Source organism: Streptosporangium longisporum (genome assembly GCF_039534895.1).
Classification (GTDB): domain Bacteria; phylum Actinomycetota; class Actinomycetes; order Streptosporangiales; family Streptosporangiaceae; genus Streptosporangium; species Streptosporangium longisporum.
Genome location: NZ_BAAAWD010000019.1, coordinates 286,775 through 344,445, shown reverse-complemented (window position 1 = coordinate 344,445; position 57,671 = coordinate 286,775). Strand labels below are relative to the sequence as shown.

Sequence of the window (57,671 nt, the reverse complement as noted above, 5' to 3'; positions counted from 1 at the left end):
GGGCGGCGGGGTCCGCCCCGAGGAGATCGGCGAGGCACTCGCCGCCGTGGAGCGGACGATCGCGCAGACGCTCTCCTGACGGGGTACGACACCCTCACGCCACGTCCGGCAGGAGGGTGGAGACGATGATGAGAAACGGTGTCCGGCTCGGGGTCGACGTCGGCTCGGTCCGCGTCGGCGTGGCGCGCAGCGACCCCTCGGGGTTGCTGGCCACGCCGGTGGAGACCGTCCGGCGCGGCCGGGGCGACCTCGACCGGCTCGCGGAGATCGCGGCCGAGTACGAGATCGTCGAGGTGGTGGTCGGCCTGCCGACCTCGCTGTCGGGGCGGGAGGGGCCGGCGGCCGAGGCGGCCCGCGACTTCGCGGGCAGGATCGCGGCGCGGCTGGCCCCGGTCCCGGTCCGGTTGTTCGACGAGCGGCTGACCACGGTCACCGCCCAGCAGGGCCTGCGGGCCAGCGGGGTGCGGGCGAAGAACCAGCGCGCGGTGGTGGACCAGGCCGCCGCGATCGTCCTGCTCCAGGCGGCGCTGGACGCCGAGCGCGCCACCGGCAGACCCCCCGGCGCCCCTGTGGCGCCGCCCCCACCACGCGGCGGGGCGGCCCGCGACGCCGGGCAGGAGGGCGCCGGCGGTCCGGGGGAGCGGGACGTCATGGGCGGTCCCGGGAGCGGGGCCGGTGAGACGTCCGGTCGCGGACCGGCCGGCGGAGCCGTCCGATGAGCGGCCCGCGGCCGATGTGGCCGCTGCTGGCCGGGGCGGGCGCGCTCGTGGTCGCCGCGGGGGCCGCCGGGCTCATCGTGGTCCGGCCCTACCTGGCGCCCGCCGACTTCGAGGGACCGGGGTCCGGCGCGGTCGTGGTGGAGATCCCCCGGGGCGCGAGCGCCGCCGAGATCGGGCGGACGCTGGCCGACGCCGGGGTGGTGGCGAGCGCCAGGGCGTTCGTCAGGCGGGCCGAGGAGCAGGACAGGACCGACACCCTGCACCCGGGCCGCTTCAGGATGCGCAGGGGCATGGAGGCGGCGGCCGCGCTCGACCTGCTGGCCGCGCCCGGGTCGCGCATGGTGCGCACCGTCACGATCCCCGAGGGGCTGCGCCTGCCCGAGCTGCTCGACCGGCTCGCCGAGGACACCGACCTGCGCCGCGCCGACCTGGTCAGGGCCGCCGCCGACGAGCAGACGCTCGGCCTGCCCCGGTACGCCAGGAGCGCGGAGGGCTTCCTGTTCCCGGCCACCTACGAGATCGAGGCCGGCACCACCGCGCCCGGGCTGCTCGCCGCGATGGTGGAACGTTACAAACAGGTCGCCGAGGCCATCGACCTGGAGGACCGGGCCGAGCGGAGACGGCTGACGCCGCTGCAGGCGGTCACCGTGGCCAGCATCGTCCAGGCCGAGGGAGGCCGGGACCCGGACTATCCGAAGATCGCTAGAGTGATCTACAACCGGATCAGGGCCGGGACGCCCCTCCAGCTGGACACCACCGTGCTGTACGCGCAGCGGCGCAGGACCCTGGAGGTGTCCCAGAAGGACACCGAGATGAGGTCGCCGTACAACACCTACCTCCGTCCCGGCCTGCCGCCCGGGCCCATCGCCAACCCCGGGGAGAAGGCATTGATCGCGGCTCTCCAGCCAGATCAAGGTGATTGGTTCTGGTTTGTGACCACCAATCCGGAGCATAGAATCACGAAATTCACTGACAAAGAGAGTGAGTTTGTGAGATACCGGGAACAGCTGAACAGATACCTCGGGAAGCGTTGATGCCCGGCGGAACACCCCCCGTTCCGCGGCGAGCGGCGTCCCGCGTCCCCGGACCGGACGGCGGTTCCCGCGACGGCGGGACGTCCGGCAGGATGCCCCCCTCCGGTTTGGCGGACCCACTTGACGCCATGCCGTCCTCAGCGGGAGATTGGCCAGCGTCTCTATGAACGATCTCGATATGGACTTCCTGGTCGGCTCCGACGACGAGGGTCGGTCGCGCCGCGGCTCCCGCGCGTCCTCGGGCCGCGAGCCCGGTGAGCGGCGGGGACGCCGGCGCAGGCGCCGCCGCAGCCGGGGCCGGTTCCTCGCCCCGATGCTCGCGATCATCGTGCTGCTGGGAGGGATCGGCGCCGCGGGTTTCTACGGCTACACCTGGGTGCGCGACGTGATGACCCCCGACGACTACACCGGCAAGGGCTCCGGTGAGATCGTCGTGGAGATCAAGGACGGCCAGAGCGCCTCCCAGATCGCGCAGACCCTGCAGGACCAGGGCGTGGTGAAGAGCGCCAGGGCCTTCGTCGACGCCGTCGGCCAGGCGGGCAAGAGCTCCTCGCTGCAGCCCGGCGAGTACACCATGCGCAAGCAGATGTCGGCCGCCGAGGCCGTGAAGCTGCTCGACCCGGAAAAGCGGCTGCTGGAGCGGGTCACCCTCAAGGAGGGGCTGCGCCTGGCCGACACCCTCAAGCAGTTGTCCAAGCAGACCGGCAAGCCGCTCAAGGAGTTCCAGCAGGCGGCCAGGAACGGTGAGGAGCTCGGCCTGCCGGCGTACGCCAGGGGCAGGCTGGAGGGCTACGCCTTCCCGGCCACCTACGAGATCAGGCCCAAGATGACGGCCTCGGAGATCCTGACCGCGATGGTCGACCGCTTCAACCAGACCGCCGACAAGGACGACCTGCAGTCCAAGGCCAGGGAGCTCGGCCACACCCCGCACGAGATCATGACGATCGCCAGCATCGTGCAGGCCGAGTCCGGCACCCAGGAGGACATGGGCAAGGTGGCCCGCGTCATCTACAACCGCCTCGACGGCACGCCCCGCCGCAAGCTGGAGATGGACAGCACGGTGATGTACGGGCTGAACAAGTACGGCATCGAATCCTCCGGCAGGGACCTGGAGAGCACCTCGCCCTACAACACCTACAGGTTCGAGGGGCTGCCCCCCGGCCCGATCGCCAACCCCGGCGACGACGCCATCCAGGCGGCGCTCAACCCCACCAAGGGTGAATGGGTGTGGTTCGTCACCACCTGCCCGGGCAAGCGCATCACCAAGTTCGCCTCGCTGGAGTCGGACTTCCTGGCGCTCAAGGCCGAGTACGAGCGGAACAAGGTGAACGGGTGCTGAAGGCGGCGGTGCTCGGATCCCCGATCGTCCACTCGCTCTCCCCGTACCTGCACCGCGCGGCCCACCGCGGCATGGGCCTGCACGACTGGCACTACGAGGCGATCGAGTGCGACGAGGCCGCCCTGCCCGGCCTGATCGCCGGGTTGGACGGCACCTGGCGCGGGCTGTCGCTGACCATGCCGCTCAAGCGGGCCGTGCTGCCGCTGCTCGACACCGTCTCCGAGCTGGCCCTCCAGGTGGGCGCGGCCAACACCGTGATCCTGTCCCAGGACGGGCGCCACGGCGACAACACCGACGTGTACGGCATCGTCGAGGCGCTGGCCGAGGCCGGGGTGACCGCGCCCCGCGCGGCGACCGTCCTGGGCGGCGGCGCGACCGCCTCCTCGGCCCTGGCGGCCCTGCGCCGCCTCGGCCTGGGGGAGGCCACCCTCGTGGTCCGCGACCCGGGCAGGGTCTCCATCACCGCCGAGGCGGCCGAACGGCTGGGCGTGAACCTGACCGTTCAGTCCTTCGACAAGCTCGAGGCGGCGCTGGAGGTCGACCTGGTCGTCTCGACCCTGCCCTCCGGTGCCGCCGACGACCTGGCCGGCACGCTGGAGCGGGTGCCCGCCCTGTTCGACGTGGTCTACGCCCCCTGGCCCACCCGGCTGGCGGTGGCGGTGGCCGCCCGGGGCGGGACCGTCGTCGGCGGGTTCCCGATGCTCCTGCACCAGGCGGTCCGGCAGGTCGAGCTGATGACCGGCCGCGCGGACGTGCCGGTGGAGGCCATGCGTGAGGCGGGCAAGGCCGAGATCGTCAGGCGCGCCGCACCGGCCGAGTGACCGGGCCCGCCGGCGTCTCCGCGTCTCCGCGTCTCCGGCTTTTCCGCGTCCCGGGATCTCCGGGCCTGCCGAGGTCACGGAGAAGCGGACGTCGTGGCGCGGAGCGGGATGATTCTGAGTGAGCACGCGGTTGTGGTAGAGTAACGACTCGATCGGTCCGGCGTGCCTGCTGGACGCGCAAGCGGAGGTCGCCCTCCCACCTCGTCGGCCGCAAGGCTGAGAGGTCAGGATCACACCGGGTGACTCCCGGAGAGCTTACGGCGTGAAGCCCTCGGTTCATGTGACCCCGCATGCGTGACGTGCGGGGCATCTTGCGTTCGACACCCTCGGCAAAGGGTGCGCGTCCGCGACCTCCCGGCACGATCGAGCATGTTGCGGCCTCCTGCCGGGAGGCCGCGGATCGCAACCTAGGAGGCCCCATCAGCGCCGAGCCCCGCATCAACGACCGCATTCGCGTGCCCGAGGTCCGCCTCGTCGGCCCGAACGGCGAGCAGGTGGGCATCGTCTCCATCGGCGATGCCTTGAAGCTGGCTCAAGAATCCGACCTTGACCTGGTCGAGGTCGCGGCAACGGCTCGCCCGCCAGTGTGCAAGCTCATGGACTACGGCAAGTTCAAGTACGAGTCCGCGATGAAGGCACGTGAGGCGCGCCGCAACCAGGCGTACACCATCATCAAGGAGATCAAGCTCCGGCCGAAGATCGATCCGCACGACTACGAGACCAAGAAGGGTCACGTGGTGCGGTTCCTCAAGGCGGGGGACAAGGTCAAGGTCACCATCATGTTCCGCGGCCGGGAGCAGTCCCGGCCCGAGCTGGGCTTCCGGCTCCTGCAGCGGCTGGCCGAGGACGTGACGGAGCTCGGCTTCGTCGAGTCCCAGCCCAAGCAGGACGGCCGTAACATGATCATGGTGATCGGCCCGCACAAGAAGAAGGCAGAGGCCAAGGCCGAGAAGGCGGCGGCCAAGGCGCGGCATGACGAGGACGCCTCCGGTGACGCGTCCCGGTCCGCGGACGAGACGCAGGGCGACGGCGGCAACGCCGGCGACGCAGGCAGCCCGGTCTCCGTCGGCGGAGCGGTGGCGGCTCCGCAGGAGTAACTCGCATAGCCTGGATTTTCAGGTAGTCGCGAGATCAAGCCGAGACCGGGTCCGGTCTCGCAGTCAGGCATGCCCTTGACTCGGGTTACCGGCCCGGGACATCGGCGCGATCGAGGGAGAGACGGCCGAAATGCCGAAGATGAAGACGCACAGCGGTGCGAAGAAGCGGTTCAGGCTCACGGGCACCGGCAAGCTCGTGCGTCGTCGCGCCAACCGCGCGCACTACAACGAGCACAAGCCGTCCACGTTGACGCGTCGTCTCAAGCCCGAGGTCGTGCTCTCCGACGCCGACTCCAAGAAGATCAAGAAGCTGCTCGCTAAGTAACCGCCCCCGGGGAGATAGATACACATGGCACGCGTGAAGCGGGCGATCAACGCCAAGAAGAAGCGCAAGGTCGTTCTCGAGCGGGCGAAGGGCTACCGGGGTCAGCGTTCCAGGCTGTACCGCAAGGCCAAGGAGCAGATGCTCCACTCGATGACGTACGCCTACCGCGACCGCAAGGACCGCAAGGGCACCTTCCGCCGTCTCTGGATCCAGCGGATCAACGCCGCTGCCCGCCAGAACGGCATCACCTACAACAGGCTCATCCAGGGCCTGCGGCTCGCCTCCATCGAGGTCGACCGCAAGATCCTCGCCGACCTCGCGGTCAACGACGCCGCCACGTTCGCGACGCTGGTCGAGGCCGCCAAGAAGGCGCTCCCGGCCGACGTGAACGCACCGGTCGCCGGCTGAGCCAGCCGGTCGGGCAAGGCACTGACGACGATGCGGCCCGCAGCTTCACTGCTGCGGGCCGCGTTCGCATTCTTGGGGGACGGGCATGGCCGGGTCTGAGCTGACCAACATCAAGTCGCCGCGGGTCAAGGCCGCGCGGAGGCTGACCAAGCGGGCCTTCCGGGACCGCGACCGTTCCTTCCTGGCCGAGGGGCCGCAGGCGGTCCGCGAGGCGCTGGCGCTGGACGGCGTGGTGGTGGAGCTGTTCGCCACCGCCGAGGCCGAGACGCGCCACGCCGACCTGGTCGCCGCCGCCACCGCGGCCGGGGTGCCGCTGCTGCGCGCCAGCGGCGAGGTCATGGCCGAGCTGGCCCAGACCGTCACCCCGCAGGGCCTGCTGGCCGTGTGCCGCTTCGTGCACGTGCCCCTGGAGACCGCGGTGACGCCCGGCTCCACGCTGGTGGCCGTGCTCGCCCACGTGCGCGACCCCGGGAACGCCGGCACCGTGCTGCGCACCGCCGACGCCGCGGGCGCCGACGCGGTCGTCTTCACCGACGCCTCGGTCGACCCCTACAACGGCAAGTGCGTACGGGCCAGCGCGGGCAGCCTGTTCCACCTGCCGGTCACCACCGGGGCCGGGGCCGGGCGGGTCGCACAGCACCTCAAGGACTCCGGGCTGCGCGTGCTGGCCGCCGACGGCGCGGGCGAGCTCACCCTGGACGACGTGGACCTGTCCGGCCCGACGGCCTGGATCTTCGGCAACGAGGCGTGGGGACTGCCCGAGGACATCCTGGCCCTGGCCGACGAGGTCGTCAGGGTGCCGATCCACGGGCGGGCCGAGAGCCTGAACCTGGCGACCGCCGCCGCGGTCTGTCTGTACGCATCTGCCCGATCTCAGCGCACCGCTCCCGCCGGCGTCCGCCGACCGGCGCCCGCGGGCTGACCGGTGGTACGGGAAACCCGCTATTGTCGGCCATGTAGCGTCGAGGAGGCGGGGTCGTGCACGGCGAACACACCGGTGGGCGGAGCGCCGACCCCGTTCCCATGATCGACGCTGACGAGCTTCCCGACGGTCTCGTGGTGGCCGACGGGGACGGGCACGTGCTCACCGTCAACCGGGCCGCGACCCGCCTCACCGGGGTCACCCGCGAGCGGGCCACCGGACGGCACCTGCGCGACGTCTTCTCCTTCCGCGACCAGGACGGGCGCGACTGGTGGAAGTGGCTCGACACCTACGGCGGCCTGCCCACCCGCTCCCGCCAGCCCGAGCTGCCGCTGCGCACCCCGGGCGGGCAGGAGATGCTGGTGGCCGCCCGCCTGGTGCGCGAGCCCGCGCGGGGCGGCAGGGTCGTCCGGGTCGTCATCACGCTCCGCGACGCCGGGGCCCGCGCCCGCCTGGAACGCAGCCGCGCCGACCTGGTCTCCACCGTCGCCCACGAGCTGCGCTCCCCGCTGACCAGCGTCAAGGGGTTCACCGCGACCCTGCTGGCCAAGTGGACCCGCTTCACCGACGACCAGAAGCTGGTCATGCTGGAGACGGTGAACGCCGACGCCGACCGGGTGACCCGGCTGATCACCGAGCTGCTGGACGTCTCGCGCATCGAGTCGGGACGGCTGGAGATCCACCGCCAGGTGGTCGACATCCCGGCCAGGATCTCCCGGATCATCGCGGGCCGGGTGGCCGCGGGCGAGCCCGGGGACCGCTTCGTGCTCGACGTGCGCGGCGAGCTGCCCGAGACCTGGCTCGACCAGGACAAGATCGATCAGGTGCTCGCCAACCTGATGGAAAACGCGGTGCGTCACGGGCGCGGTACGGTGACAATAGTGGTCGAACCAAGCGAGTGGGGAGTGGCCGTGTCCGTCCGTGACCAGGGAGAGGGCATCCCGCCCGAGCTGGTCACGCGCGTCTTCCGGCAGTTCTGGCGGGGCAACGCCCGCCGCCGCGGCGGCACCGGGCTCGGCCTGTTCATCGTCAAGGGGCTGATCGAGGCGCACGGCGGCACCATCTCCGTGCAGCGCGGGCCGGACGGCGGAGCCGAGTTCCGATTTATGGTGCCCACCGGCACCCCGGACTTCGCCTGAGCGCGGATGTCGGCCCGGTGGGCTCACCCGACTAGACTCATGGCCGCTCAAGCCCTGGATTCGGAGCCCTCTTGTGTCAAACTACGACCCGGTCGAGGTGACCCCGCTGCACGCCGACGAGATGGCGCGCATGCAGGCCGACGCGCTGGAGGCCGTCAAGGCCGCGCGTGACCTCGAAGAACTGAAGCGGGTGCGCCTCGCGCACGCCGGCGACCGCTCGCCGATCGCCCTGGCCAACCGCGAGATCGGCGTCCTGCCCCCCGCGGCCCGCGCCGAGGCGGGCAAGCGCATCGGCGGCGCCCGCAAGGCCGTCGCCGAGGCCCTGGCGCGGCGGCAGGCCGAGCTGGAGGCCGAACGCGACGAGCGGGTCCTCGTCGAGGAGACCGTCGACGTCACCCTGCCCACCGGCCGCGCCCTCCGGGGCGCCAGGCACCCGCTGACCACCCTGCAGGAGCGCATCGCCGACACCTTCGTCGCGATGGGCTACGAGGTGGCCGAGGGGCCCGAGCTGGAGGGGGAGTGGTTCAACTTCGACGCCCTCAACATCTCCGCCGACCACCCCGCGCGCTCCGAGCACGACACCTTCTTCGTGGAGTCCGTCGACTCCGGCAAGGTGCTGCGCACCCAGACCTCCCCGGTCCAGATCAGGGCGCTGCTCGGCAGGCCGCTCCCGGTCTACGTGATCTCGCCCGGCAAGGTGTTCCGCACCGACGAGCTCGACGCCACCCACACCCCGGTCTTCCACCAGATCGAGGGGCTGGCGATCGACGAGGGCCTGACCATGGCCCACCTCAAGGGCACCCTGGACCGCTTCGCCGAGGTCATGTTCGGCGAGGGCATCACCACCCGGTTCCGGCCCAACTACTTCCCGTTCACCGAGCCCTCCGCCGAGATGGACCTGCGCTGCTTCGTCTGCCGCGGCTCCTCGGCGACGCCCGGCAACCCGCCCTGCCGCACCTGCAGGTCCGAGGGGTGGATCGAGTGGGGCGGCTGCGGCATGGTCAACCCGCGGGTGCTCATCGCCTGCGGCGTCGACCCGGCCCGCTACAGCGGCTTCGCCTTCGGCATGGGCGTCGAGCGCACCCTGATGTTCCGCCACAACGCCGAGGACATGCGCGACATGGTCGAGGGAGACGTCCGTTTCACGCTCCCCTTCGGAATGGAGATCTGATGAAGGTCCCGATCTCATGGCTGCGGGAGTACGTCGATCTGCCCGCCGTCACGGCGCACGAGATCGCCGAGAAGCTCACCGCGGCCGGGCTCAAGCTCGAGTCGGTCGTCTCCTACGGCCACGACATCAAGAACGTCGTCGTGGGCGAGGTCGTCTCCATCGAGACGCTCGAGGGCTTCAAGAAGCCCATCCGTCACTGCCGCGTCGAGGTGGGCGAGGCCGCCCCCCGCGAGATCGTCTGCGGTGCCACGAACTTCTCGGCCGGTGACCGCGTCCCGGTCGCGCTGCCCGGCGCCGTGCTGCCCGGCGGCTTCGAGATCGCCTCGCGCAAGACGTACGGGCGGCTGTCGGACGGCATGATCTGCTCGGAGTCCGAGCTCGGCGTGGCCGAGTCCTCGCCCGGCATCCTGGTGCTGCCCGAGGGCACCCCGATCGGCGCCGACGTGGTCGAGCTGCTCGGCCTGCGCGACGACGTGATCGAGCTGGAGATCACCCCCGACATCGGCTACGCCCTCTCCGTCAGGGGCGTCGCCCGGGAGGCCGCCACCGCCTTCGGCTCGGCGTTCGCCGACCCGGCCGACGTCTCCCCGCCGGAGCAGGGCGGGGTGCCCTCCGGCACCTCCTACCCGGCCTCGATCGCCGACCCCTCGGCCTGCGACCGGTTCGTGCTCCGCCGGATCCGCGGGTTCGACCCGTCGGCGCCGAGCCCGCTGTGGCTGCGCGCCCGGCTGGTCCGCGCGGGCGTGCGCCCGGTCTCGCTCGCGGTCGACGTCACCAACTACGTCATGCTGGAGCTCGGCCAGCCGCTGCACGCCTTCGACGCGGCCCGGCTGACCGGCGAGATCGTGGTGCGCAGGGCCGAGCCCGGCGAGACGCTGGAGACGCTCGACCACGTGACCCGCGCGCTCCACCCCGAGGACGTCCTGATCACCGACGCCTCCGGCGCGATCTCGATGGCCGGTACCATGGGCGGCCTGAACACCGAGATCTCCGACGCCTCCACCGACGTCGTGATCGAGGCCGCCCACTTCTCGCCCAGCGGCGTCGCGCGCATGTCGCGCCGGCACAACCTGGTCAGCGAGGCCTCCAAGCGCTTCGAGCGGGGCGTCGACCGGGAGCTTCCGCTGCAGGCGTCCTGGCGCGCGGCCCGGCTGCTGGCCGAGCTCGGCGGCGGCACGATCGAGCCGGGCGTCACCCACGCCGAGGTGGACGTCGAACCGGTCCGCATCGCCGTCCCGAGCGGGTACCCGGGCAGGGTCGCGGGCATCGGCTACGACCGCGAGACCGTGATCCGTAGGCTGGAGCAGGTCGGCTGCGCGATCGAGAGCCTCGCCGGGGCCCCGTCCGCGGACGGCCTGGCGCCGGGCGCCCCGGGACAGGGGCCGGCCGCCGGCACCGCCGCCACCGGCGACCCCGCCACCGGGGGGATCGCCGCCAAGCTCGCGGTCACCGGCGACGACATGCTGCTGGTCACCCCGCCCTCGTGGCGGCCCGACCTGACCGACCCGAACGACCTCGCCGAGGAGGTCATCCGGCTGGAGGGCTACGAGAACCTGCCCTCGATCCTGCCCACCGCCCCGGCGGGCGCCGGGCTCACCGAGAGCCAGCGCCTGCGCCGCCGGGTGGGCCGCGCGCTGGCCGCCGCGGGCTACGTCGAGACCCTCGCCTACCCGTTCAACGGGGGAGCGCGACTTCGACGGCCTGCAGCTGCCCGCCGGCGACGCGCGACGGGCGGCCGTACGGCTGGCCAACCCGCTCAGCGAGGACGAGCCGCTGATGCGCACCACCCTGCTGCCCGGTCTGCTCAAGACGCTGGTGCGCAACGTGGGCCGGGGCGCGGGCGACGTGGCGATCTTCGAGATGGGGCTGGTCTACCGGCCCTCCCCGGACGCGCCCGCGACCGCCCCGGTGCTGGGCGTCGACCGCAGGCCGACCCCCGAGGAGCTGGCCTCGATCGAGTCGGCGCTGCCGGCCCAGCCGCTCCGGGTCGGGGTCGTGCTGGCCGGGGAGTTCGAACCGTCCGGCTGGTGGGGCAGGGGACGGCCGGCCGACTGGGCGGACGCCGTGCAGGCCGCCCGCCTGGTGGCCGCCGAGGCGGGCGTCACCCTGGAGGTCCGCGCGGACCGCCACGAGCCCTGGCACCCGGGCCGCTGCGCCGCGCTGTACGCCGGTGACGTGCTCGTCGGCCACGCCGGTGAGCTGCACCCGCGCGTGGTCGAGGCCTATGGCCTGCCCCCGCGCACCTGCGCGATGGAGCTGGAGCTGACCCGGCTGGAGCCGCTGATGGCCGGACCGCCGCAGGCGCCGTCCATCTCGGGCTACCCCGTCGCGAGCCAGGACGTCGCGCTCGTGGTGGAGGCGACGACCCCGGTGGCCACGGTGGAGGCGGCACTGCGCGAAGGCGCGGGCGAGCTGCTGGAGTCGATCCGGCTGTTCGACGTCTACACCGGGGCCCAGGTCGGCGAGGGCCGTACCTCCCTGGCCTACGCCCTGCGTTTCCGGGCACCGGACCGGACGCTCACGGTGGAGGAGACCACCGCGGCCCGGGACGCGGCCGTGGCGCTGGCCGCCGAGCGCACCGGCGCCCGGATGCGCGGCGCCTGACCGTCTCACAGGGGCCCGGGACCCGTCCCGGGCCCCTGCCGTCATGTCGGGACCGGTCGCGGGCCGGGCCCCTCGTTCCGGTGGACCCCGCTCGGGAGGCGACGATGAGACACCTGCTGGTCCTCGCCGACCGCGACGACGCCGAGGAGGTCGCCGAGGTCGTGGCCGGGGAGTTCCCGGCGCTGGGCGTGCCCGCGGTGGTCAGGGAGACCCTCGCGGGCGAGGACGACGCCGAGGACGCCCAGTGGCTCGTGGTGGTCGAGGACCCCTCCGGGACACTTCCGCCGGAGGGCGTGGCCCGCCTGGACGCGCTGGCCGAGGAGTACGAGGGCTGGCGCGAGACCGGATGACTCAGGCGGGGGCGGGCTTCTCGCGGCGGGCGCGTTCCCTGAGCGCGTACTCGTCGGTGCGGGCGTCGTAGCGGCGGAAGGCGGGGAGCAGTGCGGCCATCGCGGCCACCGCCCCCACGCAGAGCAGGCCGCCGACGCCCAGCGAGAAGCGGGTCCCGCCCAGGTTGGCCATCAGGCCCGCCCTGGCGTTGCCGAGCATCGGGCCGCTCGTGTAGGAGAGCAGCTCGATGCCGGCCAGCCGGCCGCGGAACTCGTCGGGGATGGTCTGGTTCCAGATGGTGGAGCGGAACACACCGCTGATCATGTCGGCGGCCCCGGCCACCGCCAGGAAGGCGAAGATGCCCCAGACGGTCGGCATCAGCGCCGCCAGTGCCACCGCGACCCCCCACACGGCCGCCGCGACGATCACGCCGAGACCGTGCCGGTGCACGTACCGGGTCCAGCCGGAGGTCACCGAGGCGATCAGCGAGCCGACGGCCGAGGCGGAGAAGAAGAGCCCCAGCGCGTTGGGGGCGCCGACCTCGTCGGCGAGGAACGGGTAGAGCGCGGTGGAGAAGGCGAAGATCATCGCGGCGATGTCGACCAGGTAGGTGCCCATCAGGTCGGGGCGGCGCACCGCGTAGCGGACCCCGTCCACCAGCGCGCTCACCGACGCCGAGGGAGCCTCCTCGGACTTGGGCTGGGCCCGTACCGCCCAGAGCAGGACCAGGGACGCCAGGAAGGTCACCACGTTGATCCCGTACGCCACCGCGACGCCGAACCAGGCCGCGATGAGGCCGCTGAGGGCCGGGGCGACGATGGCGCCCAGGTTCCACCGGAAGGCCGACAGGGCGGCCGCCGCGGTCAGCTGGTCGTGCCTGACCACACGCGGCATCAGCGACTCCAGGCTGGGCCGCTGCAGGCTGCCCAGGCCCGCGGACAGGGCGCCCACCACGTACAGCACCCAGACCTGCGGGTCGGGCAGCAGCGCGTTGACGGTGAGGACGAGGACCGTGAGGCAGAGCCCCACCTCGGTGTAGATGATGATCTTGCGCCGGTCGAGGGCGTCGGCGATCGCCCCGCCCCACAGGCCGCAGACCACCATCGGGACGAACTCGGCCACGCTGACCAGGCCGACCGCGAGGTAGGAGCCGGTGAGCTCCTTCATCTGCAGCGGAACCGCGACCAGGGTCAGGAAGGTCCCGAACATCGTGATCACGCCGGATCCGAAGAGCAGGCGGAAGTCGCGGGAGTCGCGCAGCGGGCTGAGATCCATCGACAGCCGGCGCAGGAGCGTTCTCATCGACCGATCAGGATTTTCCGACACGAGCAGCCAGTCTCGGTGCTGGGCGAGCCGAAGGCAATCGGTTTACGGCCCGCTCACGGACGGGTCCCGCTCAGGTGCCCAGCACCTCCCTGCGCAGGCTGGTCTTGAGGATCTTGCCTCCGGGGTTGCGGGGCAGCTCGGTCTCGCGCGTCCAGAACGTGACCGGCACCTTGAACGGCGCGATCCGCTCGCGCAGGAACGCCTGCAGCTCCTCGGCCGGCACCGGCGACGACAGCCGCACCACCGCGCCGACCTCCTCGCCCAGCTCCTCGTGGGGGATGCCGATCACCGCGGCGTCCTGTACCGCGGGGTGTTCGAACAGGGCGGCCTCCACCTCGGCGCAGTAGACGTTCTCGCCGCCGCGGATGACCATGTCCTTGGCCCGGTCCACGATGAAGACGAAGCCCTCGTCGTCCATCCTGGCCAGGTCGCCGGTGTGCAGCCAGCCGCCGACGAAGGTCTCCGCGGTGGCCTCGGGGCGGTTCCAGTAGCCCAGGATGACGTTGGGGCCGCGCATGCAGAGCTCGCCGACCGCGCCGGGCGGCAGCTCGGCGCCGAGCGGATCGGCGATCTTCACCTCGACCACGGCCATCGGCAGGCCGATGCTGTCGGGCTTGGCCAGGTAGTCCGCGCCGGCGTTGCTGATGGCGAGCGCGGTGGTCTCGGTCATGCCGTACCCGTTGGAGGGGGCGCGGCTGGGCAGCTGCTCGGTGATGCGCTCCAGCAGCTTCGGCGGGGCGGGGGCGCCGCCGTAGCCGAGGGCGCTGAGGCTGGAGATGTCGTACTTCTCCAGGTCGGGGTGGGAGAGCAGCTGCCACACGTTGGTCGGCACGCCGGTGAGGCCGGTGATCCGCTCGCGCTCGATCAGCTCCAGCGCGCGGCCCGCGTCCCACTTGTACATCAGGACCAGGCCGCCCCCGGTGAACATGGTGGTCGTCATCACCGCGAAGCAGCCGGTGACGTGGAACAGCGGCACGGTGAGCAGGGTGACGCGGCGCTGGCCCGCCGCCGCGCCCGGATCCATGCCCGCCTTGAGCATGACGCGGTACATCCCGTAGGCGACGGTCATGGGGGACTGGCCGAGGTTGCGGTGGCTGCCCAGGGCGCCCTTGGGACGGCCCGTGGTGCCCGAGGTGTAGAAGATCGTGGCCGGGTCCTCGGGGGAGAGCTCCACCGGCGGCGGCGTGACGTCCGGCGCCACCTCGCCCAGCACGTCGGCGAACGAGCGGGCTCCCTCGGGCGCCTCGCCGCGGGTCACGATCAGCGCGGGCGCCACGCCGGCCAGACCGGCCGCCCGCTCGCCGTCGGCGATCAGCACCTTGGCCCCGGAGTCGGACAGGCCGTACTCCAGCTCCTGCGGGGTCCACCAGGCGTTGAGCGGTACGGCGATCGCCCCGGCGGCCAGCACGGCCGAGAAGGAGATCACCCACTCGGGGTAGTTGCGCATGGCGATGGCCACCCGGTCGCCCTTGGCCACGCCGTACTCCTCGGCCAGGCGCCGGGCCAGGGTGCAGGCCCGCCGGTAGTGCTCCTCGTAGGTGATGTGCTCGTCCTCGTAGGTGAGGAAGACCTTGTCGCCGTGGAACCGGCTGATCTCCAGCAGTGCCCGGAAGTCCTTGGGCGCGTGCTTCCAGGTCTTGACGGTCCCGCCGTGGCTCGCGACCTCCTCCAGCTCGAAGAGCTGCCCGGGAGCGGTGAGCCGTGCCTGGACGTCGTCATGGGTGATGCTCATACGTTCGTACTCCCGGGAGAGGAGGGACCGGCGCTCGACAGGATACCGACCGGTAGGTACGTGCAACAGTGCCGAAACACGACCGGATGCCCTCTCTGCCGTTCAAGCGGTGATAAATCTCCGTTTTCGTCCCTTTTGTCCGCATCTTCCGCGCCGCAAGACCCCTATCGACTTGCATGGAAATCCTGGCGCGTGCATAATCTTCATGGTAAGACCATGAGGTCCACTGAATGAACATGCAGACATCGGGGGGACGGATGAGAGCGGCCATCGCGGGCGCCAGCGGCTACGCCGGGGGCGAGCTCCTGCGCCTGCTGCTGTCCCACCCCGGCATCGAGATCGGCGCGCTGACCGCGGCCTCCAGCGCCGGCACCGCCCTCGGCGAGCACCAGCCGCACCTGGCACCGCTGGCCGACCGGATCCTGCTGGAGACCACCCCCGGCAACCTCGCCGGCCACGACCTGGTCTTCCTGGCCCTGCCGCACGGCGCCTCGGCCGCCGTCGCCGAGTCACTCGGCGACGCCACCCTGGTCGTCGACTGCGGCGCCGACTTCCGGCTCTCCGACCCCGCCGCCTGGGAGCACTTCTACGGCGGCACCCACGCCGGCACCTGGCCCTACGGCCTGCCCGAGCTGCCCGGCCGCCGCGAGGAGCTGCGCGCCGCCCGGCGGATCGCCGTCCCCGGCTGCTACCCCACCGCCGTCACCCTGGCCGCCTTCCCCGCCTTCGCCGCCGGGCTCGTCGAGCCCGACGTGGTGGTGGTCGCCGCCAGCGGCACCAGCGGGGCCGGACGGGCGCCCAAGCCGAACCTGATGGGCAGCGAGGTGATGGGGGCGGCCAGCGCGTACGGCGTCGGCGGCGTCCACCGCCACACCCCCGAGATGGAGCAGAACCTCTCCTCGCTGACGGGGGAGAAGGTCACCGTCTCCTTCACCCCGGTGCTCGCGCCGATGAGCCGCGGCATCCTCGCCACCTGCAGCGCGCCCGCCAGGCCCGGCCTGACCCCCGCCCTGCTGCGCGAGACCTACGAGGCCGCGGTCAAGGACGAGCCGTTCCTGCGGCTGCTCCCCGAGGGCCGGTGGCCCTCGACCTCCATGACCCTCGGAGCCAACACCGCCGTCCTCCAGGTCGCCCTGGACGGGCGCGCGGGCCGCGTCGTCACCGTCATCGCCATCGACAACCTGACCAAGGGCACGGCCGGAGGCGCGATCCAGAGCGCCAACCTCGCCCTCGGCCTGCCGGAAGAGCTCGGCCTTCCTCTCAACGGAGTCGCCCCATGAGCGTGACCGCACCCCTCGGCTTCCGGGCCGCGGGCATCGCCGCCGGAATCAAGGCCGGCGGCGCCCGCGACCTGGCACTGATCGTCAACGACGGCCCCTGTCGCGCCGCCGCGGGCGTCTTCACCGTCAACCGCGTGAAGGCCGCCCCGGTCCTGTGGTCGCAGCAGGTGCTGTCCGGAGGCAGGGTGCACGCGGTCGTCCTCAACTCCGGCGGCGCCAACGCCTGCACCGGCCCGCTCGGCTTCCAGGACACCCACGCCACCGCGGAGAAGGTCGCGCAGGCCCTGGACGACTCCGCCGGAGAGGTCGCGGTCTGCTCCACCGGCCTGATCGGCGAGCGGCTGCCGATGGACCCGCTGCTGGCCGGGGTCGACCTCGCGGTCTCCCAGCTCGCCCGGGACGGCGGGCTGGCCGCGGCCGACGCCATCCGCACCACCGACACCGTCTCGAAGATCTCCTTCCGCAGGGGCGAGGGCGGCTACATGGTCGGCGGCATGGCCAAGGGCGCCGGCATGCTCGCCCCCGGCCTGGCCACCATGCTGTCGGTGATCACGACCGACGCCGACCTGCCCGCCGAACTCCTCGACGAGGTGCTGCGCAGGGTCACCCGGGTCACCTTCGACCGGCTCGACGCCGACGGCTGCATGTCCACCAACGACACCGTGCTCCTGCTGGCCAGCGGCGCCAGCGGCACCGTCCCCGACCTCGCCGAGTTCGAGCAGGTCCTGCTGGCCGTCTGCGCCGACCTCGTCCGCCAGCTGCTGCTGGACGCCGAGGGCGCCTCCAAGGCGATCGCCGTCGAGGTCGTCGGCGCCGCCTCCGAGGACGACGCCGTGACCGTCGGCCGCTCCGTCGCCCGCTCCAACCTCCTCAAGTGCGCCATCCACGGCGAGGACCCCAACTGGGGACGGGTGCTCTCGGCCGTCGGCACCACCGACGCCGCCTTCGAGCCCGAGCGGCTCAACGTGGCCATCAACGGCATCTGGATCTGCCGGGGCGGCGCCGTGGGCGACGACCGCTCCAAGGTCGACCTCACCCCGCGCGACGTGACGATCACCGTCGACCTGTCGGCCGGGCCGCACACCGCGACGATCCACACCACCGACCTCACCGCCGCGTACGTCCACGAGAACTCGGCGTACTCCTCATGAGACGCGCCGAGGCCCTGTCCAAGGCCGCCACGCTGATCGAGGCCCTGCCGTGGCTGGCCACCTTCCACGGCACCACCGTCGTCATCAAGTACGGCGGCAACGCGATGACCGACGAGGGACTGCGCGAGCGGTTCGCCGAGGACGTCGTCTTCCTGCGCTACGCCGGCCTGCGGCCGGTGATCGTGCACGGCGGGGGCCCGCAGATCAACGCCCAGCTCGACCGGCTCGGCATCGAGTCCACCTTCACCGCCGGTCTGCGGGTCACCACCCCCGAGGCCATGCAGGTCGTCAGGATGGTCCTCGTCGGCCAGGTCAACCGCGACGTGGTCGGCCTGATCAACCGGCACGGGCCGTTCGCGATCGGCATGTCCGGGGAGGACGCCCACCTGCTCACCGCGGTGCGCAAGCACGCCGTGGTCGACGGCGTCGGCGTCGACATCGGCCAGGTCGGTGAGATCGTCGCCGTCGAGGCCGGCGCGGTACGGGCACTGCTCGACGACGGGCGCATCCCGGTGATCTCCTCGGTGGCGCGCAGCGACGACGGCACCGTCTACAACGTCAACGCCGACACCGCCGCCGCCGCGCTCGCCGTGGCGCTGCGGGCGTCCAAGCTCATCGTCCTGACCGACGTCGCGGGCCTGTACCGCGACTGGCGCCCCGACGCCGGCGAGGACGAGATCATCGAACGGCTCTCCGCCACCGAGCTGGAGAAGCTCCTGCCCTCCCTGTCCAGCGGCATGATCCCCAAGATGGAGGCGTGCCTGACCGCCGTCCGGGGCGGCGTGCCACGGGCGCACGTGCTCGACGGCAGGGTGCCCCACTCGGTGCTGCTGGAGATCTTCACCGACGAGGGCGTCGGAACCATGGTGCTGCCGGACGTCCCCGCGACGCCGCACGCGCCCGACCAGCTCACGGCGCGGCCGACGGCCGCCGCCCAGCCGAAGGGGAACGACCAGTGAGCCCGCAGCACGATCCCGCAGGACAGGCGCTCGCCAGGCGCTTCGAGGCCGCCTTCATGCCCAACTACGGGGTGCCCCCGGTGGCGCTGGCCCGCGGCGAGGGCACGAGGGTCTGGGACGTCGACGGCCACGAGTACCTCGACATGATCGGCGGCATCGCGGTCAGCTCCCTCGGCCACGCCCACCCGGCCCTGGTGGAGGCCGTCTCCCGCCAGGTCGCCACCCTCGCCCACACCAGCAACCTCTTCCTGCACGAGCCCGAGGTGCTGCTCGCCGAACGCCTGCTCGGCCTGCTCGGCGCCCCGGCCAGGGTCTTCCTGTCCAACTCCGGCACCGAGGCCAACGAGGCCGCCCTCAAGCTCGCCCTCAAGTACGGCGGCTCCACCGGCCGTCCCCGCTTCGTGGCCGCGGAGAACGGCTTCCACGGCCGTACCCTCGGCGCGCTCTCGCTGACCGGCAAGCGCTCCATCCGCGACCAGTTCGGCCCGTTCCCGATCGACGTCACGTTCGTCCCCTACGGCGACGCCGACGCCCTCAAGAGCGCCGTCGACGACCGCTGCGCCGCGGTCTTCCTCGAACCCACCCAGGGCGAGGCCGGGGTGGTGCCCCCGCCCGAGGGATATCTCCGCGCCGCCAGGGACGTCTGCGACGCCACCGGCGCGCTGCTGGTCGCCGACGAGATCCAGTCGGCGATCGGCCGTACCGGCCACTGGTTCGCCCACCAGCACGAGGGCGTCCTGCCCGACGTGCTCACCCTGGCCAAGGGCCTCGGCGGCGGCCTGCCGATCGGAGCCTGCATCGGCCTGGGCGAGGCCGGGACCCTCTTCGCCAAGGGCGACCACGGCTCCACCTTCGGCGGCAACCCCGTCGCGGCCGCCGCCGCGCTCGCCGTGCTCGACACCATCGACCGCGACGGCCTGCTGGAGCACGTCCGCGCCGTCGGGGCCGAACTCTCCGGCGGCATCGCCGCCATCGAGCACCCGCTGCTCGCCGGCGTCCGCGGCCGGGGCCTGTGGCTCGCGATCGTGCTGACCGCCGACCGCGCGGCCGCCGTCCAGGCCGCCGCGCAGCGAGCCGGGTTCCTGGTCAACGCCCTGCAGCCCGACGCGGTACGGCTCGCGCCCCCGCTCGTGATCACCTCGGCCGACGTCGCCGCCTTCACCGCCGCGCTCCCGGCCATCCTGGACGGAGCCTCCGATGACCGGTGACCCCCTCGGCGCACGGCCCCCGGCCACGTCGGCGCCCGTCAGGCACTTCCTGCGGGACGACGACCTCTCACCCGCCGAGCAGGAGCAGGTCCTCGACCTGGCCGGGGCGATGAAGAAGGACCGCCACGGCTACCGGCCCTTCGCCGGGCCGCAGACCGTCGCCGTCCTGTTCGACAAGCACTCCACCCGTACCCGCATCTCGTTCGCGGTCGGCATCGGCGAGCTCGGCGGCCTCCCGCTGATCCTCGACGCCGGCTCCTCCCAGATGGGCCGGGGCGAGTCGATCGAGGACACCGCCCGGGTGCTGGAACGCCAGGTCGCCGCCGTCGTGTGGCGCACCTCCGGCCAGCACAGGATCGAGGCCATGGCCTCGGCCTCCTCGGTACCGGTGGTCAACGCCCTCACCGACGAGTTCCACCCCTGCCAGATCCTCGCCGACCTGCAGACCGTCAGGGAGCACTTCGGCACGACCGCCGGCCTGACCCTGGCCTACTTCGGGGACGGGGCCAACAACATGGCCCACTCCTACCTGCTCGGCGGGGCACTGGCCGGCATGCACGTGCGGATCGCCGCCCCCGAGGGCTACCTGCCCGACCCGGAGGTCGTCCGCCGCGCCACCGAGATCGCCGGGACGACCGGCGGGTCGGCCACCGTCCTGACGGACCCGGCCGAGGCCGCCGCGGACGCCGACGTGCTCGCCACCGACACCTGGGTCTCGATGGGCCAGGACGGCAGGGAGCGGCGGATCGCCGACCTGACGCCCTACCAGGTCAACGCCGCGCTGCTCGGCCGGGCCGCCCCCGGCGCCGTCGTGCTGCACTGCCTGCCCGCCTACCGCGACCTGGAGATCACCGCCGAGGTCCTCGACGGGCCCCGCAGCGTGGTGTGGGACCAGGCGGAGAACCGGCTGCACGCCCAGAAGGCCCTGCTGCACTGGCTGGTCACGGCGACCGGCCGCGACACCGGCTCCCCGGCCTCCTCCCGCGGAGGGGGTCCGGCATGACGATCCCGATGACCAAGGTCGCCCGCCAGGCGCGCATCGCCGACCTGCTCCAGCGGCAGCCGATCAGGTCCCAGCCCGAGCTGGCCAAGCTGCTGCTGGAGAGCGGGGTGGAGGTCACCCAGGCCACCCTGTCCCGCGACCTGGACGAGCTCGGCGCCCTCAAGCTGCGCGCCGAGGACGGCTCCCTGGTCTACGCCCTTCCCGGCGAGGGAGGCGACCGGATACGGCGCGCCAGGGTCGGCACCGGGGAGTCCCCGGCCGCACGCCTGGGCAGGCTCGCCGAGGAGCTCCTCGTCTCCGCCGAGGCCTCCGCCAACCTGGTCATCGTCCGCACGCCCCCCGGGGGCCGCGCAGTTCCTCGCCTCCGCCATCGACCACGCCGACTGGGAGTCCATCCTCGGCACCGTGGCCGGAGACGACACCATCCTCGTCATCAGCCGGGACCCGACGGGCGGGGCGTCGGTCGCAGAAGCGCTGCTCAGGCACGCCGACCGACGTATTCAGCCCGCTCAGGCGGGCGGTCCCTGGCAGCATCCGACACCCATGACGAACGAAGAACCTGGAGATACCAATCATGACTGACCGGGTCGTACTCGCCTTCTCCGGCGGCCTCGACACTTCCGTCGCCATTCCTTTCCTCGCCGAGAAGACCGGCGCCGAGGTCATCGCGGTGGCCGTCGACGTCGGCCAGGGCGGCGAGGACATGGAGGCCATCCGCAAGCGGGCCATCGAGTGCGGCGCCGTGGAGTCCGTCGTGGTGGACGCCCGCGAGGAGTTCGCCACCGACTTCTGCGTGCCCGCCCTGCAGGCCAACGCCCTCTACATGGACCGCTACCCGCTGGTCTCCGCGCTCTCGCGCCCGCTGATCGTCAAGCACCTGGCCGCCGCGGCCAAGGAGTTCGGCGGCACCCACGTCTCGCACGGCTGCACCGGCAAGGGCAACGACCAGGTCCGGTTCGAGGCCGGCCTGGCCGCGCTCTTCCCCGAGCTCAAGGTCATCGCTCCGGCCCGCGACTACGCCTGGACCCGGGACAAGGCGATCGCCTACGCCGAGGAGAAGAACCTCCCGATCGAGACCAGCAAGAAGAACCCGTACTCCATCGACCAGAACATCTGGGGCAGGGCCGTCGAGACCGGCTTCCTGGAGGACATCTGGAACGGCCCCGTCGAGGACGTCTACGCCTACACCTCCGACCCGGCACAGCCGCGCGAGGCCGACGAGGTCATCATCAGTTTCGTCAAGGGCGTCCCGGTGGCCCTGGACGGGCGGCACCTGACCCCGTTCCAGATCATCGAGGAGCTCAACCGGCGCGCGGGCGCCCAGGGCGTCGGCCGCCTCGACATGGTCGAGGACCGGCTCGTCGGCATCAAGTCCCGCGAGGTCTACGAGGCGCCGGGCGCCATCACGCTGATCACCGCGCACATGGAGCTGGAGAACGTCACCGTCGAGCGCGACCTCGCCCGGTTCAAGCGCTCGGTCGACCAGCGCTGGGGCGAGCTCGTCTACGACGGCCTGTGGTTCTCCCCGCTCAAGAAGGCCCTGGACGCCTTCATCGCCGACGCCCAGCAGCAGGTCACCGGCGAGATCAGGATGGTCCTGCACGGCGGCCGGGCCACGGTCACCGGCCGTCGCTCCGAGGCGTCGCTGTACGACTTCAACCTCGCCACCTACGACACCGGCGACACCTTCGACCAGTCCCTGGCCCGGGGCTTCGTCGAGCTGTGGAGCCTGCCCTCCAAGATTGCCTCGGCCCGGGACGCCCGGCTGTCCTGATTGGGCTAGGGTCGCGGATTGAATGGGGAGGGAGAACGACGGTGACTGATGGTGGCAAGCCGATGCGGCTGTGGGGCGGCCGGTTCGAAGGAGGTCCGGCCGACGCGCTGACCAGGCTCTCGGTGAGCGTGCACTTCGACTGGCGGCTCGTACCGTACGACCTGCTGGCCTCGCGCGCGCACGCACGGGTGCTGCACCGCGCGAACCTGCTGACCGACGACGAGCTGGCGCGGATGATCGCCGCCCTGGACGACCTGGAGCGAGCCTGCAAGGCGGGCGAGTTCCGGCCGACCGTCGCCGACGAGGACGTCCACACCGCGCTGGAGCGCGGGCTGCTGGAACGCCTCGGCACGCTCGGCGGCAAGCTCAGGGCCGGTCGCAGCCGCAACGACCAGGTCGCCACCGATCTGCGCCTCTACCTCCGCGACCACGTCCGGCACATCGTCTCCCGGCTGGTGGAGCTGGAGACCGCGCTGATGAGCCAGGCCGAGGAACACGCCGAGACCGCAGCTCCCGGCATGACCCACCTGCAGCACGCCCAGCCGGTCTCCTTCGGCCACCAGCTCCTGGCGCACGTGCACGCCTTCGCCCGCGACATCGACCGGCTGCGCGACTGGGACCGCCGCGCGGCCGTCTCCCCGCTCGGCTCCGGAGCCCTGGCCGGGTCCTCCCTGCCGCTGGACCCGCGGGCCGTGGCCGGGGAGCTCGGCTTCGACTCCGCCGCGCCGAACTCGATGGACGCCGTCGCCGACCGCGACTTCGCCGCCGAGTTCCTGTTCGACGCGGCGATGATCGGCGTGCACCTGTCCCGGCTGGGCGAGGAGATCGTCCTGTGGGCCTCGCAGGAGTTCCGCTGGATCGAGATGGACGACGCCTACTCCACCGGCTCGTCGATCATGCCGCAGAAGAAGAACCCCGACGTGGCCGAGCTCGCCCGGGGCAAGAGCGGCCGCCTGATCGGCAACCTCATGGCGCTGCTGACCACGCTCAAGGGCCTGCCGCTGACCTACAACCGCGACCTGCAGGAGGACAAGGAGCCGGTGTTCGACTCCGTCGACACCCTGCTGCTCGTCCTCCCCGCGATGGCCGGGCTGGTCGCGACCATGCGCGTCAACACCGCCAAGCTGGAGGCCTCGGCCCCCGACGGGTTCGCGCTGGCCACCGACCTGGCCGAGCTGCTGGTCCGCAGGGGCGTGCCGTTCCGCGAGGCCCACGAGGCGGTCGGGCACCTGGTCGTCTGGTGCCAGGTCAACGACAAGGACTTCGGCGAGCTCACCGACGACGAGCTGGCCAAGGTCTCACCGCACTTCACCCCCGACTCCCGCGAGGTGCTCTCGGTGCCCGGCGCCCTGGCGGCCCGCAAGGCGCACGGCGGCACCGCGCCCGACCGGGTCCGCGACCAGCTCATCGCGTTGCGCGACATCGTCGACGGGCAGGCGAGCTGGGCGAGCGGGAACTGAGGCCCCGTGACGGTGACGCGGCCGACCCCCGATGACGAGCGGGGCGGGCGGACGCCCGCCCCGGCGAGGCCGGCACGGGATCTCATGCCCGACCCGGTGAGGCCGGCACGGGACCTCACGCCCGCTCCGGCGAGGCTGGTGCGGGACTTCTTCGACCGTCCCGCGCACCAGGTCGCCCCGGACCTGCTGGGACGGGTGCTGGTGCACGGGCCGGTCGCGCTCCGCATCACCGAGACCGAGGCGTACGGCGTGCCCGGCGAGGACCCGGCGTCGCACACCTATCGCGGCCGGACGGCGCGCAACGCGGTGATGTTCGGCCCGCCGGGCCACCTGTACGTGTACTTCACCTACGGCATGCACTTCTGCGCCAACCTGACCTGCCTGCCCGAGGGGATCGGCTCCGGCGTGCTGCTCCGGGCCGGGGAGGTGATCTCCGGCGCCGAGCGGGCCCTGGCCCGCCGCACCGCCGGGAGCGGCCGCGTCGTCAAGCACGACGACCTCGCCAAGGGCCCGGCCCGGCTGGCGGTGGCGCTCGGCTTCACCCGCGAGCACAACGGCCTCGACGCCTGCGTCTCGGGGTCGCTTCCGCAGAGCCCGCAGAGCCCGGGGAGCTCGGAGATCCTTGAGCTCTCGGTGCTGGAGGGGGAGCCGGCCGCGCCCTCGTCGATCAGGTCGGGGCCGCGGACCGGGGTGTCATCGGCCCAGGAGACGCCGTGGCGCTTCTGGATCGACGCCGACCCCACGGTCTCGCCCCACCGGCCGCACGTCCCGCGGCGCCGGTAGGTCCTTCACCGCCGGCGGGTCTCCTTTCACTGGGGCCCCTTTCATAGGGTCTCCTTTCAACGGGTCCACGCCGGAGCGGGTCCCGTGCCCGTCCCCGTCGTCCCCGAGCCCGGCCATTCCTCGAGCCCGGCCATTCCTCGAGCCCGGCCATTCCTCGAGCCCGGCCATTCCCGAGCCGCACAGGCCGCGTACCCCCTGGTCGACTCGGGGCGCGAAGGGGGATCCGGGTGGCGCGACCCGGTGGTGATCGGGCAGGGTGTATCCGAAGCCCTGAAGTCCCTTCGAGCATTGGAAAGCAAGGATCGTGACCGACATTCTGGATGACCTCGCCTGGCGCGGCCTGATCGCGCAGTCCACCGACATCGACGCCCTGCGGGCGGCGATGGCCGAGGGTCCGATCACGGTCTATTGCGGCTTCGACCCCACCGCCCCCTCGCTGCACGTCGGCAACCTCGTCCCGCTGCTGACCCTGACCCGCCTGCAGCGGGCGGGACACCGCGCCATCGGGCTGGTGGGCGGCGCGACCGGCCTGATCGGCGACCCCAGCGGCCGGAGCACCGAACGCTCGCTCAACTCCTCCGACGTGGTGGCCGAGTGGGTCGCGCGGATCCGCGTCCAGGTAGAGAGGTTCCTCGACTTCTCCGACGAGACGAGAGGGATCCTGGTCAGCAACCTCGACTGGACCGAGGGCATGTCCGCGATCGACTTCCTGCGCGACGTCGGCAAGCACTTCCCGGTCAACCGGATGCTCGCCCGCGAGTCGGTCTCGGCGCGGCTGGGAGGCGAGGGACTCAGCTACACCGAGTTCAGCTACCAGATCCTGCAGGCCAACGACTACCTGGAGCTGAACCGGCGCCACGGCTGCACCCTGCAGATCGGCGGCAGCGACCAGTGGGGCAACATCACCGCCGGGACCGACCTCATCCGCCGGGTGACGGGCGGTCACGTGCACGCCCTCACCGTGCCGCTCATCACCAAGGCCGACGGCACCAAGTTCGGCAAGACCGCCGGAGGCGCGGTCTGGCTCAACCCCGAGATGACCTCGCCGTACGCGTTCTACCAGTTCTGGCTGAACGCGGACGACCGGGACGTGGTGAAGTTCCTCAAGATCTACAGCTTCAGGTCCCGCGAGGAGATCGAAGGGCTGGAGAAGGCCGCGGCCGATCGGCCAGCCGCCCGCGAGGCCCAGCGGGCGCTCGCCGAGGAGTTCACCACGCTGCTGCACGGCGCGGACGAGTGCGCCGCGGTGATCGCGGCCTCGGCGGCGCTGTTCGGTCAGGGGTCCCTGGAGGAGCTGCCCGCCCGGACGCTGGGGGAGGCCCTGGCCGAGGTGCCGCGTGCCGAGGTGGCCGGGCTGGGGGCGTCCTTCGTCGACCTGCTCGCCGAGAGCGGCCTGGTCAAGTCGAAGTCCGAGGCACGCCGGGCGGTGAAGGAGGGCGGTGCTTACCTCAACAACGCCAAGGTCACCGACGAGACGTACGTGCCGTCGGCCGACGACCTGCTTCACGGGCGCTTCCTGGTGCTGCGCCGGGGCAAGCGTTCCGTCGGCGGCGTCGAGATCGTCGGAGCCTGACCTCGGTGTTCCCGGAGTCCCGGGGGTTCCCGCAAGGGTGCTCCCGGTGCTCCGGGGGTTTTCTCCGGAGGGTCCCTGCGCGGGTGTTCCACACGCTCGCGCGGGGAGCGGTGACCGTCTCCGCGCCGGTTCCGGCCGTCGCACCGGCAACGCCGGGTAGATCGGTTCTGACCAGGTCGATGAGATGTTCAGGATGTCCCGACGCTCCGGTAACAGCAGAGGTGCCGATGGCCCAACGGCGTAACATTCCGGTAGCGAAGGTGGCCTGTTCTTCCCATGCAGGGCTCTGACCTGGGGTTTTGTCCACGGCTCCTGATTTGACGATGTCCCGAGGGGCGCATAATCTTTCACTTGCCCCGGGAGCGAGCCGGACGCCTGAGCGGCGGACGGGCACCGGGAGCCGACCCGCTGAACGAACCTGAGAGTTCGGACCCGCGTAGATCACCGAAAAACCGGTTGATTCGTCGACGGCCTGGATGTCACGGTAGGTTCAGAGGGTTGTCCCGGAAGCGGGATGCAAATCCTAGTGACTTTGCCGGGATTGTGACAAGTGAACCGAGTTTCACAATTTGACACAATCTTGACAGAGATGTACGGTAGAAATACGAAATGGAACGCCCCTGGCGGTCGGCCCGAACGGGTCCGGGTGGCCGGGTGTACGCGTCCGTTTCTTGAGAACTCAACAGTGTGTTAAAAGCCAGTGCATGAAGCACAACCCTGTCCTAACCACCCTTGCGGGTGGGGGACGGATTCCTTTGGTTGAACATCCATCGCGTTCCCGGGCCTTGTGTTTTGGGGATGGTGGTGGGCTTTCAGCCGGGTAAGGACTGTTCAGACATTGTTTGGAGAGTTTGATCCTGGCTCAGGACGAACGCTGGCGGCGTGCTTAACACATGCAAGTCGAGCGGAAAGGCCCTTCGGGGTACTCGAGCGGCGAACGGGTGAGTAACACGTGAGTAACCTGCCCCTGACTCTGGGATAAGCCCGGGAAACTGGGTCTAATACCGGATATGACACATGTCGGCATCGATGGTGTGTGGAAAGTTTTTTCGGTTGGGGATGGACTCGCGGCCTATCAGCTTGTTGGTGGGGTAATGGCCTACCAAGGCGACGACGGGTAGCCGGCCTGAGAGGGCGACCGGCCACACTGGGACTGAGACACGGCCCAGACTCCTACGGGAGGCAGCAGTGGGGAATATTGCGCAATGGGCGAAAGCCTGACGCAGCGACGCCGCGTGGGGGATGACGGCCTTCGGGTTGTAAACCTCTTTCAGCAGGGACGAAGTTGACGTGTACCTGCAGAAGAAGCGCCGGCTAACTACGTGCCAGCAGCCGCGGTAATACGTAGGGCGCAAGCGTTGTCCGGAATTATTGGGCGTAAAGAGCTCGTAGGTGGCTTGTCACGTCGGGTGTGAAAGCTTGGGGCTTAACTCCAGGTCTGCATTCGATACGGGCTGGCTAGAGGTAGGTAGGGGAGAACGGAATTCCTGGTGTAGCGGTGAAATGCGCAGATATCAGGAGGAACACCGGTGGCGAAGGCGGTTCTCTGGGCCTTACCTGACGCTGAGGAGCGAAAGCGTGGGGAGCGAACAGGATTAGATACCCTGGTAGTCCACGCTGTAAACGTTGGGCGCTAGGTGTGGGGACCTTCCACGGTTTCCGCGCCGTAGCTAACGCATTAAGCGCCCCGCCTGGGGAGTACGGCCGCAAGGCTAAAACTCAAAGGAATTGACGGGGGCCCGCACAAGCGGCGGAGCATGTTGCTTAATTCGACGCAACGCGAAGAACCTTACCAAGGCTTGACATCGCCCGGAAAGCTTCAGAGATGGAGCCCTCTTCGGACTGGGTGACAGGTGGTGCATGGCTGTCGTCAGCTCGTGTCGTGAGATGTTGGGTTAAGTCCCGCAACGAGCGCAACCCTTGTTCAATGTTGCCAGCAACATCCTTCGGGGTGGTTGGGGACTCATTGGAGACTGCCGGGGTCAACTCGGAGGAAGGTGGGGACGACGTCAAGTCATCATGCCCCTTATGTCTTGGGCTGCAAACATGCTACAATGGCCGGTACAGAGGGTTGCGATACCGCAAGGTGGAGCGAATCCCTAAAAGCCGGTCTCAGTTCGGATTGGGGTCTGCAACTCGACCCCATGAAGTCGGAGTCGCTAGTAATCGCAGATCAGCAACGCTGCGGTGAATACGTTCCCGGGCCTTGTACACACCGCCCGTCACGTCACGAAAGTCGGCAACACCCGAAGCCCGTGGCCCAACCAGCTTGTCTGGGGGGAGCGGTCGAAGGTGGGGCTGGCGATTGGGACGAAGTCGTAACAAGGTAGCCGTACCGGAAGGTGCGGCTGGATCACCTCCTTTCTAAGGAGCACCGGCCCTTCACCGATCCCTTCGGGATGGTGGGGGTCCAACGTCACGATCAGGGACGCCTGTTTCCTGCGTGACACGCTCATTAGTGGAGCACTGGCTACTCAACCGGGCCTGATCGGCCGGATCTTGCTAGTACCGCCCTTGGTTCGCCGAGGGAGTGGGAGCGTGAGAGTCGGGGGTCGTCCTGGTTGAACACACTGTTGGGTCCTGAGGAAACGGACATCAGGTGAGCCCGCTGAGGCGGGCTTGCTGTCTGTTTGACCCTCATGCAGGACCGATCATCTGCCAGACCAGCTCGTCACGCGTGTCGTGAGGGGTGTTGGTGGCAGGGGTGGTGGGTTGCTGTTTGTTGTTTGAGATTTGCATAGTGGACGCGAGCATCTTTGTGGCCAAGTTTTTTAGGGCACACGGTGGATGCCTTGGCATCAGGAGCCGATGAAGGACGTGGGAGGCTGCGTTAAGCCCCGGGGAGTCGCCAACCAGACTTTGATCCGGGGATGTCCGAATGGGGAAACCTAGCACCAGTCATGTGGTGTTGCCTCCGCCTGAATGTATAGGGCGGTTGGTGGTAACGCGGGGAAGTGAAACATCTCAGTACCCGTAGGAAGAGAAAACAATTTAGTGATTCCGTGAGTAGTGGTGAGCGAAAGCGGATCAGGCTAAACCGTAGGCGTGTGATAGCCGGCAGGCGTTGCGTTTACGGGGTTGTGGGACCCTCTTACGGTTTCTGCCGAGACCGTGAACAGTAAGAAATCCTTCCGATAGTCGAAGCTTCTGGGAAGTGGCGCCGTAGACCGTGAGAGTCGGGTAGGCGAAATTGGTTGGACTGTTGGAGGGGATCCCAAGTAGCACGGGGCCCGAGAAATCCTGTGTGAATCTGCCAGGACCACCTGGTAAGCCTAAATACTCCCTGATGACCGATAGTGAACAAGTACCGTGAGGGAAAGGTGAAAAGCGCCCCGGTGAGGGGTCGTGAAATAGTACCTGAAACCGTGTGCCTACAAGCCGTAGGAGCGTAAACACTTTTCGGAGTGTTTGTGATGTGACTGCGTGCCTTTTGAAGAATGAGCCTGCGAGTTATGGTGTGTGGCGAGGTTAACCCGTGTGGGGGAGCCGTAGCGAAAGCGAGTCTGAAGAGGGCGTTTGAGTCGCATGCTGTAGACCCGAAGCGGAGTGATCTAGGCATGGGCAGGTTGAAGCGCGGGTAAGACCGCGTGGAGGACCGAACCCACCAGGGTTGAAAACCTGGGGGATGACCTGTGTTTAGGGGTGAAAGGCCAATCAAACTCCGTGATAGCTGGTTCTCCCCGAAATGCATTTAGGTGCAGCGTCGCGTGTTTCTTGCCGGAGGTAGAGCACTGGATGGCTAATGGGCCCGACAAGGTTACTGACGTCAGCCAAACTCCGAATGCCGGTAAGTGAGAGCGTGGCAGTGAGACTGCGGGGGATAAGCTCCGTAGTCGAGAGGGAAACAGCCCAGACCACCGACTAAGGCCCCTAAGCGTGTGCTAAGTGGGAAAGGATGTGGAGTCGCAGTGACAACCAGGAGGTTGGCTTAGAAGCAGCCACCCTTGAAAGAGTGCGTAATAGCTCACTGGTCAAGTGATTCCGCGCCGACAATGTAGCGGGGCTCAAGTACACCGCCGAAGTCGTGGCATTCACATATTAACTGAGCCTTCGTGGTTGAGGTGTGTGGATGGGTAGGGGAGCGTCGTGCGGCCGGGGAAGCAGCGGAGTGATCCAGCTGTGGAGGCCGTGCGAGTGAGAATGCAGGCATGAGTAGCGAATCAGAAGTGAGAAACTTCTGCGCCGGATGACCAAGGGTTCCTGGGGCAGGCTAATCCGCCCAGGGTAAGTCGGGACCTAAGGCGAGGCCGACAGGCGTAGTCGATGGACAACGGGTTGATATTCCCGTACCCGCTACGATGCGCCAATACTGAATCCAGTGATACTAAGGGTCCTTAAGTCCCCTGTTGGCCTTCGGGCTTGGGGTGAGGCTGAACGCCTGGCCTGAACTGGTAGTAGGTAAGCGATGGGGTGACGCAGGAAGGTAGCCCAGCCCAGGCGATGGTTGTCCTGGGGTAAGCATGTAGGGAAAGAGGTAGGCAAATCCGCCTCTTATGTATCCTGAGATGTGATGCCGAGCCGATTGTGGCGAAGTGGGTGATCCTATGCTGCCGAGAAAAGCCTCTAGTGAGTGTCGTGGCGGCCCGTACCCTAAACCGACTCAGGTGGTCAGGTAGAGAATACTAAGGCGATCGGGTGAACTGTGGTTAAGGAACTCGGCAAATTGCCCCCGTAACTTCGGGAGAAGGGGGGCCTTCGCTGGTGATGAGCTTTACGCTTTGAGCTGGTGGGGGTCGCAGAGGCCAGGGGGAAGCGACTGTTTACTAAAAACACAGGTCCGTGCGAAGTCGTAAGACGATGTATACGGACTGACGCCTGCCCGGTGCTGGAACGTTAAGGGGACCGGTTAGTTGTTCTTCGGAGCAGCGAAGCTGAGAACTTAAGCGCCAGTAAACGGCGGTGGTAACTATAACCATCCTAAGGTAGCGAAATTCCTTGTCGGGTAAGTTCCGACCTGCACGAATGGCGTAACGACTTCCCCGCTGTCTCAACCGCAGACCCGGCGAAATTGCACTACGAGTAAAGATGCTCGTTACGCGCAGCAGGACGGAAAGACCCCGGGACCTTCACTATAGCTTGACATTGGCGTTTGGAACGTCTTGTGTAGGATAGGTGGGAGACTGTGAAGCTGTCACGCTAGTGGTGGTGGAGTCATTGGTGAAATACCACTCTGGTCGTTTTGAACGTCTAACTTCGGTCCGTGATCCGGATCAGGGACAGTGTCTGGTGGGTAGTTTAACTGGGGCGGTTGCCTCCTAAAGAGTAACGGAGGCGCCCAAAGGTTCCCTCAGCCTGGTTGGCAATCAGGTGTCGAGTGTAAGTGCACAAGGGAGCTTGACTGTGAGACCGACGGGTCGAGCAGGAGCGAAAGCTGGGACTAGTGATCCGGCGGTGGCATGTGGAAGCGCCGTCGCTCAACGGCTAAAAGGTACCCCGGGGATAACAGGCTGATCTTCCCCAAGAGTCCATATCGACGGGATGGTTTGGCACCTCGATGTCGGCTCGTCGCATCCTGGGGCTGGAGTAGGTCCCAAGGGTTGGGCTGTTCGCCCATTAAAGCGGTACGCGAGCTGGGTTTAGAACGTCGCGAGACAGTTCGGTCCCTATCCGCTGCGCGCGCAGGAGACTTGAAAGGAGCTGTCCCTAGTACGAGAGGACCGGGACGGACGAACCTCTGGTGTGCCAGTTGTTCCGCCAGGAGCACGGCTGGTTGGCTACGTTCGGAAGGGATAACCGCTGAAAGCATCTAAGCGGGAAGCTCGCCTTGAGATGAGGTCTCCCACCACGAGAGTGGGTAAGGCTCCCGGGAGACGACCGGGTTGATAGGCTGGAAGTGGAAGCGCAGTAATGTGTGGAGCTGACCAGTACTAATAGGCCGAGGACTTGACCACAAAGCATATGCTCGCGTCCACTAGGCAATTCTGAGACAGCAACCAGTGTTCTGGTTTGTGTGTTTCATAGGGTTACGGCGGTTATGGCGAAGGGGAAACACCCGGTTACATTCCGAACCCGGAAGTTAAGCTCTTCAGCGCCGATGGTACTGCACCGGGGACGGTGTGGGAGAGTAGGTCACCGCCGGACAATCTTTTGAAGGCCCCCACCGTTGGTGGGGGCCTTCGTATTTCCAGGGGACTTCGATCCCCTCCTGCCGGGGATGCTTTCCGGGGTGGTTCTTCTGCCCGGTGAGGGTCTTCTCCTACGGGCTCTGGTGTTTCTGCGGGGTCCTTTTCCTGACGCCTCCTGCGAGAGCGAGGCGAGACTCTCTCGCCACGTGCCCCAGGCCCCATATGACGTACCCGCCTCATGCGTCCCCTTCGGTGGCGTCGGAGAAGGGCTCGTGGAGTTTCGGGAGCTTGCTAGGCTGGAGGAGCCGGGCCACCCCACCAGCGGGTGGCCTTCGTCGCGCCGGACCACGATAGGGCGGGGCAGCGATAGCGAACGGGGCGCACCCCGCGGCCGGAAACCGCCCACACGGCGAATGCCCCATCCGATCGAGGAGATGGGACGCGCTCGCAGAGTGAGCCAACGAATGGACCAGAAGTGAACAGTGACAGCGGGCGCGACGACGCGGGCCGACGAGAAGAGAGCGAGAACCGCGGATCTGGCGGTCAGGGAGGCTACCGCGGCGATCGCGCCGGTGGCGACAGGGGACGTCCGGGAGACGGTCCCCGATATGGTGAGCGCCGCGAAGGGCGCCCGAGTGGTTCCTACGGCTCTCGCGATCGTGGCGACAGGCCGTCCTACAACCGAGACGACCGTGGCTCCGGCCGTCCTCCGTTCAATCGTGACGACCGTGGTTCCGGGCGTCCCCCGTTCAACCGCGACGACCGTCCGGGCGGCGGGCAGAGGCCTTCAGGGCCGCGTGAAGGCGGCCAGCGTTCCTATGGTGACCGCGATCAGAGTCGCGGAGGTTCCTACGGGTCTCGTGACCGTGGTGACAGGCCGTCTTACAACCGTGACGACCGTCCTCCGTTCAACCGTGAAAACCGCGGTGGGGAGCGTCCTCCGTTCAACCGTGATGCTCGGGGTGGCGGGGATCGTCCCTCGTTCAACCGTGATGATCGTGGTGGCAGCCGTTCGTACGGTGATCGTGATCAGTCGCGTGAGCGTTATGGTTCGCGTCCCGACGGGGAGCGCAAGCCGTTCAACCGCGATGACCGCGGATCGGGCCGGCCCCCGGCCGGTCGCGATGACCGTGGTGGGAGCCGTCCCCCGTTCAATCGTGACGACCGTCCCGGTGGCGGCTACCGAAGTGACCGTGGGGAACGGCCGCCCTACAACCGCGACGACCGCGGCGGGGACCGTCCCTCCTACAACCGTGGCGGAGAGCGTCCGCCCTTCAACCGCGATGATCGCGGTGGGAGCCGTTCTCCGTTCAACCGGGACGCTCGCGGCGGGGACCGCCCGTCCTACAACCGTGACGACCGTGGCTCCGGGCGCCCCCCGTTCAACCGTGATGACCGTGGATCTGGCCGGCCCCCGTTCAACCGTGACGACCGTCCGCCGTTCAACCGTGACAACCGCGGTGGGGAGCGTCCTCCGTTCAACCGTGATGATCGTGGTGGCAGCCGTTCGTACGGTGATCGTGATCAGTCGCGTGAGCGTTATGGTTCGCGTCCCGATGGGGAGCGCAAGCCGTTCAACCGTGACGATCGCGGATCGGGCCGGCCCCCGGCCGGTCGCGATGACCGCGGTGGGAGCCGTCCCCCGTTCAATCGTGACGACCGTCCCGGTGGCGGCTACCGAAGTGACCGCGGGGAACGGCCGCCCTACAACCGCGACGACCGCGGCGGGGACCGCCCCTCCTACAACCGGGACGACCGCGGTTCGAGCCGTCCTCCGTTCAACCGCGACGACCGTGGCTCCGGTAGGCCCCCGTTCAACCGCGATGATCGTGGTGGGAGTCGTTCGTACGGTGATCGTGATCAGTCGCGTGAGCGTTATGGTTCGCGTCCCGACGGGGAGCGCAAGCCGTTCAACCGCGACGACCGCGGATCCGCCCGGCCCCCGTTCAACCGGGACGACCGCGGTTCCGGCCGGCCGTCCTTCAACCGCGATGATCGCGGTGGGAGCCGTCCTCCGTTCAACCGGGACGACCGTGGCGGGGACCGTCCGTCCTACAACCGGGACGACCGTGGTGGTGAGCGCAGGCCGTTCAACCGGGACGACCGGTCCGGGGGTGGACGCCCCTTCGGTGACCGCGACGGTGAGGGGTCCCGTACCCGCTATGGCCGTGACGAGCGGTTCGGCGGCCAGGAGGAGGCCCCCCGCCAGCGTGAGGAACTGCCGGAGCTCGCTCCGGACATCACCGCGGAGGAGCTCGACAAGGAGATCCGCGAGGAGCTGCGCTCCCTCCCGGGCGATCTCGCCGATCTGATCTCGCGTCACCTGGTGGCGGCGGAGAGGGCCCTCGGTGAGGACGACGCGGAGCGGGCGTACGAGCACACCAAGGTCGCACGGCGTTTCGCGGCCAGGATCGGCGTGATCCGTGAGGCCGTGGGCATCGCCGCCTACCGCGCCGGTCACTTCGCCGAGGCGCTCAGCGACCTGCGCGCGGCTCGCCGGATGACGGGGTCCGACTCGTTCCTGCCGGTCATGGCCGACTGCGAGCGCGGCCTCGGGCGGCCCGAACGCGCCCTCGACCTGGTCCGATCCAAGGAGGCCGAGCGGCTGGACCGCGTCGGCAAGATCGAGCTGGCCATCGTGGAGTCCGGTGCCCGCAGGGATCTCGGCCAGAACGACGCGGCGGTCATCACCCTTCAGCGCCTCCCCGAGCTGAGGGACACGCGTCCCCAGCCCTGGTCGGCCCGTCTGGCCTTCGCGTACGCCGACGCGCTGGCCGGAGCCGGACATGAGGAGCCCGCGACCGAGTGGTTCGGCCGTGCGATGGCCTTCGACGAGGACGGCGAGACCGACGCGGCCGAGCGTTACGCGGAGCTGACCGGCTCCGTCATCGAGGATCTCGAAGAGGACGAGGACGACGAGGCGATCGACGCCGGAGACGCCCTCGCCGACGACGAGATCGACACCGGGGACGCTGGAGACACCGAGGGCACCGGGGAGCTCGGAGAGACCGGAGTCATCGAGGACACCGACGATGACGATGACGTTCCCGCCACCGATGACGTGCTCACCGTCGAGGACGTCGAGGACGACGAGGACGACGAGGACCACGGTGACGCCCCCCTGGGAGCGGACGCCGAGGACGACGATCTCGACGACGAGGATGACGACGACCAGGACGACGATCTCGACGACGAGGACGACCGGTCCGTGACCGGAGAGGTTCCGGCCGGCGGGTCCGCCGTCGATGCCGGCCCTTCGGGGGGCGAGCCTTCCACGGAGGCGGCCGGGACCGGGACCGGGGAGAAGTCCGGGACCGGGGAGAAGGCCGAACCCAAGGCCCAGAAGGCTGGCAAGACCGACCTCGTCGGACCGGCGTTCATCGAGCCCGACTTCGGAGACATTCTCAGCGACGTCCCCGACATCGACCCCGATGACGAGGACGAGATCGGCCCTGGCCGGGACGGCGACTCCGGCCGCGCTCACCGGAGCAGGAACGACAAGAAGTAGTTCGGAACGGCCTCGTACCGCCGCGGAGACGATTCAGCGCTCCGCGGCGGTACGAGGCATGCCCGTGGCGGACGAGACGACGGGTCCGCGACGGACGAGATCCCGTGACAGCCGGGACGTCCCGTGACGGCGCGATCCCGGACCGATCCGGACGTCCCGGACCAGCCCGAGCACCCCGGACCAGACCGGATGTCTCAGGCCGGTTCGAGCCTCCCGGGCCGATCCGGACGTTCCATGGTGGACGAGGGCGCCCGCCCGTGGCCTGCCGTCGAGGACGGAGGCCACGGGCCCCTCAGGGCTGGACCCGGTTCAGCCAGTGCAGGATCCCGGCCACGTTGGACGGGGCGCCGCTGAGCAGTTCGAACTGCTCGGCGGTCGCCTCGTCCCCCCTCAGGGCGGCGTAGCGGTCGCGGGTACGGTCCCTGACCATGGCCACGGCGTGGTCCAGGTCCATCCCCTCCGCATGGGCCTGCCGGGTCAGGTCGACCCAGACGCGCAGCTCCTCGGCGGAGCGCCCGAGCGTCTCCTCCACGTCCGTGACGGGACCGTAGTGGCTGAAGAGCAGCCGCTGCGGCCCCAGTGCCTCGAACAGGGCGATGGAGTCCAGCGCGGTCTGCAGGTCGAAGTCCGGCGGGGGCGTGGCGGGCCGCAGGTCGCCGGTCTCCGGAAGGTAGACGCCGGCCGCGTCCCCCACGTACAGATCACCGGTGCCCGAGTCGACGAGCCCCACGTGGTGCTTGGCGTGCCCGGGGGAGTAGTGACTGCTCAGCGTGCGCCCGTTGCCGAGGTCGATGGAGCCGGTGTCGCCGAGCGCGCGGATCCTGGACGCCTCGGTGGGGGGACAGCTCGCCGAACAGGACGTCCAGTTTGTCGCCCCAGACCATGCGGGCGCTGCTCATCAGCCTGGACGGGTCGGCGAGGTGCCGGGCGCCCTTCTCGTGCACCACGATCTCTGCGTCCGGGTAGAAACCGGCGATGTCGCCGACCCCGCCCGCGTGGTCCAGGTGGATGTGCGTGACGACGACCGTGGCGAGGTCCCGCGGGCCGACGCCCAGGGAGGTCAGGGCGTCGCGGACCACGGGGGCGGAGGTGGAGGTGCCGGTCTCCACCAGGCAGGGCCGGTCCCCGAGGATCAGGTAACCGGCCGTGATGCCGGAGTACCCGGCCATTCTCGTGTCGATCTCATAGACGTCCCCGCCGAGGGCGGTGATGTTATCCACGGGTCACCTCATCAATGGAACCGGCGTCTCCAGAACAGTATTCGGCTCTTTGGGTGCGTCTCCCAGTGTGACGGCGCGGAAAGATCCCAGAATCGCTCAAGGAGCCGGATCCCCGGCCGGTACGGGCGTCCCGGAGCCGGACGCCTCCATGTCGGTGAGCAGGCGGAGCACCAGGCCGGTCCGGGGCTTGGGACCGAACGAGGTGGACTTGCGGGGCACCCGTTCCCCCTGGGCCGCGACCGCGAGCACGTCGTCGACCGCCAGCGGGCGCAGCAGCACGGCCGTCCCGCCACAGGTCCGCGCCAGCCGTACGGCGGCCTCCGGATCGTGGTGGACGATGTGTACCGACCGCTCGTCGTCGTCCGTCCCCCACACCTTGGGAAGCAGGAACTCGGCCAGGACGGACGTGTTCAGCGCCCGCCAGCCGGCCGACCGGCCCGGAGGCATGGCGTGTTCGAGCTGGTCGAGGTCGGGGTCGCTGAGCAGGTGGACGAGGTCTCCGCCGGCCAGCAGGTAGGCCGGTCCGGTGGTCTTCTCCAGCGCGGCCAGCCCTTCGGCCAGGTCCGGGTGTTCCTGTACCCGCCAGGAGCCTCTGGCCTTGGTCAGCGCCTCCTCGGGCGGCAGGCCCGGAACGACCCGGTGGATGGCCTTGAGGTTGGGCGGGTAGGCGGTGGAGTCCACCAGGAGGGCGAGACCGAAGTCCCACGGCCCGGGTTCCACGGGGACGGGGCCCGCGGGGACGGAGCTCGGAGAGACGGAGCCCGCGGAGCTCGCGGAGCCCGGCGTCCCTCCCGTACCGGCTGTCCCGGTGACCCCGTCACTCCCGGCCTCCTCGCCGCCCGTCGCCGTCCGGTGCTCGCGCTGGAGCTCCAGGTAGGTGGCGTAGCGGTGGTGCCCGTCGGCGATGAGGGCCTGCCGGGGGCGGAGGTCGGCGTCGATCGAGGCGAGCTCCCCGGCGTCGGTGACGGCCCACAGCCGGTGCCGGAGGCCGTCGGAGGTCTCCGTCTCCGCCAGCGGCGGACGGGAGGCGGCGATCCGGTCGACGAGACGGGTGGTGGCGCCGCCCGCGCCGTCGTAGAGCAGGAAGATGGGCTCCAGGTTGGCCTCGGTGGTGCTCATCAGTGCCAGCCGGTCCGCGACCGGGCCGGGCATGACGTCCTCGTGCGGCAGGATGATGTTCGACTCCGGCCCGGCCAGCCCCACGTCCCCGATGAGCCCGCGCTGCAGGATCCCGGGCCCGGACTGCTCGTACACGTAGAGGGCGGGCCTGTCGTCGGCGGCCAGCACTCCCGAGGAGAGCCATTCGTGAAGCGTCGCGCGCGCCTCGGCGTATCTGTGGCGGTCGGAGCCGGGAAGGATCAAACGCACCACGTTGTTGGGATGGGTGTCGAGCAGCTCTCGCACCCCGGCCTCGTCGATGAGGTCGTAGGGCGGGGAGGTGACCCCGGCCAGATCGTCGACCGTGAACCGTATTCCGCGGAACGGGCGTAGCACCAGCCCGTCAGGTACCGGCAGTTCAGGATTCGCCATAGAGGGCATGCTGCCATAAAGGCCAGAACCGGCCGGGAACCACTTCAAGGCCGTGGTGGTGTCCGGCCCCCCGTCTGGAATCGGCCGGATCGGTCAGATCTGTCGTCTGTCGATGAAGGAGGCCTCACACGATGGTCCAGGGACGTGGCGGTCCGTCCGATTCCCCCGGCCCCGAGACGGGCACGCCGGTCGGGGACGTCTACGAATGGTTTCAACGAGGGATGAGGCTGCTGTCCGAGGGCAGCCCCGCGGCCGCGGCCGCGCTCCTGGAGCGGGCGGCCGACGCGGAGCCGGAGTCGCGCAGCGTCCGCGAGGCCCTCGCCCGGGCACAGTTCAACTCGCGCCAGTACGCCGACGCGGCCGACAGCTTCCGCTGGATCATCGACGCCAACCCGGCCGAGGACTACGCGTACTTCGGTCTCGGGCTGTCCCTGTGGCGGACCGGGGACATGGAGGGGGCGCAGGAGCCCCTGGCCATCGCCGTGGCCATGCGGCCCGACCTGCGGCATTACGTCTCCGCCCTGAAGAGCGTGCGCGCCACGCTGCGCGCCCGCCGGATGTGACCCCCGGGCCACGCGCCCGAGGCCGCGGCCCCGTCCACCCGACCCCCACCCCGAACCCCCGAACCTCCAGAACACCCCGGACCTCCCGGACCTTCTGACACCATCCGCCACTCGCCACCTCACCCGGCATTCACTACCCCTCGCCCCCGCCCCGGATGATCTACCAAGTCATGGATGATCCATCCACGATGCGGTGACGAGTGATGGAATGGGCCGGTGGACACGAATACGCTGATCGACCCCTATGACACCCTTCTGCTGGATCTGGACGGGGTGGTCTATCTCGGGCGCGCGGCCGTACCCGGGGCCCCGGAGTCGCTGCGCGAGGCGGCCGGGCGGGGCGTGCGCCTGGCGTACGTCACCAACAACGCCTCGCGCACCCCGGCGGCCATCGCCCAGCACCTGAGCGATCTGGGCGCCCCGGCGACCGCCGAGGACGTCGTCACCTCGGCCCAGGCCGCGGCACGGCTCGTGGCCGAGCGGTTCGGGCCGGGCGCCGCGGTCCTGGTGGTGGGCGGCATGGGGCTGCGCGTCGCGCTGCGGGCCCACGGCCTGCGGCCGGTCAGCACCGCCCGGGACGCTCCGGTGGCCGTCGTCCAGGGCATGGCCCTCGACCTCTCCTACGGGCTGCTGGCCGAGGGGGCGCTCGCGGTGCGCGGCGGCGCGCTCTTCGTGGCCGCGAACACCGACTCGACGCTGCCCACAGCCAGGGGCGAGCTTCCCGGCAACGGCTCGATGGTCAGGGTGATCGCCACGGCGACCGGGGTGGAGCCGGTCGTGGCGGGCAAGCCCGCCCCGCCGCTGCACCGCGAGTCGATGCTCCGTACCGGATCGCGGCGGCCCCTGGTGGTCGGCGACCGGCTCGACACCGACATCGAGGGGGCGACCAACGCAGGCGTCGACAGCCTGCTGGTGCTGACCGGCGTGGCGACCCCGCTCGACCTGCTGACCGCCGAGCCCCGCCACCGTCCCACCTACGTCGCCGCCGACCTGTCGGCGCTGCACCTGCCCTACCCCGAGGTACGGAGCACCGGGCGGGGATGGGTCTGCCAGGGGTGGACGGCTCGCTGGGAGGGGGGGCGCGCTGGCCCTGGAGGGGGAGGGCGATGCGCTCGACGGGCTCCGGGCGGCCTCCGCGGCGACCTGGGAGGCGATGGGCGAGGAACGGGCGGAGGAGGAGATGGTCAAGGTGGCGCTGGACGCCGTCCTGCCCCCGCGGGACTCCGGCCCCGGCCCCGCCTCCACCCGCTGACCCCTCCTGCTCGCCGACCTCGTCGGCCGTCCTCGCCCGGACCTCGAACCACGGACCCCGGACCCCGGACCTCGGACCCCGAACTGGACCCCGGACCGTCCGCGTCCGCCGACCTCGTCCGCGCTCGCCGAGTGTCCCGTCGCCCCGGCCTCGTCTACGCCGGGGCTCCGGGGACGTCCTCAGAGGAGCTTGCGCAGGCGCAGGAGGTCGCCGAAGCTGGCGTCGATCTTGACCCGGCCGCCGAAGACGGCGCGTCCCATGTCGAGCTCCCCGTTCACCAGGGAGACCAGGTCGTCGCTGCCGATGGTCAGTTTCACCTCGGCCCTGCGGTCGTCGCCCGGAGCCAGGTCCTCGAAGGGGCCGAGACCGCCGTGGTGGAGACGGCCGTAGAAGGTGACGCCCAGATCCTTGACGTGGCAGCTGATGCTGCGTTCGACCACGTGCCTGGCGCGGCTCTCCTGGTCGACCTCGTCGAACTGCTCGCCGAGTTTGCGCAGTGCCGTCCGGCACTCGTCGACGGTCGCCATCGCGTCGCGCTCCCTTCTCCTGCCGGACCGGCCCGGATCCCTCTCAGGTACGGACGGTAGCGTTCCACACGGGGGAGGCCGCAGTCCGGCGCGGGGGTGCCGGGAAAAGGATGCTCCCCATGACGTACGGCCCGTCCGGGACGGGTGGTGCCCGTCCCGACGAGATGACAACGATCGGATCGCCGGGATGGTTCGCGCCCGCCCGGATTTCGCCGGACGTTCCGCCGGTCCCCGGGAAGGCCCACGGGGACGGGTCCGCGACCGCGCGGGGGAACGGCCCTGGATGCGGTCCGCAAGGCGTCCAGGACACGGACACCGGGACACGGACACCGGGACACGGACGCACCGGGACCAGGACGGGACCGGCGCCGGTGCGACGCGCGACGCGGGTTCCGATACGGTCGGGGAGTTCACGCACGCGGCACCGGCGGGCGCCGTGCCCGCACGACGACCCGTACGCCCTGCCGGGGCACCGTCCGTACGCCGGCCCGCGGTCACACGGTCCAGGGACGGGACGGGCACGGGACGAGCGTGGCACGGGAAGCGACCGGGAGAGGTTCCGGAGGGGACACATGACGGACCTGCTGGAGGAGACCGGCGACGGGCGGGCGGACGCCGCGCTGAGCGGCCTGGCCCGGCTCGGCGCGCTGCCCGTCTCCGCGCACGCGGACGTCTTCGAGGAGGTGTTCACCGGGCTGGAGCACGCGCTCGCCTCGGTGGACGACAGGCCGGGCACGCCCGGCCGGGACACGGAACGGCCGGGCGACCCGCGGGAGCGGCACCGGTGAGCAGGCGGGCACGTCTCGACAGCGAGCTGGTCCGCCGCAAGCTCGCGCGCTCCCGGGAGCAGGCGGCCCAGCTCATCGAGGCCGGGCGGGTCAGCGTCGGCGGCAGGACGGCGGAGAAGCCCGCCACCCAGGTCGACACGGCCTCGGCGATCGTGGTCGCGGAGGCGGCCGAGGGCCCCGACTACGTCTCGCGGGGGGCGCACAAGCTCCTCGGGGCGCTGGAGGCGTTCGGTCCCCGGGGTCTGGCCGTGGCGGGCCGCCGCTGCCTGGACGCGGGGGCCTCGACCGGTGGCTTCACCGACGTGCTGCTGCGCGCCGGGGCCGAGCACGTGCTGGCCGTCGACGTCGGGTACGGCCAGCTCGCGTGGTCGCTGCGGACCGACGACAGGGTCACGGTGATGGAGCGCGTCAACGTCAGGGACCTGACCCCCGACATGGTCGGCGAGCCGCCCCCCACGCTGATCGTCGGCGACCTCTCCTTCATCTCCCTGCGGCTGGTGCTGCCCGCCCTGACGCGCTGCGCGGCCGGCCGGGCGGACTTCGCGATGCTGGTCAAGCCCCAGTTCGAGGTCGGCAGGGAACGGGTGGGCGCGGGCGGGGTCGTCCGGGATCCCGCGCTGCGGGCCGAGTCCGTGCGGGAGGTGGCCCGATCCGCGGGGACGCTCGGCCTGGACGTGCGGGGGGTCACCGCGAGCCCGCTGCCGGGCCCGTCGGGCAACGTCGAGTACGTCCTGTGGCTCGGCAAGGGGGAGGGGCCCCCGCCGGTCGCCGACCTCGACGCCGAGATCGAGCGCGCGGTGCGGGAGGGTCCCCGGTAGAAAGGAACCTCCACCGGAAGGTCCCGGCGCGAGGCCCCGGCGTGAGGGGCGGCCCGCGCGGTCGCCTTGAGGGCAGGGGCCTGCCATAGGGTCCTGTTGCGGTGGGAAGGCTCGTGGACGGGTTCCGACGCAAGGCCGGCGGGGAGGGCCACGACAGGTGGCGACCCGGGAGAGTGGGACACATGACTGTCAAGCGCACCGTGCTGGTCACCGCGCACACCGGGCGGGAGGCGGCGGTCGACAGCGCCCGGATGGTGATCAAGCGGTTCGTGGACGCGGGGCTGACCGTGCGCGTCCTCAGCGCCGAGGCCGACGAGATCGCCTGTGCCGGGGCCGACGTGGTCCCCGCGGGCTCGGCGGCGGTCGACGACGCCGAGATGATGATCGTGCTCGGCGGTGACGGGAGCCTGCTGCGGGCGGCCGAGCTGGCACGCCCGGCCGGGGTGCCGCTGCTGGGCGTCAACCTCGGCCACGTGGGCTTCCTGGCCGAGGCCGAGGTCGAGGACCTGGCGGAGGCGGTCGACAGCGTGGTGGAGGGCCGCTACGACGTCGAGGAGCGGATGACCATCGAGGTCACGGCCCGCCTCAACGGCAAGCTGCTGGCCGACAGCTGGGCGCTGAACGAGGCCACCGTCGAGAAGAGCGAGCGGATGCTGGAGGTGGTCGCCGAGATCGACGGGCGGCCGCTGTCGCGGTGGGGGTGCGACGGGGTGATCTGCGCCACGCCGACGGGTTCGACCGCGTACGCGTTCTCGGCGGGCGGCCCGGTCGTCTGGCCCGAGGTGGAGGCGCTGCTGCTGGTGCCGATCAGCGCGCACGCCCTGTTCGCCAGGCCCCTGGTGGTCTCGCCGCGGTCCAGGCTCGCGCTGGAGGTCCAGCCGGACACGGCCGGCGCGGTGCTGTGGTGCGACGGCCGCCGCAGGTTCGACCTGCCCGCGGGCGCGAGGGTGGAGCTCAGGCGGGCCGCGCTGCCGGTACGGCTGGCCAGGCTGCACGGCCTGGAGGACACCGGGGCACCGTTCACCGACCGCCTGGTCGCCAAATTCGATCTCCCCGTTCAGGGCTGGCGTGGCCGGGTGAGGCCCTAGTTCGTCCGGGCGGGAGGCCTCCGGAGCGCGTAGGATCGTGCCCGCGCACCGCACTGATGTTCGGTGAACTCGATGTGACGGGAGGGACCAGTGCGACCCAGAGTCGAGGAGGTCCGCATCCAGGGGCTCGGCGTGATCGATGAGGCCGTCCTGGTGTTATCGCCGGGATTCACCGTGGTCACGGGCGAGACGGGTGCGGGCAAGACCATGGTCGTCACCGGTCTGGGGCTGCTGTTCGGCGGGCGGGCCGACCCCGCCCGCGTCCGCCCCGGTTCCGACAGGACCACCATCGAGGGCACGCTGATGGTCGACCCGGCCGGCCGGGTCGCCCAGCAGGTGCAGGACCTCGGCGGCCAGGTCGAGGACGGCGAGCTGATCATCTCGCGGACCGTCTCGGTCGAGGGGCGCAGCCGCGCCTGGCTGGGCGGTCGCACCGTCCCGGTCGGCACCCTGACCTACCTCGCCGAGGACCTGGTCGCCGTGCACGGCCAGATGGACCAGCAGCGGCTGCTGCAGGCCGGACGGCAGCGTGCCGCCCTCGACCGCTACGCCGGTGAGGAGCTGGTCAAGCCGCTGCGCGCCTACGAGCAGGCCTACAAGCGGCACCGCAAGGCCGCCGAGCAGCTGGCCGAGCTCACCACCAGGGCCAGGGAACGCGCCCAGGAGGCCGACCAGCTCAGGTTCGGGCTCGGCGAGGTCGAGAAGGCCGACCCCAAGCCCGGCGAGGAGAACGAGCTGCGCGAGGAGGAGGAGCGGCTCTCCCACGCCGACTCCCTGCGCAGCGCCGCCGAGAGCGCGCACCGGGCGCTGCTCGGCGACCCGATGTCGGGCGAGCAGGCCATGCCGGACGCCATCGCGCTGGTCGGCGAGGCCCGCACGGCCGTCGAGGCGGTACGCGACTTCGACCCGGCGTTGTCCGGCATCGCCGACCGGCTAGCCGAGGCGGGCTACCTGATCTCCGACGTGGCCACCGAGCTGGCCGCGTACGCCGAGTCGGTCGACTCCGACCCGGGCCGGCTCGCGGCCGTGCAGGAGCGGCGGGCCGAGCTCATCCACGTCATCCGCAGGTACGGCCAGGACACGCACGAGGTGCTGGCCTGGGCGGCGCGGGCGGCCGCGCGCGTCGCCGAGCTCGACGGCGACGACGACCGCATCGCCGAGCTCACCCGCGAGCAGGAGGAGCTCACCGAGCTGCTCACCGAGCTGGCCGCCGAGCTGACCCGGGTCAGGACGGCGGCGGCGGAGCGGTTCGGGCAGGCGGTGACCGAGGAGCTGACCGCGCTGGCCATGCCGCACGCCCGGGTGGTGGTCGTCATCACCGCCGCCTCCGAGTTCGGCCCGCACGGCGTCGACGAGGTCGAGCTGCGCCTGTCCCCGCACCCGGCCTCGCCGCCGCTGCCGCTGAACAAGGGCGCCTCCGGCGGTGAGCTGAGCCGGGTGATGCTCGCCATCGAGGTGGTGTTCGCCGGCGCCGACCCGGTCCCGACGTTCGTCTTCGACGAGGTCGACGCGGGGGTGGGCGGCAAGGCCGCCGTGGAGATCGGCCGCAGGCTGGCCCGGCTGGCCCGCACCTCGCAGGTGATCGTCGTCACCCACCTGCCGCAGGTGGCGGCCTTCGCCGACCAGCACCTGGTGGTGGAGAAGGCCGACGACGGCAGCGTGGTGCGCAGCGGCGTGATCGCCCTGGACATGGACGGCCGGGCACGGGAGCTGTCCCGGATGCTCGCCGGCCTGGAGGACTCCGAGCTGGGCCGCGCGCACGCGCAGGAGCTGCTGTCGATCGCCGCCGCCGACAGGGCGTGACCGGCGGGCACGTGACGATGTGAAGGAGCGCCCGCCCCGGCGTGACCACGGCGTGACCACGGGGTGACGGCCGCGAGGGCGGGTGCGCGGGCGGGCGCGCGAAGGGGAGACGTGCCCGTTCCGGGGAAACGGGAGGCAGGCTCGTCCTGTGACGTATCTGACACGCTGCCGCCTGTTTGGCTCTCCCGGTCGTTCCCTCTGGCAGGATGGGCGTGATGAAGGTGCCGATTGACGGGCTGCGGGACAGGCTCACGGGGTACCTCCGCCGCAGGAAGGTCACGGACCTTCCCGGGGTGACGGCAGTGGCGAGAATCGATCGGCGGACCAAGAGGCTGACCAAGCGCCTCAGGGCCGGGGAAATCGCGATTATCGATCACGTTGACGTTGACCGGGTGAGCGCGGAGGCGCTTGTCGCGTGCGGCGCGGCGGGCGTCGTCGACGTCGCCGCGGGCATCAGCGGCCGCTACCCGAACCTGGGCCCGCAGATCATCGTCGAGGCCGGGGTGCCGTTCATCGACAACGCCACCCCCGAGCTGTTCGAGCGCATCAAGGACGGCGACCGGGTCCGGCTGCACGAGGGCGTCGTGTACCTGGGCGAGGAGGCGGTCGGCAAGGGCGACGTGCAGACCACCGAGTCCATCGAGGCCGCGATGAGCGAGGCGCGCGCCGGGCTGACCGTGCAGATCGAGGCGTTCGCCGCCAACACCATGGAGTACGTCCGCCGCGAGCGCGACCTGCTCATCGACGGGATCGGCGTGCCCGAGGTGCGGACCGTGATGGAGGGCAGGCACGTCCTCATCGTGGTGCGCGGCTACCACTACAAGGAGGACATCGCCGCCCTTCGCCCCTACATCCGCGAGTACCGGCCGGTCATGATCGCGGTGGACGGCGGCGCCGACGCGCTGCTGGAGGCGGGCTACACGCCCGACATCATCGTGGGCGACTTCGACTCGGTCTCCACCAAGGCGATCGGCACCGGCGCGGAGCTGATCGTGCACGCCTACCGCGACGGCAGGGCGCCGGGGCTGGAACGGGTCCAGCAGCTCGGCCGCAGCGCGGTGCTCTTCCCGGCCATCGGGACCAGCGAGGACATCGCCATGCTGCTCGCCGACGACAAGGGCGCCGACCTCATCGTCGCCGTCGGCACCCACGCGACGCTGGTGGAGTTCCTCGACAAGGGCCGCTCGGGCATGGCCAGCACCTTCCTCACCCGGCTGAGGGTGGGCAGCAAGCTCGTCGACGCCAAGGGCGTCAGCCGGCTCTACCGCAGCCGGATATCCACTCCGTCCCTGCTCCTGCTCGTCGCCACCACGCTGATCACCATGGGGGTGGCGATCGTCGTCTCCCCGGTGGGCAAGATCTGGCTGGACAGCATGCGCGACGTCTGGAGCGGCTTCATCTTCTGGCTGGTCGGACTCTTCTCGTGATCGATTTCCGCTATCACCTCGTCTCCATCGTCGCGATCTTCCTGGCCCTGTCGGTCGGCATCGTGCTGGGCACCACCCTGCTGGAGGACCCCGTCATCAAGGCGAGCGAGCTGGCCGTCAACCAGTTCCGCGAGGGCAACAACGAGCTCCGCGAGCAGGTGGAGACCCTGCAGAAGCGCGAGGCCGCCAACGACGCCTTCGTCGTCGGCGACACCCCCCGGCTCGTCCAGGACGCGCTGACCGGCAAGCGCGTCGTGATCGTCGAGGCGCCGGGCGCCGTGACGGCCGTGCGCGAGGCGGCGCAGCAGGTGCTCGAGGAGGCCGGGGCGACCGTGACCGGCCGGGTCACCCTCGCCGAGAGGTACGTCGACCCCGCCCAGGTGGGCTTCGTCGACAAGCTGGCGGTCGGGGCCAAGGCCCCCGAGACCGTCTTCGCGGCCGAGGACACCGCCTACGACAAGGCGGCCGAGGTGCTCGCCGGCGCGATCGTGACGACCGACCCCGGCCAGGCGGGCGAGGAGCACCCGGCGGGCGCCGGCATCCTCGACGCCTTCCAGCGCGGCGGCCTGATCACCGTCACCGACACCCCGGCCAGGCGCGCGGACCTGGCGCTGGTGATCGCCCCGGCCGAGGCGTACACCGGTGACGACGCCGCCCAGCAGGCCCGCGCGCTGGTCACGCTGACGCTCGGCCTCGACGAGGCGGGCCAGGGAGCGGTGCTGGCCGGTACGCAGACCGCGGCGGCGACCGGCGGGGTCATCACCGCGATCCGCGACGACGCCGCCTTCACCGAGAAGATCTCCACCGTCGACACCGCCGATATGCCCGCGGGACGGGTCGTGGTGGTCTACGCTCTCCGGGAGCAACTGACCGGGCTGGCCGGTCAGTACGGCATAGGCCCCGGCGTCTCCGGCATCGAGCCCAGCGCGACGCCGACCCCCACGGCCGCCACTGCCACCTCCGGAGGATGATTCCGATGGCTCGTCTGGCTCCTCGCGCCTTTCCCCGTGCGCTCGCGGGTGCCCTCGCCGGCGCGGCCCTCGGTGCCGTGGCCGCGCGTGCCGCCTACGCCGCGTTCACCCGCAGGCCCCCGGTCGGCGACGCGGAGACCTGGGCCCGTACCAACCACCGGGGCGAGCCGATCACCCTGCTGGAGGGGCCGGCGTTCGTCGCCGGAGCCGGGGCGGCCGTGGCCGTGATCCCCGGCCTGCCCGCACGGGTCCGCGCGGCGGCGGTGCTGGCGGCGGCGGGCGCCGGGGGGGCTCGGCGCCTACGACGACCTGTACGGCGCGACCTCGTCCAAGGGGTTCCGGGGGCACCTCGGCGCGCTGGCCAAGGGCGAGGTCACCAGCGGGGCGGTGAAGATCCTCGGTATCGGCGTGACCGGGCTGGCCGCCGCCGCCCTGACCTCCCGCACGCCCCTGGACGTGGCCGTCGGCGGCGCGCTGATCGCCGGGAGCGCCAACCTGGCCAACCTCTTCGACCTGCGTCCGGGCCGCGCCGTCAAGGTGGGCCTGCTCGCGGGCGCCCCCCTGCTCGCCGCGGGCCTGCGCCGCGGCGATCCGGCCGGGGCCACCCTGGCCGCGCTCCCCATGGGGGCCGCGGCCGCGCTGCTGGACGAGGATCTCGGCGAGCGGGCCATGCTCGGCGACGCCGGGGCCAACGCGCTGGGCGCGCTGCTCGGCCTGGCCGCCACCGTGAGCCTGGGCCGTCCCGGGCGCCTGGCCGTGCTGGGCACCGTGGTCGCGCTGACCGCGGCCTCGGAGAAGGTCAGCTTCACCAGGGTGATTGCGGGCAACCCCTTCCTGCACCGCGTCGACATGCTCGGCCGTCGCCCCGTGGAGCAGGCGCCCACCTCCCGATGACCGGCCCGATGACCAAAAGGATCGGGCAGGGCGTCGCGGGTGCGGCGCTCCTCATCGGGATCGTGACCGTCCTGGCCCGGCTCGTCGGGTTCGGCCGCTACCTGGTCCAGTCGCAGAGCGTCGGCAACCTCTGCCTGAGCACCGCCTACAACACCGCCAACTACGTGCCCAACATCGTCTTCGAGCTGGTGGCGGGCGGGGCGCTGGCCGGGATGGTGGTGCCCGTGCTGGCCTCGGCGGCCTCGCGGGCGGGCGAGGACCCGCGGGCCAGGGCCGAGGCCGGCCGGACCGCCTCGGCGCTGCTGACCTGGACGATGCTGGTCCTGGTGCCGGTGGCGCTGCTGATCGTGGCGTTCGCCGGGCCGATCGTCACGCTGCTGGCCGGCAAGGCGCCCGGCTGCGACCTGGCCCAGGTCGTCGAGGTCGGCACCGGCATGCTCGTCGTCTTCGCACCCCGGATGATCTTCTTCGGGCTGGCCGTCGTCCTGTACGGGGTGCTCCAGGCCCACCGGCGCTTCCTGGGGCCGGCGCTGGCCCCGCTGGTCTCCAGCCTGCTCATCGTCGCCTCCAACCTGCTGTTCGAGGCGGTGAACGGACGTGCCGCCGCCGACCTGTCGGCCCTGAACGACGCGGGCGCGCTCTCGCTCTCCCTCGGCGCGACCGTCGCCGCGGCGGCGATGGTGGTCACCGTCGCCGGCCCGGTGGCCCGGCTGCGGCTGAGGTTGCGGCCCTCGCTGTCGTTCCCGCCGGGCGTCGCGGCCCGTGCCCGGCGCCTGGCCACCGCGGGCCTGGCCGTCCTGGTCGCCCAGCAGCTCACGCTGATCGTCGTCGTCCACCTCGCCAACGACCTGGGCGGCGAGGGGGCGGTCGGCGTCTACACCTACGCCTGGGCGCTGTACCAGCTGCCGTACGCGGTGCTGGTGATGCCGATCGCCACCAGTTCCTTCCCGGAGCTGTCCACCCGGGCGGAGGAGGGGGACCTGGCCGGGTTCGACGCGCTGACCTCCGCCACGACGCGGGCCGTGCTGCTGGTGACCGGGCTCGCGGCCGGGGTGATGGCGGCGGTGGCCGTGCCGGTGGCGCGGGTGTTCCTGGAGGACACCCCGGGGGGCCACCCCGCGGAGATGGCCCGCGCGGTCGCGCTGTTCGCGCCCGGCCTGGCCGGGTACGCGCTCATGCTGCACCTGGCCCGCATCCTGTACGCCCGCGGGCTGGGCAGGCCGGCGGCCGTCGCCTCGGTGGCGGGCTGGGGGGTCGCGCTCGCGGCCCAGGTCGTCCTGGCCCGTGCCGCGGGCGACGAGACCGAGGTGGTGGGGATGCTGGCGCTGGGCAGCACGATCGGCATGACCGTCGGCGGCCTGCTGCTGGCCCTGGCGGTGTTCCGGGCCGGCGGGGCGCCCGCGCTCGCGGGGGCACCCCGTGCCCTGCTGGCCTCGCTGGCCGGTGGCGCCGCGGCCTGGGGGGCGGGCCTGGCCGTGGTCGGCGCCTTCGGCGAGGTGTCCCGGTGGGCGTGCGTGGCGGTCGGGACGGCCGCCGCGGTGGCGGGCACGGCCGCGTTCGCGGTCGTGGTGGCGGCGATCGGCGGGCCGGACGCCCGGGGACTGCTGCGACGGCTCCGCGGCCGGGGCGGGGCGAGGACGACGGAGGGAACGACGGCGAGCACGACGGAGGGGAGCGGTACCGATGGCTGAGATGGCTGACCGGGGAAGACGCGTGGCGCTCGTGCTGGGGACCAGCGCGGGCGGTGTCGGCCGGCACGTGGCCATGCTGGCCAGGGGGCTGACCGGCCGTGGCCACCGGGTGGTCGTGGCGGGCCCGCCGAGCACCGAGGAGGCCTTCGGGTTCGCCGCCCTGGGTGCGCGCTTCACGCCCGTGCCGATCTCCGACCGGCCCCGCCCGCCCGCCGACCTGAGGGCGGTCCTGGCGCTGCGGTCGCTGCGCGGGGCCGACGTCGTGCACGCCCACGGGCTGAGGGCCGGGGCGCTGGCGGCGCTCGCGCTGGCCGGGACCCCGGCGCCGCTGGTGGTGACCCTGCACAACGCGGCCACCGCGGGCGGCGCGGTCGGGGCGGTGTACGGGCTGCTGGAGCGCGTGGTGGCCCGCCGGGCCGACCGGATCATGGTGGTCTCGCCCGACCTGGGGGAGCGGATGACCCTGCTGGGAGCGCTGCGCGTCGAGGCCGCCGTCGTCCCGGCGCCCCCGCTGGCTCCCTCCGGGCGCCTGCCCGGACAGGTGCGGGCGGAGCTCGGCGCCGGAGACCGGGTGATCTTCCTGACGGTCGCCAGGCTCGCGCAGCAGAAGGGGCTGGAGACCCTGCTGGACGTGGCGGGGACGCTGCCCGGCGAGCAAGGGTCTCCCGGGCCGCTGTTCCTGATCGCCGGGGAAGGGCCGCTGCACGCGGAGCTGCGGCGCCGGATCGACCGGGAGGACCTGCCGGTACGGCTGCTCGGTCCCCGCGCCGACGTCGCCGACCTGCTCGGGGTGGCCAGGGCGCTGGTGGTGCCCAGCCGGTGGGAGGGACAGCCGCTCGTCGTGCAGGAGGCCCTGCGGGCGGGCACGCCGGTCGTCGCCACCGCCGTGGGCGGCGTCCCGGCGATGGTGGGCGAGGGCGGGGTGCTGGTGCCGTACGGAAATGTGGCCGCGATGCGAGACGCGGTGGCAGGGCTGCTCGCCGACAGCGAGCACGCGCGAAGGCTGGCCGTCGCCGCCGCCCGGAGGGGTCGTGAGCTGCCGGGCGAGACCGAGGCGCTGGAGGCGGTGCTCGCCGTCTACGCCTCACCGGCCGGCCCGTCCGGGCCGCCGGCGCCCGGGGAACAAGGGGTGGGAAGGCAATGTTGAATTAGGCGGCACCAGGCCGGACACCTATACTGGCGTGGTTAGGGGGGGAGTATCCCTTCGTGGCAGTCTCGTCATCACGGTGTTGCCTCGCTCCACGAGGCCCCCGGGGCTGTCGGTCCGCACGGCCCGGCTTCTAGCCGGGCCGGACCCATGCGGGCGGGAGAGACCTCCGGCTGTCTGTCGTGCGCGCTGCCGGAGGTTTATCAGCTGTGAGTGTTCCCACCTGGGCATGGTTCGCCGTCATCGGCGGACTTCTCGTCGTCCTCGCCTTCGATCTGTGGATAGTCGACCGCGGCGAACCCAGGGAGTTCTCCCTGAAGCAGGCCGGGTTCTGGGTCGGGTTCTACGTCACCCTGGCGATCGTCTTCGGCATCGTGATGTGGGTGTTCGCCGGTCCCGTCCCCGCGGGCCAGTTCTTCGCCGGCTATCTCACCGAGTACAGCCTGAGCATCGACAACCTCTTCGTCTTCTACATCATCATGACCCGCTTCGCGGTGCCGAAGATGTACCAGCACAAGGTCCTGCTGGTGGGCATCCTGATGGCGCTGGTCATGCGCGGCATCTTCATCGCCATCGGCGCCGCGGCCCTGGCCAACTTCGGCTGGCTGTTCTACGTGTTCGGCCTGTTCCTGATCTACACCGCGGTCCAGCTCGTCCGCCAGTTCGGCCAGGAAGAGGACCTCCCGGAGAACGCGGTCCTGCGCTGGGCCCGCCGGGTGCTGCCGCACACCGACGACTACGTGGGCTCCAAGGTCACCGTCAAGATCGACGGTAGGCGCCTGGTCACCCCGCTGCTGATCGTCATGATCGCCATCGGCACCACCGACCTGCTGTTCGCGCTGGACTCGATCCCGGCGATCTTCGGCCTGACCACCGACCCGTTCATCGTCTTCGCCGCGAACGCCTTCGCCCTGATGGGCCTGAGGCAGCTGTACTTCCTGCTGGGCGGTCTGCTCCAGCGACTGGTCTACCTGAGCTTCGGTCTCGCGTTCATCCTCGGTTTCATCGGGGTTAAGCTGATCCTCGAGGCTCTGCACTCCAGTGGCGTCTCCTGGGCCCCCGAGATCCCGATCTGGGTGTCGCTGTCGGTCATCGTCGTCACGATGGTCTTCACCACCGTGATCAGCCTGATGAAGGCCAGGCGCGACACCCGTGAGGGCAAGGAGAACAGCACCCCGGCGAGTGTCGAGCAGGGCTAGCGAATCGGTGCATGAGGCGCTTTGCTTGTCTCATTGCGCCTTATAAGGGCTGAGAGATGGGTAACATCCTGCCCCAGAGCGGGTAGACATACCGGTCTAATGCCGCAAGACATCACAAAAGGTTCCCTGTGTCCCACGATTCAGCAAGTCGCCGGCCAGGTCCGCTGGGCCTGGCGCGGGGCGTCTCCCCGTGGTTGCTCCCGACCGTGGCCGCCGCCGCGGCGACCTCCCTGCTCAGCCGCCGCGACCGGCGCTGGGCGGCGGCGGCGCTCCCGCTGACGGCGCTCACCGGTGGGATGCTCTGGTTCTTCCGCGACCCGGACCGGACGCCGGGCACCGGGCGGATCCTGTCCCCGGCCGACGGCGTGGTGCAGAGCATCGACCCGTGGCCGGACGGGCGCACCAGGGTGGCGATCTTCATGAGCCCGCTCGACGTGCACGTCAACCGGGCTCCGCTGGCCGGCACGGTCACCTCGATGCGGCACGTGTCCGGGGGGTACGTCCCCGCGTTCGACAAGGACAGCGAGAACAACGAGCGGGTCGTCTGGCACCTGGACACCGCGCTGGGCGACATCGAGTTCGTGCAGATCGCCGGCGCGGTCGCGCGCCGCATCGTGCCGTACGTGGCCGTGGGCGCCAAGGTCGCCAAGGGCGAGCGGATCGGCCTGATCAGGCTCGGCTCCCGGGTCGACGTCTACCTTCCCGAGGGGATCGCCCCGGCCGTCTCGGTGGGCGAGAGAACGGTCGCGGGGGTGACGGGTCTTGACCACGGCTGACGCGAGCTGGCCGCTGGACGAGACGGACGACGAGCCACGGGGGCCGGTGGGCAAGGCGTTCCGCCTGTCGGCCGCCGACTCCCTCTCGCTCGGCAACGCCCTGTGCGGGTTCCTCGCGGTCTGCGTGCTGGCCTGGTCGGCCATCAGCGCGCTGCAGGAGGGCAAGCCCTTCGCGGCCGACCCCCGGTTCTTCGGCACCGCCGTGGTGCTGCTGCTGATCGGCGCCACCTGCGACCTGTTCGACGGCCTGGTGGCCAGGAAGTTCCGCGCCTCGGCCATGGGCGCCGAGCTGGACAACCTCGCCGACGTGATCAGCTTCGGGTTCGCCCCCGCCTTCATGGTGGTGATCTGGGCGGGGTTCAACCAGCAGATCCCCTTCCTGCTGGTGATGGCCGCGGCGGCGTCGGTGCTGCTGGCCGGCGTCATCCGGCTCGCACGATTCGCCTGCGTGAAGACCAAGAGCGGCGACTTCATGGGCCTGCCCATCCCGATGGGGGCCATGACCGTGGTCTCGATCGTGCTGCTGTTCCCGCCGTCGAGCTGGACGGTCCTGCCCATCTTCGCGGTGGCGTACCTGATGGTGAGCCGGATCGAGTACCCCAAGCCCAAGGGCAACCTGGCCGCGGGCGTGCTCGCCTGGATGATGATCAACGTGGCCTGCCTGACCATCTGGGTCGCGGGCCTGGCCGGAGGGGACACCCTGATCAAGGTCGGGGCGGTCATGCAGCTGACGATCGTGGCCAGCATCCCGCTGCGGGTCCTGATGTTCAAGCGGGAGAAGCGCAAGGAGCGCCAGGCGTCGGCCGGGGTCGGCTGACCTCCTTTCCCGGCCCTCGGGCCGGGGGCCCGGGGGGGATCCCGATGGGGGATGGTCGGGGATCCGTCATACGGGCGTCCGTTCTCGCCCCCGAACCCCCGATCCGCCTTTCCCCGGGCCGGGCGATCGCGTTCAATTGCCGCATGGCGACCGAGCCGCGCGAGCACACCCGCACGTACTTCCTGAGCCTGCTCGCCCGCGAGCTGGAGGGCAGGGGCGTCACCGCGACCCTCAGGCAGAGCCCGCCGTCGCTGCGGGTGAGCGATCCCGAGGCGGCGCTGTTCTCCGAGACGGTCGACTGCGTCCCGCAGGCCGACGGCTGGTTCTACCGCTGGTCCTGGGGGGACCTGGTCGAGCGGGTGGAGGACCCGTCCGCGGCGGCGGACCGGATCCTCCGGATCTTCGGAGGTACGGCCCGCTGACACCCGGCCGGGCCCCGCCGCCGGGCCCCTCCGCTTCCCGGCTTCACCGCTTCCCGCGTCGCCGCGCGGTCACCCGTCGCCGCGGAGGGTCACCGCGCGGTCACCTGTCGCCGCGGAGGGTCACCAGCCGCGTTCGCGCCACTCGGGCAGCGAGGGGCGCTCGGCGCCCAGGGTGGTGTCCCGGCCGTGGCCCGGATAGACCCAGGTGTCGTCCGGCAGCCGGTCGAAGATCCGCTCCGACACGTCCGCGAAGAGCTGGGCGAACCGCTCGGGATCCTTGTTGGTGTTGCCCACCCCGCCCGGGAAGAGCGAGTCACCGGTGAACAGGTGGCCGGGGTAGTACAGGGCGATCGAGCCGGGCGTGTGCCCGCGCAGGTGGATCACCTCCAGGCTGACCACGCCGACGGTGATCCCGTCGCCGTGCCCGACCTTCAGGTCCACCGGCACCGGCAGCCCGGGCGCGTCCAGGGGGTGGGCGATCACCGAGACGCCGGTCGCCGCGGCGACCGCCTCCAGGGCCTGCCAGTGGTCACCGTGCTGGTGGGTGGTGATGATCTTGCTGATCGGCAGGTCGCCGATGAGCTCCAGCAGCCGGTCGGGCTCGGCGGCGGCGTCGATCAGGGCGCCGTCCCCGGTCTCGGTGCAGCGGACCAGGTAGGCGTTGTTGTCGAACGGGCCGACGGCCAGTTTGGCGATCGTCAGGGCGGGCAGTTCGCGCAGGTCGGCGGGGCCGCCCACCTGCACGTCACCGGTGTACGTCACGGTCTCTCCTCGGGCGGGTCGCGGGAAGGCGAGGGCACGGGCGGTGCCCGTCATGGTCGTCGTCTCGTCATCATCATCGCGCGCCGCCGGCGTGTGAGGGCATAAGGGGGGTGTTCGGATCGTTGAGTAGCTGAGCGGCCTGCCGTGTCCGCGGGGAAGCCGTACCCTGGAACGGGCGGGGGCCCGAGGGCCAGGACGCCGGCCCGGAAAACTGTCGGTCGCTGCCGCTAGTCTGCCCGCGACCGCTCTCAACCCTTCTATATCGACGTCGGGACTGCTGTGGCTGACCGCCTCATCGTGCGTGGCGCACGGGAACACAACCTCAAGGACGTCTCGCTGGATCTTCCGCGAGACTCTCTGATCGTCTTCACCGGGCTGTCCGGCTCGGGGAAGTCGAGCCTGGCCTTCGACACCATCTTCGCCGAGGGCCAGCGCCGCTATGTCGAATCGCTGTCGGCGTACGCGCGGCAGTTCCTCGGGCAGATGGACAAGCCCGACGTCGACTTCATCGAGGGGCTCTCGCCCGCGGTGTCGATCGACCAGAAGTCCACCAGCCGCAACCCGCGCTCGACCGTCGGCACGATCACCGAGGTCTACGACTACCTGCGCCTGCTGTGGGCCCGCGTCGGCAAGCCGCACTGCCCGCAGTGCGGGCGGGCGATCGCCAGGCAGAGCCCCGAGCAGATCGTCGACCGGGTGATGGAGCTGCCCGAGGGCACCCGCTTCCAGGTGCTGGCCCCGGTGGTCCGCGGCCGCAAGGGGGAGTACGCCGAGCTCTTCGGCCAGCTCCAGGCCAAGGGTTTCGCCCGCGCCCGCGTCGACGGCACGGTGGTCCGGCTGGACGAGCCGCCGACGCTGAAGAAGCAGGAGAAGCACGACATCGAGGTGATCGTCGACCGCCTGGCCGTGAAGGAGGGGGCGGCCAGCCGCCTGACCGGCTCGGTGGAGACCGCCCTGAACCTGTCGGGCGGGACGATCACGCTGGAGTTCGTCGACCTGCCCGAGGACGACCCGAACCGCGAGCGCTTCTACTCCGAGCACCTCTACTGCCCCTACGACGACCTGTCGTTCGAGGAGATGGAGCCCCGCTCGTTCTCGTTCAACTCGCCCTTCGGCGCCTGTCCGGAGTGCACGGGTCTCGGCGTCCGCATGGAGGTCGACCCCGACCTGATCGTGCCCGACCCGGAACGGCCGCTGGGCGAGGGCGCCCTGTCGCCGTGGGCCGGCGGCCACACCAGCGACTACTTCGTCCGGCTGGTCGAGGCGCTCGGCCTGAACATGGGCTTCGGCCTGGACACCCCCTGGGAGCGGCTCCCCAAGAAGGCCCAGAAGGCCCTGCTGTACGGCCACGACGAGCAGGTCCACGTCCGCTACAGCAACCGCTACGGCCGCCAGCGCTCCTACTACACCACCTTCGAGGGGGTCATCCCCTGGGTGCAGCGCCGCCACGGCGAGTCCGACAGCGACGGCATGCGCGAGAAGTACGAAGGCTACATGCGGGAGATCCCGTGCCCGGCCTGCAAGGGGGCCAGGCTCAAGCCGGTCTCGCTGGCCGTCACGGTCGAGGGCCGCTCGATCGCCGAGGTCTCGGCGATGTCGATCGGCGACTGCGCGGTCTTCCTGGCGGGCCTGAAGCTCTCCGACCGCGACATGCAGATCGCCGAGCGGGTGGTCAAGGAGATCAACGCCCGGATGGGCTTCCTGCTCGACGTGGGCCTGGACTACCTGACCATGGACCGGGCCTCGGGCACCCTCGCCGGTGGCGAGGCGCAGCGCATCCGGCTCGCCACCCAGATCGGCTCCGGCCTGGTCGGCGTGCTCTACGTGCTGGACGAGCCCTCCATCGGCCTGCACCAGCGTGACAACCAGCGGCTGCTGGAGACGCTGATCAGGCTGCGCGACATGGGCAACACGCTCATCGTGGTCGAGCACGACGAGGACACCATCGCCGCCGCCGACTGGGTGGTCGACATCGGCCCCGGAGCCGGTGAGCACGGTGGCCAGGTCGTCGTCTCCGGCACCGTGGCCGACCTGCTGGCCTCCGAGGACTCGATGACGGGCGCCTACCTGTCCGGCCGCAGGTCCATCACCATCCCCGCGACCCGCCGCAAGCGCGACAGGAAGCGGCAGATCACCGTGAAGGGCGCCCGCGAGCACAACCTCAAGGGCGTCGACGTGGAGTTCCCGCTCGGCGTGCTGACCGCGGTCACCGGGGTCTCCGGATCGGGCAAGTCCACCCTGGTCA

The 57,671-nt window shown here is 70.7% G+C and carries 41 protein-coding genes, 3 rRNA genes and 7 pseudogenes (2 of these 51 running past the window's edge); 44 read left to right on the top strand and 7 right to left on the bottom strand.

Annotated features, from left to right (window positions below):
- The 14 genes and pseudogenes from alaS to ABD832_RS33410 all read left to right on the top strand — a co-directional run.
- Positions 1-79, top strand: partial view of an alanine--tRNA ligase gene (gene alaS, locus ABD832_RS33475; protein WP_344903602.1) — the 3' end only. 2,591 nt of this gene lie to the left of the window's left edge; only the last 79 of its 2,670 coding nucleotides appear in the window; the start codon falls outside the window, past its left edge; its stop codon occupies positions 77-79.
- Positions 80-128: 49 nt separating this feature from the next.
- Positions 129-563, top strand: a pseudogene (gene ruvX, locus ABD832_RS33470) (Holliday junction resolvase RuvX); the annotation flags it as partial.
- Between the two features lie 152 nt (positions 564-715).
- Positions 716-1,753: an endolytic transglycosylase MltG gene (gene mltG / locus ABD832_RS33465; protein WP_344903599.1), complete on the top strand. Its 1,038-nt coding sequence runs from the start codon at positions 716-718 to the stop codon at positions 1,751-1,753.
- Between the two features lie 163 nt (positions 1,754-1,916).
- Positions 1,917-3,092, top strand: a complete 1,176-nt coding sequence (gene mltG, locus ABD832_RS33460; protein ID WP_344903596.1) for an endolytic transglycosylase MltG — start codon at positions 1,917-1,919, stop codon at positions 3,090-3,092.
- The gene (locus ABD832_RS33455) at positions 3,089-3,913 is read left to right on the top strand and encodes a shikimate dehydrogenase (RefSeq protein WP_344904460.1); all 825 of its coding nucleotides are present in this window, start codon (positions 3,089-3,091) and stop codon (positions 3,911-3,913) included. The genes mltG (ABD832_RS33460) and ABD832_RS33455 overlap by 4 nt, the downstream gene beginning before the upstream one ends.
- 290 nt (positions 3,914-4,203) lie before the next feature.
- A complete protein-coding gene (gene infC / locus ABD832_RS42375) occupies positions 4,204-5,010 on the top strand; it encodes a translation initiation factor IF-3 (protein WP_425582693.1) in 807 nt (268 codons plus the stop codon).
- A 130-nt stretch (positions 5,011-5,140) separates the two neighbouring features.
- Entirely contained in the window at positions 5,141-5,335 is a 195-nt protein-coding gene (gene rpmI / locus ABD832_RS33445) for a 50S ribosomal protein L35 (protein WP_344903593.1), read from the top strand.
- A 24-nt stretch (positions 5,336-5,359) separates the two neighbouring features.
- Entirely contained in the window at positions 5,360-5,743 is a 384-nt protein-coding gene (gene rplT / locus ABD832_RS33440) for a 50S ribosomal protein L20 (protein WP_012892552.1), read from the top strand.
- 85 nt (positions 5,744-5,828) lie between these two features.
- A complete protein-coding gene (locus tag ABD832_RS33435) occupies positions 5,829-6,665 on the top strand; it encodes a TrmH family RNA methyltransferase (RefSeq protein ID WP_344903589.1) in 837 nt (278 codons plus the stop codon).
- A 101-nt stretch (positions 6,666-6,766) separates the two neighbouring features.
- Positions 6,767-7,804, top strand: a complete 1,038-nt coding sequence (locus ABD832_RS33430; RefSeq protein WP_344904457.1) for a sensor histidine kinase — start codon at positions 6,767-6,769, stop codon at positions 7,802-7,804.
- 121 nt (positions 7,805-7,925) lie between these two features.
- Positions 7,926-8,975 carry a phenylalanine--tRNA ligase subunit alpha gene (gene pheS / locus ABD832_RS33425; RefSeq protein WP_344904454.1) on the top strand — a complete coding sequence of 350 codons (1,050 nt, stop codon included), beginning with the start codon at positions 7,926-7,928 and terminating at the stop codon, positions 8,973-8,975.
- Positions 8,975-10,297: pseudogene (locus ABD832_RS33420) on the top strand (phenylalanine--tRNA ligase subunit beta); the annotation flags it as partial. The gene pheS and the pseudogene ABD832_RS33420, both read left to right, overlap by 1 nt.
- 123 nt (positions 10,298-10,420) lie before the next feature.
- A pseudogene (locus ABD832_RS33415) lies at positions 10,421-11,579 on the top strand (phenylalanine--tRNA ligase subunit beta); the annotation flags it as partial.
- Between the two features lie 104 nt (positions 11,580-11,683).
- Complete coding sequence (locus tag ABD832_RS33410; protein WP_344903587.1) at positions 11,684-11,929, top strand: hypothetical protein; 246 nt, start codon at positions 11,684-11,686, stop codon at positions 11,927-11,929.
- A 1-nt stretch (position 11,930) separates the two neighbouring features.
- Here ABD832_RS33410 and ABD832_RS33405 read toward each other — a convergent pair whose 3' ends face one another.
- Both ABD832_RS33405 and ABD832_RS33400 read right to left on the bottom strand, forming a co-directional pair.
- Positions 11,931-13,211, bottom strand: coding sequence for an MFS transporter (locus ABD832_RS33405; protein WP_344903585.1), 1,281 nt, complete (start codon positions 13,209-13,211; stop codon positions 11,931-11,933).
- Between the two features lie 94 nt (positions 13,212-13,305).
- Entirely contained in the window at positions 13,306-14,967 is a 1,662-nt protein-coding gene (locus ABD832_RS33400) for a class I adenylate-forming enzyme family protein (RefSeq protein ID WP_344903583.1), read from the bottom strand.
- A gap of 257 nt (positions 14,968-15,224) precedes the next feature.
- Here ABD832_RS33400 and argC point away from each other — a divergent pair, with 257 nt between their 5' ends.
- The 13 genes and pseudogenes from argC to rrf all read left to right on the top strand — a co-directional run bounded on the left by argC (position 15,225) and on the right by rrf (position 32,239).
- On the top strand, positions 15,225-16,247 hold the full coding sequence (gene argC, locus ABD832_RS33395) for an N-acetyl-gamma-glutamyl-phosphate reductase (RefSeq protein ID WP_344903581.1): 1,023 nt from the start codon (positions 15,225-15,227) through the stop codon (positions 16,245-16,247).
- A complete protein-coding gene (argJ, locus tag ABD832_RS33390; protein ID WP_344903579.1) occupies positions 16,244-17,398 on the top strand; it encodes a bifunctional glutamate N-acetyltransferase/amino-acid acetyltransferase ArgJ in 1,155 nt (384 codons plus the stop codon). The genes argC and argJ overlap by 4 nt, the downstream gene beginning before the upstream one ends.
- Complete coding sequence (argB, locus tag ABD832_RS33385; protein ID WP_344903577.1) at positions 17,395-18,357, top strand: acetylglutamate kinase; 963 nt, start codon at positions 17,395-17,397, stop codon at positions 18,355-18,357. The genes argJ and argB overlap by 4 nt, the downstream gene beginning before the upstream one ends.
- Before the next feature lie 56 nt (positions 18,358-18,413).
- Positions 18,414-19,565, top strand: a complete 1,152-nt coding sequence (locus tag ABD832_RS33380) for an acetylornithine transaminase (RefSeq protein ID WP_344904451.1) — start codon at positions 18,414-18,416, stop codon at positions 19,563-19,565.
- The gene (gene argF / locus ABD832_RS33375) at positions 19,555-20,568 is read left to right on the top strand and encodes an ornithine carbamoyltransferase (RefSeq protein ID WP_344903575.1); all 1,014 of its coding nucleotides are present in this window, start codon (positions 19,555-19,557) and stop codon (positions 20,566-20,568) included. Before ABD832_RS33380 ends, argF begins: the two co-directional genes overlap by 11 nt.
- Positions 20,565-21,150 (top strand): annotated as a pseudogene (locus tag ABD832_RS33370) (arginine repressor). The gene argF and the pseudogene ABD832_RS33370 overlap by 4 nt, the downstream one beginning before the upstream one ends.
- The gene (locus tag ABD832_RS33365) at positions 21,143-22,342 is read left to right on the top strand and encodes an argininosuccinate synthase (RefSeq protein WP_344903572.1); all 1,200 of its coding nucleotides are present in this window, start codon (positions 21,143-21,145) and stop codon (positions 22,340-22,342) included. The pseudogene ABD832_RS33370 and the gene ABD832_RS33365 overlap by 8 nt, the downstream one beginning before the upstream one ends.
- Positions 22,343-22,383: 41 nt before the next feature.
- Entirely contained in the window at positions 22,384-23,802 is a 1,419-nt protein-coding gene (gene argH, locus ABD832_RS33360; RefSeq protein ID WP_344903569.1) for an argininosuccinate lyase, read from the top strand.
- 84 nt (positions 23,803-23,886) lie between these two features.
- On the top strand, positions 23,887-24,585 hold the full coding sequence (locus ABD832_RS33355) for a DNA-3-methyladenine glycosylase (RefSeq protein ID WP_344903566.1): 699 nt from the start codon (positions 23,887-23,889) through the stop codon (positions 24,583-24,585).
- Positions 24,586-24,889: 304 nt separating this feature from the next.
- The gene (gene tyrS, locus ABD832_RS33350) at positions 24,890-26,158 is read left to right on the top strand and encodes a tyrosine--tRNA ligase (RefSeq protein WP_344903563.1); all 1,269 of its coding nucleotides are present in this window, start codon (positions 24,890-24,892) and stop codon (positions 26,156-26,158) included.
- 839 nt (positions 26,159-26,997) lie between these two features.
- Positions 26,998-28,522: ribosomal RNA gene (locus ABD832_RS33345) — 16S ribosomal RNA — on the top strand.
- A gap of 396 nt (positions 28,523-28,918) precedes the next feature.
- A 23S ribosomal RNA gene (locus ABD832_RS33340) occupies positions 28,919-32,049 on the top strand.
- A gap of 73 nt (positions 32,050-32,122) precedes the next feature.
- Positions 32,123-32,239: ribosomal RNA gene (rrf, locus tag ABD832_RS33335) — 5S ribosomal RNA — on the top strand.
- Together the 16S, 23S and 5S rRNA genes form the textbook arrangement of a ribosomal RNA operon.
- Before the next feature lie 771 nt (positions 32,240-33,010).
- Here the strand turns inward: rrf and ABD832_RS33330 are convergent.
- Positions 33,011-34,546, bottom strand: coding sequence for a hypothetical protein (locus ABD832_RS33330; RefSeq protein WP_344903560.1), 1,536 nt, complete (start codon positions 34,544-34,546; stop codon positions 33,011-33,013).
- Between the two features lie 3 nt (positions 34,547-34,549).
- Here ABD832_RS33330 and ABD832_RS33325 point away from each other — a divergent pair, with 3 nt between their 5' ends.
- A complete protein-coding gene (locus ABD832_RS33325) occupies positions 34,550-35,731 on the top strand; it encodes a hypothetical protein (protein WP_344903557.1) in 1,182 nt (393 codons plus the stop codon).
- A gap of 292 nt (positions 35,732-36,023) precedes the next feature.
- On the opposite strand, the pseudogene ABD832_RS33320 reads toward ABD832_RS33325, so the two are convergent.
- Together ABD832_RS33320 and ABD832_RS33315 are read right to left on the bottom strand one after the other, a co-directional pair.
- Positions 36,024-36,900: pseudogene (locus tag ABD832_RS33320) on the bottom strand (MBL fold metallo-hydrolase).
- 147 nt (positions 36,901-37,047) lie between these two features.
- Positions 37,048-38,490 carry a DUF1015 family protein gene (locus ABD832_RS33315; RefSeq protein WP_344903554.1) on the bottom strand — a complete coding sequence of 481 codons (1,443 nt, stop codon included), beginning with the start codon at positions 38,488-38,490 and terminating at the stop codon, positions 37,048-37,050.
- 122 nt (positions 38,491-38,612) lie between these two features.
- Here ABD832_RS33315 and ABD832_RS33310 point away from each other — a divergent pair, with 122 nt between their 5' ends.
- Both ABD832_RS33310 and ABD832_RS33305 read left to right on the top strand, forming a co-directional pair.
- Positions 38,613-39,044: a tetratricopeptide repeat protein gene (locus tag ABD832_RS33310; RefSeq protein ID WP_344903551.1), complete on the top strand. Its 432-nt coding sequence runs from the start codon at positions 38,613-38,615 to the stop codon at positions 39,042-39,044.
- Between the two features lie 216 nt (positions 39,045-39,260).
- Positions 39,261-39,983, top strand: a pseudogene (locus ABD832_RS33305) (HAD-IIA family hydrolase); the annotation flags it as partial.
- 492 nt (positions 39,984-40,475) lie between these two features.
- On the opposite strand, the gene ABD832_RS33295 reads toward ABD832_RS33305, so the two are convergent.
- A complete protein-coding gene (locus tag ABD832_RS33295; RefSeq protein WP_344904445.1) occupies positions 40,476-40,823 on the bottom strand; it encodes an SCP2 sterol-binding domain-containing protein in 348 nt (115 codons plus the stop codon).
- A 572-nt stretch (positions 40,824-41,395) separates the two neighbouring features.
- Here ABD832_RS33295 and ABD832_RS33290 point away from each other — a divergent pair.
- The 13 genes and pseudogenes from ABD832_RS33290 to ABD832_RS33230 all read left to right on the top strand — a co-directional run bounded on the left by ABD832_RS33290 (position 41,396) and on the right by ABD832_RS33230 (position 54,664).
- Positions 41,396-41,611: a hypothetical protein gene (locus ABD832_RS33290; protein ID WP_344903548.1), complete on the top strand. Its 216-nt coding sequence runs from the start codon at positions 41,396-41,398 to the stop codon at positions 41,609-41,611.
- On the top strand, positions 41,608-42,429 hold the full coding sequence (locus tag ABD832_RS33285; RefSeq protein WP_344903545.1) for a TlyA family RNA methyltransferase: 822 nt from the start codon (positions 41,608-41,610) through the stop codon (positions 42,427-42,429). The genes ABD832_RS33290 and ABD832_RS33285 overlap by 4 nt, the downstream gene beginning before the upstream one ends.
- A 182-nt stretch (positions 42,430-42,611) precedes the next feature.
- Positions 42,612-43,517 carry an NAD kinase gene (locus ABD832_RS33280; protein WP_344903542.1) on the top strand — a complete coding sequence of 302 codons (906 nt, stop codon included), beginning with the start codon at positions 42,612-42,614 and terminating at the stop codon, positions 43,515-43,517.
- 90 nt (positions 43,518-43,607) lie between these two features.
- Entirely contained in the window at positions 43,608-45,320 is a 1,713-nt protein-coding gene (recN, locus tag ABD832_RS33275; protein WP_344903539.1) for a DNA repair protein RecN, read from the top strand.
- Between the two features lie 215 nt (positions 45,321-45,535).
- Entirely contained in the window at positions 45,536-46,747 is a 1,212-nt protein-coding gene (gene steA / locus ABD832_RS33270; RefSeq protein ID WP_344903536.1) for a putative cytokinetic ring protein SteA, read from the top strand.
- The gene (locus tag ABD832_RS33265; RefSeq protein ID WP_344903533.1) at positions 46,744-47,718 is read left to right on the top strand and encodes a copper transporter; all 975 of its coding nucleotides are present in this window, start codon (positions 46,744-46,746) and stop codon (positions 47,716-47,718) included. The genes steA and ABD832_RS33265 overlap by 4 nt, the downstream gene beginning before the upstream one ends.
- A gap of 5 nt (positions 47,719-47,723) precedes the next feature.
- Positions 47,724-48,612, top strand: a pseudogene (locus ABD832_RS33260) (hypothetical protein).
- An 8-nt stretch (positions 48,613-48,620) separates the two neighbouring features.
- Positions 48,621-50,303, top strand: coding sequence for a murein biosynthesis integral membrane protein MurJ (murJ, locus tag ABD832_RS33255; RefSeq protein ID WP_344903530.1), 1,683 nt, complete (start codon positions 48,621-48,623; stop codon positions 50,301-50,303).
- Between the two features lies 1 nt (position 50,304).
- The gene (locus ABD832_RS33250) at positions 50,305-51,450 is read left to right on the top strand and encodes a glycosyltransferase family 4 protein (protein WP_413224773.1); all 1,146 of its coding nucleotides are present in this window, start codon (positions 50,305-50,307) and stop codon (positions 51,448-51,450) included.
- Positions 51,451-51,659: 209 nt separating this feature from the next.
- Complete coding sequence (locus ABD832_RS33245) at positions 51,660-52,649, top strand: TerC family protein (RefSeq protein WP_344903524.1); 990 nt, start codon at positions 51,660-51,662, stop codon at positions 52,647-52,649.
- A gap of 128 nt (positions 52,650-52,777) precedes the next feature.
- Positions 52,778-53,425, top strand: a complete 648-nt coding sequence (locus ABD832_RS33240) for a phosphatidylserine decarboxylase (protein WP_344903521.1) — start codon at positions 52,778-52,780, stop codon at positions 53,423-53,425.
- Positions 53,412-54,242, top strand: coding sequence for a CDP-diacylglycerol--serine O-phosphatidyltransferase (gene pssA, locus ABD832_RS33235; protein WP_344903518.1), 831 nt, complete (start codon positions 53,412-53,414; stop codon positions 54,240-54,242). Before ABD832_RS33240 ends, pssA begins: the two co-directional genes overlap by 14 nt.
- Positions 54,243-54,385: 143 nt before the next feature.
- Positions 54,386-54,664 (top strand): hypothetical protein, encoded by a 279-nt coding sequence (locus ABD832_RS33230; RefSeq protein WP_344903515.1) that lies wholly within the window; start codon positions 54,386-54,388, stop codon positions 54,662-54,664.
- A 120-nt stretch (positions 54,665-54,784) separates the two neighbouring features.
- Here the strand turns inward: ABD832_RS33230 and ABD832_RS33225 are convergent, their stop codons facing one another.
- Positions 54,785-55,426 carry an MBL fold metallo-hydrolase gene (locus tag ABD832_RS33225; protein WP_344903512.1) on the bottom strand — a complete coding sequence of 214 codons (642 nt, stop codon included), beginning with the start codon at positions 55,424-55,426 and terminating at the stop codon, positions 54,785-54,787.
- A gap of 279 nt (positions 55,427-55,705) precedes the next feature.
- On the opposite strand from ABD832_RS33225, the gene uvrA reads away from it, so the two are divergent.
- Positions 55,706-57,671 carry the 5' portion of an excinuclease ABC subunit UvrA gene (gene uvrA / locus ABD832_RS33220; RefSeq protein ID WP_344903509.1) on the top strand. 875 nt of this gene lie beyond the right edge of the window, so 1,966 of the gene's 2,841 nt are visible here — the first part of the coding sequence; it begins with the start codon at positions 55,706-55,708; its stop codon lies beyond the right edge, outside the window.

What these genes read in the sequence shown, in the direction of transcription:
- mltG (WP_344903599.1), top strand. Translation starts at nt 716, where the DNA reads ATGAGCGGCCCGCGGCCGATGTGGCCGCTGCTGGCCGGGGCGGGCGCG.
- mltG (WP_344903596.1), top strand. Translation starts at nt 1,917, where the DNA reads ATGAACGATCTCGATATGGACTTCCTGGTCGGCTCCGACGACGAGGGT.
- infC (WP_425582693.1), top strand. Translation starts at nt 4,204, where the DNA reads ATGCGTGACGTGCGGGGCATCTTGCGTTCGACACCCTCGGCAAAGGGT.
- rpmI (WP_344903593.1), top strand. Translation starts at nt 5,141, where the DNA reads ATGCCGAAGATGAAGACGCACAGCGGTGCGAAGAAGCGGTTCAGGCTC.
- rplT (WP_012892552.1), top strand. Translation starts at nt 5,360, where the DNA reads ATGGCACGCGTGAAGCGGGCGATCAACGCCAAGAAGAAGCGCAAGGTC.
- ABD832_RS33435 (WP_344903589.1), top strand. Translation starts at nt 5,829, where the DNA reads ATGGCCGGGTCTGAGCTGACCAACATCAAGTCGCCGCGGGTCAAGGCC.
- ABD832_RS33430 (WP_344904457.1), top strand. Translation starts at nt 6,767, where the DNA reads ATGATCGACGCTGACGAGCTTCCCGACGGTCTCGTGGTGGCCGACGGG.
- pheS (WP_344904454.1), top strand. Translation starts at nt 7,926, where the DNA reads ATGGCGCGCATGCAGGCCGACGCGCTGGAGGCCGTCAAGGCCGCGCGT.
- ABD832_RS33410 (WP_344903587.1), top strand. Translation starts at nt 11,684, where the DNA reads ATGAGACACCTGCTGGTCCTCGCCGACCGCGACGACGCCGAGGAGGTC.
- ABD832_RS33405 (WP_344903585.1), bottom strand. Translation starts at nt 13,211, where the DNA reads ATGAGAACGCTCCTGCGCCGGCTGTCGATGGATCTCAGCCCGCTGCGC.
- ABD832_RS33400 (WP_344903583.1), bottom strand. Translation starts at nt 14,967, where the DNA reads ATGAGCATCACCCATGACGACGTCCAGGCACGGCTCACCGCTCCCGGG.
- argC (WP_344903581.1), top strand. Translation starts at nt 15,225, where the DNA reads ATGAGAGCGGCCATCGCGGGCGCCAGCGGCTACGCCGGGGGCGAGCTC.
- argJ (WP_344903579.1), top strand. Translation starts at nt 16,244, where the DNA reads ATGAGCGTGACCGCACCCCTCGGCTTCCGGGCCGCGGGCATCGCCGCC.
- argB (WP_344903577.1), top strand. Translation starts at nt 17,395, where the DNA reads ATGAGACGCGCCGAGGCCCTGTCCAAGGCCGCCACGCTGATCGAGGCC.
- ABD832_RS33380 (WP_344904451.1), top strand. Translation starts at nt 18,414, where the DNA reads ATGCCCAACTACGGGGTGCCCCCGGTGGCGCTGGCCCGCGGCGAGGGC.
- argF (WP_344903575.1), top strand. Translation starts at nt 19,555, where the DNA reads ATGACCGGTGACCCCCTCGGCGCACGGCCCCCGGCCACGTCGGCGCCC.
- ABD832_RS33365 (WP_344903572.1), top strand. Translation starts at nt 21,143, where the DNA reads ATGACTGACCGGGTCGTACTCGCCTTCTCCGGCGGCCTCGACACTTCC.
- ABD832_RS33355 (WP_344903566.1), top strand. Translation starts at nt 23,887, where the DNA reads ATGCCCGACCCGGTGAGGCCGGCACGGGACCTCACGCCCGCTCCGGCG.
- ABD832_RS33315 (WP_344903554.1), bottom strand. Translation starts at nt 38,490, where the DNA reads ATGCCCTCTATGGCGAATCCTGAACTGCCGGTACCTGACGGGCTGGTG.
- ABD832_RS33310 (WP_344903551.1), top strand. Translation starts at nt 38,613, where the DNA reads ATGGTCCAGGGACGTGGCGGTCCGTCCGATTCCCCCGGCCCCGAGACG.
- ABD832_RS33295 (WP_344904445.1), bottom strand. Translation starts at nt 40,823, where the DNA reads ATGGCGACCGTCGACGAGTGCCGGACGGCACTGCGCAAACTCGGCGAG.
- ABD832_RS33290 (WP_344903548.1), top strand. Translation starts at nt 41,396, where the DNA reads ATGACGGACCTGCTGGAGGAGACCGGCGACGGGCGGGCGGACGCCGCG.
- ABD832_RS33280 (WP_344903542.1), top strand. Translation starts at nt 42,612, where the DNA reads ATGACTGTCAAGCGCACCGTGCTGGTCACCGCGCACACCGGGCGGGAG.
- steA (WP_344903536.1), top strand. Translation starts at nt 45,536, where the DNA reads ATGAAGGTGCCGATTGACGGGCTGCGGGACAGGCTCACGGGGTACCTC.
- murJ (WP_344903530.1), top strand. Translation starts at nt 48,621, where the DNA reads ATGACCAAAAGGATCGGGCAGGGCGTCGCGGGTGCGGCGCTCCTCATC.
- ABD832_RS33250 (WP_413224773.1), top strand. Translation starts at nt 50,305, where the DNA reads ATGGCTGACCGGGGAAGACGCGTGGCGCTCGTGCTGGGGACCAGCGCG.
- ABD832_RS33230 (WP_344903515.1), top strand. Translation starts at nt 54,386, where the DNA reads ATGGCGACCGAGCCGCGCGAGCACACCCGCACGTACTTCCTGAGCCTG.